The sequence below is a fragment of the Amniculibacterium aquaticum genome (assembly GCF_003852705.1).
Lineage (GTDB): Bacteria > Bacteroidota > Bacteroidia > Flavobacteriales > Weeksellaceae > Amniculibacterium > Amniculibacterium aquaticum.
Genome location: NZ_REFA01000001.1, coordinates 57,672 through 115,342 on the forward strand (window position 1 = coordinate 57,672; position 57,671 = coordinate 115,342).

General features: G+C 38.4%; 52 protein-coding genes (2 of these 52 cut by a window edge). 27 read left to right on the plus strand and 25 right to left on the minus strand.

Annotated elements, in window-relative coordinates; translation table 11 throughout:
- The 4 genes from EIY84_RS00265 to prfA all read left to right on the plus strand — a co-directional run.
- Nucleotides 1–436 carry the 3' end of a BaiN/RdsA family NAD(P)/FAD-dependent oxidoreductase gene (locus EIY84_RS00265; protein WP_124639308.1) on the plus strand. Its footprint begins 776 nt before the window's first position, so the window shows 436 of its 1,212 coding nt (coding positions 777–1,212); the start codon falls outside the window, past its left edge; it ends in the stop codon at nt 434–436.
- Between the two features lie 89 nt (nt 437–525).
- On the plus strand, nt 526–2,133 hold the full coding sequence (locus tag EIY84_RS00270; protein WP_124639310.1) for a fumarate hydratase: 1,608 nt from the start codon (nt 526–528) through the stop codon (nt 2,131–2,133).
- A 98-nt stretch (nt 2,134–2,231) separates the two neighbouring features.
- Nucleotides 2,232–2,498, plus strand: a complete 267-nt coding sequence (locus EIY84_RS00275; protein WP_124639312.1) for a hypothetical protein — start codon at nt 2,232–2,234, stop codon at nt 2,496–2,498.
- Nucleotides 2,499–2,641: 143 nt separating this feature from the next.
- Complete coding sequence (prfA, locus tag EIY84_RS00280; RefSeq protein ID WP_124639315.1) at nt 2,642–3,721, plus strand: peptide chain release factor 1; 1,080 nt, start codon at nt 2,642–2,644, stop codon at nt 3,719–3,721.
- Between the two features lie 54 nt (nt 3,722–3,775).
- Here prfA and EIY84_RS00285 read toward each other — a convergent pair whose 3' ends face one another.
- Nucleotides 3,776–6,349, minus strand: a complete 2,574-nt coding sequence (locus tag EIY84_RS00285; protein WP_124639317.1) for a DUF5686 family protein — start codon at nt 6,347–6,349, stop codon at nt 3,776–3,778.
- A gap of 124 nt (nt 6,350–6,473) precedes the next feature.
- Between EIY84_RS00285 and scpA the strand changes: the two genes are divergently transcribed.
- The 3 genes from scpA (at nt 6,474) to EIY84_RS00300 (ending at nt 10,657) form a co-directional block, all read left to right on the plus strand.
- Nucleotides 6,474–8,594 carry a methylmalonyl-CoA mutase gene (gene scpA, locus EIY84_RS00290; RefSeq protein ID WP_124639319.1) on the plus strand — a complete coding sequence of 707 codons (2,121 nt, stop codon included), beginning with the start codon at nt 6,474–6,476 and terminating at the stop codon, nt 8,592–8,594.
- Between the two features lie 347 nt (nt 8,595–8,941).
- On the plus strand, nt 8,942–9,790 hold the full coding sequence (locus EIY84_RS00295; RefSeq protein ID WP_124639321.1) for a hydroxymethylglutaryl-CoA lyase: 849 nt from the start codon (nt 8,942–8,944) through the stop codon (nt 9,788–9,790).
- Nucleotides 9,791–9,814: 24 nt separating this feature from the next.
- Nucleotides 9,815–10,657 (plus strand): sulfurtransferase, encoded by an 843-nt coding sequence (locus EIY84_RS00300; protein ID WP_124639323.1) that lies wholly within the window; start codon nt 9,815–9,817, stop codon nt 10,655–10,657.
- On the opposite strand, the gene EIY84_RS00305 is transcribed toward EIY84_RS00300, so the two are convergent.
- Nucleotides 10,654–11,142, minus strand: a complete 489-nt coding sequence (locus EIY84_RS00305; protein ID WP_124639325.1) for a YkgJ family cysteine cluster protein — start codon at nt 11,140–11,142, stop codon at nt 10,654–10,656. The genes EIY84_RS00300 and EIY84_RS00305 overlap by 4 nt on opposite strands.
- Before the next feature lie 181 nt (nt 11,143–11,323).
- Here EIY84_RS00305 and EIY84_RS00310 point away from each other — a divergent pair, with 181 nt between their 5' ends.
- From EIY84_RS00310 to EIY84_RS00325, 4 genes are all read left to right on the plus strand, one after another.
- A complete protein-coding gene (locus EIY84_RS00310) occupies nt 11,324–11,782 on the plus strand; it encodes a hypothetical protein (RefSeq protein ID WP_124639327.1) in 459 nt (152 codons plus the stop codon).
- 227 nt (nt 11,783–12,009) lie between these two features.
- Nucleotides 12,010–12,678, plus strand: coding sequence for a MotA/TolQ/ExbB proton channel family protein (locus EIY84_RS00315; protein ID WP_124639328.1), 669 nt, complete (start codon nt 12,010–12,012; stop codon nt 12,676–12,678).
- Between the two features lies 1 nt (nt 12,679).
- Complete coding sequence (locus tag EIY84_RS00320; protein WP_124639330.1) at nt 12,680–13,081, plus strand: ExbD/TolR family protein; 402 nt, start codon at nt 12,680–12,682, stop codon at nt 13,079–13,081.
- A gap of 17 nt (nt 13,082–13,098) precedes the next feature.
- Entirely contained in the window at nt 13,099–14,013 is a 915-nt protein-coding gene (locus EIY84_RS00325; protein WP_124639726.1) for a ferric siderophore ABC transporter substrate-binding protein, read from the plus strand.
- Nucleotides 14,014–14,369: 356 nt separating this feature from the next.
- On the opposite strand, the gene msrB is transcribed toward EIY84_RS00325, so the two are convergent.
- Nucleotides 14,370–14,888 carry a peptide-methionine (R)-S-oxide reductase MsrB gene (msrB, locus tag EIY84_RS00330; RefSeq protein ID WP_206428182.1) on the minus strand — a complete coding sequence of 173 codons (519 nt, stop codon included), beginning with the start codon at nt 14,886–14,888 and terminating at the stop codon, nt 14,370–14,372.
- A 70-nt stretch (nt 14,889–14,958) separates the two neighbouring features.
- Here msrB and EIY84_RS00335 point away from each other — a divergent pair, with 70 nt between their 5' ends.
- The gene (locus tag EIY84_RS00335; protein ID WP_124639332.1) at nt 14,959–16,209 is read left to right on the plus strand and encodes a DUF445 domain-containing protein; all 1,251 of its coding nucleotides are present in this window, start codon (nt 14,959–14,961) and stop codon (nt 16,207–16,209) included.
- Nucleotides 16,210–16,250: 41 nt separating this feature from the next.
- On the opposite strand, the gene EIY84_RS00340 is transcribed toward EIY84_RS00335, so the two are convergent.
- Entirely contained in the window at nt 16,251–16,772 is a 522-nt protein-coding gene (locus EIY84_RS00340; RefSeq protein ID WP_124639334.1) for a DUF6973 domain-containing protein, read from the minus strand.
- A gap of 78 nt (nt 16,773–16,850) precedes the next feature.
- A complete protein-coding gene (locus EIY84_RS00345; protein ID WP_124639336.1) occupies nt 16,851–18,227 on the minus strand; it encodes a tryptophanase in 1,377 nt (458 codons plus the stop codon).
- A 325-nt stretch (nt 18,228–18,552) separates the two neighbouring features.
- Between EIY84_RS00345 and rplU the strand changes: the two genes are divergently transcribed.
- Nucleotides 18,553–18,864 carry a 50S ribosomal protein L21 gene (gene rplU, locus EIY84_RS00350; RefSeq protein WP_124639338.1) on the plus strand — a complete coding sequence of 104 codons (312 nt, stop codon included), beginning with the start codon at nt 18,553–18,555 and terminating at the stop codon, nt 18,862–18,864.
- 47 nt (nt 18,865–18,911) lie between these two features.
- On the plus strand, nt 18,912–19,169 hold the full coding sequence (gene rpmA / locus EIY84_RS00355) for a 50S ribosomal protein L27 (protein ID WP_124639340.1): 258 nt from the start codon (nt 18,912–18,914) through the stop codon (nt 19,167–19,169).
- A 167-nt stretch (nt 19,170–19,336) separates the two neighbouring features.
- Here rpmA and trpS read toward each other — a convergent pair whose 3' ends face one another.
- From trpS to EIY84_RS00385, 6 genes are all read right to left on the minus strand, one after another.
- Nucleotides 19,337–20,305, minus strand: a complete 969-nt coding sequence (gene trpS / locus EIY84_RS00360) for a tryptophan--tRNA ligase (RefSeq protein WP_124639342.1) — start codon at nt 20,303–20,305, stop codon at nt 19,337–19,339.
- Nucleotides 20,306–20,342: 37 nt separating this feature from the next.
- Complete coding sequence (locus tag EIY84_RS00365) at nt 20,343–20,984, minus strand: lipoprotein signal peptidase (protein ID WP_124639344.1); 642 nt, start codon at nt 20,982–20,984, stop codon at nt 20,343–20,345.
- Between the two features lie 47 nt (nt 20,985–21,031).
- On the minus strand, nt 21,032–21,274 hold the full coding sequence (locus EIY84_RS00370) for a DUF6576 domain-containing protein (protein ID WP_124639346.1): 243 nt from the start codon (nt 21,272–21,274) through the stop codon (nt 21,032–21,034).
- A gap of 70 nt (nt 21,275–21,344) precedes the next feature.
- Nucleotides 21,345–21,722 (minus strand): TraR/DksA family transcriptional regulator, encoded by a 378-nt coding sequence (locus tag EIY84_RS00375; RefSeq protein ID WP_124639348.1) that lies wholly within the window; start codon nt 21,720–21,722, stop codon nt 21,345–21,347.
- A gap of 59 nt (nt 21,723–21,781) precedes the next feature.
- Complete coding sequence (gene ileS, locus EIY84_RS00380; protein WP_124639350.1) at nt 21,782–25,180, minus strand: isoleucine--tRNA ligase; 3,399 nt, start codon at nt 25,178–25,180, stop codon at nt 21,782–21,784.
- 130 nt (nt 25,181–25,310) lie between these two features.
- Nucleotides 25,311–26,303 (minus strand): enolase C-terminal domain-like protein, encoded by a 993-nt coding sequence (locus tag EIY84_RS00385; protein ID WP_124639352.1) that lies wholly within the window; start codon nt 26,301–26,303, stop codon nt 25,311–25,313.
- Nucleotides 26,304–26,480: 177 nt separating this feature from the next.
- On the opposite strand from EIY84_RS00385, the gene EIY84_RS00390 reads away from it, so the two are divergent.
- Together EIY84_RS00390 and pepT are read left to right on the plus strand one after the other, a co-directional pair.
- The gene (locus EIY84_RS00390) at nt 26,481–28,712 is read left to right on the plus strand and encodes a TonB-dependent receptor domain-containing protein (RefSeq protein WP_124639354.1); all 2,232 of its coding nucleotides are present in this window, start codon (nt 26,481–26,483) and stop codon (nt 28,710–28,712) included.
- 89 nt (nt 28,713–28,801) lie between these two features.
- Nucleotides 28,802–30,064 carry a peptidase T gene (pepT, locus tag EIY84_RS00395; protein ID WP_124639356.1) on the plus strand — a complete coding sequence of 421 codons (1,263 nt, stop codon included), beginning with the start codon at nt 28,802–28,804 and terminating at the stop codon, nt 30,062–30,064.
- 69 nt (nt 30,065–30,133) lie between these two features.
- On the opposite strand, the gene surE is transcribed toward pepT, so the two are convergent.
- The gene (gene surE, locus EIY84_RS00400; RefSeq protein ID WP_124639358.1) at nt 30,134–30,901 is read right to left on the minus strand and encodes a 5'/3'-nucleotidase SurE; all 768 of its coding nucleotides are present in this window, start codon (nt 30,899–30,901) and stop codon (nt 30,134–30,136) included.
- A gap of 119 nt (nt 30,902–31,020) precedes the next feature.
- Here surE and EIY84_RS00405 point away from each other — a divergent pair, with 119 nt between their 5' ends.
- Nucleotides 31,021–33,141 (plus strand): carboxy terminal-processing peptidase, encoded by a 2,121-nt coding sequence (locus EIY84_RS00405; RefSeq protein ID WP_124639360.1) that lies wholly within the window; start codon nt 31,021–31,023, stop codon nt 33,139–33,141.
- Nucleotides 33,142–33,315: 174 nt separating this feature from the next.
- Here the strand turns inward: EIY84_RS00405 and guaB are convergent, their stop codons facing one another.
- The 3 genes from guaB to EIY84_RS00420 all read right to left on the minus strand — a co-directional run bounded on the left by guaB (nt 33,316) and on the right by EIY84_RS00420 (nt 36,096).
- Nucleotides 33,316–34,776 (minus strand): IMP dehydrogenase, encoded by a 1,461-nt coding sequence (guaB, locus tag EIY84_RS00410; protein WP_124639363.1) that lies wholly within the window; start codon nt 34,774–34,776, stop codon nt 33,316–33,318.
- 292 nt (nt 34,777–35,068) lie between these two features.
- Nucleotides 35,069–35,776 (minus strand): hypothetical protein, encoded by a 708-nt coding sequence (locus EIY84_RS00415; protein ID WP_124639365.1) that lies wholly within the window; start codon nt 35,774–35,776, stop codon nt 35,069–35,071.
- On the minus strand, nt 35,773–36,096 hold the full coding sequence (locus EIY84_RS00420; RefSeq protein WP_124639367.1) for a PadR family transcriptional regulator: 324 nt from the start codon (nt 36,094–36,096) through the stop codon (nt 35,773–35,775). The genes EIY84_RS00415 and EIY84_RS00420 overlap by 4 nt, the downstream gene beginning before the upstream one ends.
- A gap of 166 nt (nt 36,097–36,262) precedes the next feature.
- Between EIY84_RS00420 and rplM the strand changes: the two genes are divergently transcribed.
- The 3 genes from rplM to rpsB all read left to right on the plus strand — a co-directional run bounded on the left by rplM (nt 36,263) and on the right by rpsB (nt 38,062).
- Complete coding sequence (gene rplM, locus EIY84_RS00425) at nt 36,263–36,718, plus strand: 50S ribosomal protein L13 (RefSeq protein ID WP_124639369.1); 456 nt, start codon at nt 36,263–36,265, stop codon at nt 36,716–36,718.
- 5 nt (nt 36,719–36,723) lie between these two features.
- Nucleotides 36,724–37,110, plus strand: coding sequence for a 30S ribosomal protein S9 (gene rpsI, locus EIY84_RS00430; protein WP_124639371.1), 387 nt, complete (start codon nt 36,724–36,726; stop codon nt 37,108–37,110).
- Between the two features lie 190 nt (nt 37,111–37,300).
- Nucleotides 37,301–38,062: a 30S ribosomal protein S2 gene (gene rpsB, locus EIY84_RS00435; RefSeq protein WP_124639373.1), complete on the plus strand. Its 762-nt coding sequence runs from the start codon at nt 37,301–37,303 to the stop codon at nt 38,060–38,062.
- Nucleotides 38,063–38,218: 156 nt separating this feature from the next.
- Here rpsB and EIY84_RS00440 read toward each other — a convergent pair whose 3' ends face one another.
- The 7 genes from EIY84_RS00440 to EIY84_RS00470 all read right to left on the minus strand — a co-directional run bounded on the left by EIY84_RS00440 (nt 38,219) and on the right by EIY84_RS00470 (nt 46,332).
- Nucleotides 38,219–40,027 carry a hypothetical protein gene (locus EIY84_RS00440; protein WP_124639375.1) on the minus strand — a complete coding sequence of 603 codons (1,809 nt, stop codon included), beginning with the start codon at nt 40,025–40,027 and terminating at the stop codon, nt 38,219–38,221.
- Between the two features lie 203 nt (nt 40,028–40,230).
- Nucleotides 40,231–41,835 (minus strand): hypothetical protein, encoded by a 1,605-nt coding sequence (locus EIY84_RS00445; protein WP_241154707.1) that lies wholly within the window; start codon nt 41,833–41,835, stop codon nt 40,231–40,233.
- Nucleotides 41,836–41,849: 14 nt separating this feature from the next.
- Nucleotides 41,850–42,650, minus strand: a complete 801-nt coding sequence (locus EIY84_RS00450) for an SDR family oxidoreductase (RefSeq protein WP_124639377.1) — start codon at nt 42,648–42,650, stop codon at nt 41,850–41,852.
- Between the two features lie 16 nt (nt 42,651–42,666).
- The gene (locus EIY84_RS00455) at nt 42,667–43,896 is read right to left on the minus strand and encodes a 3-phosphoshikimate 1-carboxyvinyltransferase (RefSeq protein WP_124639379.1); all 1,230 of its coding nucleotides are present in this window, start codon (nt 43,894–43,896) and stop codon (nt 42,667–42,669) included.
- A 103-nt stretch (nt 43,897–43,999) separates the two neighbouring features.
- A complete protein-coding gene (locus tag EIY84_RS00460; RefSeq protein ID WP_124639381.1) occupies nt 44,000–44,335 on the minus strand; it encodes a hypothetical protein in 336 nt (111 codons plus the stop codon).
- A gap of 254 nt (nt 44,336–44,589) precedes the next feature.
- The gene (locus EIY84_RS00465) at nt 44,590–44,916 is read right to left on the minus strand and encodes a nucleotide pyrophosphohydrolase (RefSeq protein WP_124639383.1); all 327 of its coding nucleotides are present in this window, start codon (nt 44,914–44,916) and stop codon (nt 44,590–44,592) included.
- A 15-nt stretch (nt 44,917–44,931) separates the two neighbouring features.
- Complete coding sequence (locus EIY84_RS00470; RefSeq protein WP_124639385.1) at nt 44,932–46,332, minus strand: hypothetical protein; 1,401 nt, start codon at nt 46,330–46,332, stop codon at nt 44,932–44,934.
- Between the two features lie 263 nt (nt 46,333–46,595).
- Between EIY84_RS00470 and EIY84_RS00475 the strand changes: the two genes are divergently transcribed.
- The 5 genes from EIY84_RS00475 to trmB all read left to right on the plus strand — a co-directional run bounded on the left by EIY84_RS00475 (nt 46,596) and on the right by trmB (nt 50,847).
- A complete protein-coding gene (locus tag EIY84_RS00475; RefSeq protein WP_048499968.1) occupies nt 46,596–46,847 on the plus strand; it encodes a type B 50S ribosomal protein L31 in 252 nt (83 codons plus the stop codon).
- A gap of 140 nt (nt 46,848–46,987) precedes the next feature.
- Nucleotides 46,988–48,154 (plus strand): GlmU family protein, encoded by a 1,167-nt coding sequence (locus tag EIY84_RS00480; RefSeq protein WP_124639387.1) that lies wholly within the window; start codon nt 46,988–46,990, stop codon nt 48,152–48,154.
- A 102-nt stretch (nt 48,155–48,256) separates the two neighbouring features.
- Nucleotides 48,257–49,048 carry a hypothetical protein gene (locus EIY84_RS00485; RefSeq protein WP_124639389.1) on the plus strand — a complete coding sequence of 264 codons (792 nt, stop codon included), beginning with the start codon at nt 48,257–48,259 and terminating at the stop codon, nt 49,046–49,048.
- Between the two features lie 72 nt (nt 49,049–49,120).
- Nucleotides 49,121–50,038, plus strand: a complete 918-nt coding sequence (locus EIY84_RS00490) for a DUF6759 domain-containing protein (RefSeq protein ID WP_124639391.1) — start codon at nt 49,121–49,123, stop codon at nt 50,036–50,038.
- A gap of 134 nt (nt 50,039–50,172) precedes the next feature.
- Nucleotides 50,173–50,847, plus strand: a complete 675-nt coding sequence (gene trmB, locus EIY84_RS00495) for a tRNA (guanosine(46)-N7)-methyltransferase TrmB (RefSeq protein WP_124639393.1) — start codon at nt 50,173–50,175, stop codon at nt 50,845–50,847.
- Between the two features lie 65 nt (nt 50,848–50,912).
- Here the strand turns inward: trmB and EIY84_RS00500 are convergent, their stop codons facing one another.
- The 3 genes from EIY84_RS00500 to EIY84_RS00510 form a co-directional block, all read right to left on the minus strand.
- Complete coding sequence (locus EIY84_RS00500; RefSeq protein WP_124639395.1) at nt 50,913–51,968, minus strand: DUF4407 domain-containing protein; 1,056 nt, start codon at nt 51,966–51,968, stop codon at nt 50,913–50,915.
- A gap of 228 nt (nt 51,969–52,196) precedes the next feature.
- Nucleotides 52,197–52,751 carry a crossover junction endodeoxyribonuclease RuvC gene (ruvC, locus tag EIY84_RS00505; RefSeq protein WP_124639397.1) on the minus strand — a complete coding sequence of 185 codons (555 nt, stop codon included), beginning with the start codon at nt 52,749–52,751 and terminating at the stop codon, nt 52,197–52,199.
- Between the two features lie 15 nt (nt 52,752–52,766).
- On the minus strand, nt 52,767–53,099 hold the full coding sequence (locus EIY84_RS00510; RefSeq protein WP_124639399.1) for a hypothetical protein: 333 nt from the start codon (nt 53,097–53,099) through the stop codon (nt 52,767–52,769).
- 182 nt (nt 53,100–53,281) lie between these two features.
- Here EIY84_RS00510 and EIY84_RS00515 point away from each other — a divergent pair, with 182 nt between their 5' ends.
- Both EIY84_RS00515 and pdxA read left to right on the plus strand, forming a co-directional pair.
- The gene (locus tag EIY84_RS00515; protein ID WP_124639401.1) at nt 53,282–56,674 is read left to right on the plus strand and encodes a methylmalonyl-CoA mutase family protein; all 3,393 of its coding nucleotides are present in this window, start codon (nt 53,282–53,284) and stop codon (nt 56,672–56,674) included.
- A 171-nt stretch (nt 56,675–56,845) separates the two neighbouring features.
- On the plus strand, nt 56,846–57,671 hold the 5' portion of the coding sequence (gene pdxA / locus EIY84_RS00520) for a 4-hydroxythreonine-4-phosphate dehydrogenase PdxA (RefSeq protein WP_124639403.1). 266 nt of this gene lie beyond the right edge of the window; only the first 826 of its 1,092 coding nucleotides appear in the window; it begins with the start codon at nt 56,846–56,848; its stop codon lies beyond the right edge, outside the window.

The following is a 57,671-nucleotide window of genomic DNA, read 5'->3' on the forward strand; positions in this document are numbered from 1 at the left end:
TATTTCAACAAACATCAGCGAAGCTGAAGAATTGTTAAATGAATATCGAGAAGCACATTCCAAAAAGCAGATTGCACAATGTCGGATTTTTTCGGTTACGCAAAGGTTTTGGTCGAAAATTTTAGAGATTTCTAAAGTTAATCCTGAGAAGCAAATCTCACAGTTGAACAAAAAAGAAATGCAGTCCATTTTGGAAAACATTTGTCAAAAGAAATTTAAAGTCAATGGCAAATCTACCTTCAAGGACGAGTTTGTAACTGCCGGAGGTGTGGATTTGAAGGAAGTTAACTTCAAAAATATGATGTCGAAAAATTTGAATAAATTTTATATTTCTGGTGAGGTACTTAATATTGATGCGGTTACCGGAGGGTTTAATTTTCAAGCATGTTGGAGCGAAGCCTGGTTGATTGCACAAGATCTGAACGAAAATCATTAAAAATCTAAAGACCAATTAAGACTGGAAAGTATGAGGAACTACTTGCTAAAAAATCATTAAATTTACACCTCAAAAATAAAAAATAAAAAATGGAATTTTCATACCAGGATCCGTATCCTATTCTAAAAGACGATACCCAATACAAAAAATTAAGTTCGGACTATGTAAAAGTAGAACAAATTGGCAATAGAGAAATCTTAACCGTTGACCCAAAAGGTTTGGAAATGCTGGCCGAACACGCCATGAAAGATGTTTCCTTTATGCTTCGTTCTGCTCATTTACAAAAATTAAAAAACATCATCGACGATCCTGAAGCTACGGATAACGATCGTTTTGTGGCGTACAACTTGTTGCAAAACGCAGCGGTAGCCGTCGAGGGTGCTTTGCCATCTTGTCAAGATACAGGTACGGCAATTTGTATGGCCAAAAAAGGAGAAAATGTGTACACCGGTGTCAATGATGCCGAATGGATCTCAAAAGGAATCTACAATACTTATCAAAACGAAAACCTTCGTTATTCTCAAGTCGTGCCATTAACGATGTTTGATGAGAAAAATTCGGGTTCCAATCTTCCTGCTCAAATTGACATTTATGCAGAACAAGGCAATGCGTATAAGTTTTTATTTTTAGCAAAAGGCGGTGGCTCTGCCAACAAAACCTTTTTGTACCAGAAAACCAAGTCGTTATTGAACGATAAGTCTTTGGAAGAATTTGTAAAAGAGAAAATTATGGATTTGGGAACGGCGGCTTGTCCTCCGTACCACTTGGCTATCGTAATCGGTGGTACTTCTGCCGAAGCCAATCTTGCTGCCGTGAAGAAAGCAAGTGCCGGATATTTCGACCATTTGCCAACAGAAGGAAATATGGGTGGCCAGGCTTTCCGCGATGTGGAGTGGGAACAAAGAGTGCAAAAAATTTGTCAAGAAAGTTCCATCGGAGCACAGTTCGGAGGCAAGTACCTGACGCACGATGTTCGAGTGATCCGTTTGCCAAGACATGCAGCTTCTTGTCCTGTGGGGATGGGAGTATCTTGTTCAGCCGATAGAAATATCAAAGGAAAAATTACCAAAGACGGAATTTTCCTAGAACAATTAGAAACCGAGCCTAAGAAGTTTTTACCAGCAACAGCACCTCATTTGGAAGAACCGGTAAGCATAGATCTTAATCGACCAATGGCTGAAGTTTTGGCTGAACTTTCGAAATACCCAATCAAGACGAGACTGAAGCTGAACGGAACATTGATCGTCGCCAGAGATATAGCCCATGCAAAAATTAAAGAATTGTTGGACAGTGGCAAACCCATGCCGGAGTATTTTAAAAATCACCCGATTTATTATGCCGGACCAGCAAAAACTCCTCAAGGAATGCCTTCTGGAAGCTTCGGGCCAACCACTGCGGGTAGAATGGATGTTTATGTAGATGAATTCCAGGCGAATGGAGGAAGTATGATCATGCTTGCCAAAGGGAATAGGAGCAAAGAGGTGACCGATGCGTGTAAGAAACACGGTGGTTTCTATTTGGGATCCATCGGTGGACCGGCTGCAATCTTAGCGAAAGAAAATATAAAATCGGTAGAAGTTGTGGACTTTGAAGAGTTGGGAATGGAAGCCGTAAGAAAGATAGAAATTGTAAATTTCCCGGCATTCATCATCACGGATGACAAAGGAAATGATTTCTTTGCAAGTATTGCACATTAAAATACGATTGAAAAAATCAATAATTTCGGACAAAAATCACTTTAAAAAGTTTGTCCGACAATAAAAAATAATTTACTTTTGCCTAAAATAATAAGAATATGATGTTGTCAGCATTTTGGCCTTTTTATCAGTTCCTGTGGACTGTATATTTTCTAGTCATGTTTATGGTTGGTTTTTGGTGTATTTTTATGTTCTTTGGTTGGATTATCCCATTGTGGTTAACCCAAGGTTTGGCAGAATATTTTGGTAAAACTAAAGCATTCGACCCAGAAGAAGTAAGAAGAAAAACTTTGCCAGAACAAGGTTTGGAAGTTATCTATACCAATCCTAAAGGCGACGGACCTTTTATCCACGGTCATCATTAATTTGGTGTCATCTCTTTTTCACCTTAATTTCGGAAAAGGGATATCCAAGCAAAACAATATATTTCAAAATCAGTTTCTATTTCTTTAGAAACTGATTTTTCTTTTTTTAAAATCACTATCTTTGCAAGCACAAAAAATCTACGATGTCTAAGTCATTAATTCCAAAATTAGAAGCCATAAAACAACGCTACAACGAAGTAGCGGATTTAATCATTCAACCCGATGTAATTACCGATCAAAAAAGATATTCCCAACTCAATAAAGAATATAGTGATTTGGGGAAAATTGTAAAAGTTTTTGATGAATACATGTCGGCCTTGAACACCATTGAAGAATCCGACGAAATTATCGCTGATGGTTCGGATAAAGATTTTGTGGATTTGGCAAAAATGGAAAAAAACGAAGCTTTAGAAAAAATTCCGGCTTTGGAAGAAGAGCTAAAAGTACTTTTGATCCCGAAAGATCCTGCCGATGACAAGAATGTAATTGTCGAATTGCGTGCAGGAACAGGGGGCGATGAAGCAGCAATTTTTGTGGAAGACATCTACAGAATGTACTCCATGTTTTTCAAAACCAAAGGTTGGAAGCATGAAGTGACCGATAGCAACGAAGCGACAAAAGGCTATAAAGAATTGGTGATGAAAGTGGAAGGTGAAGGCGTGTACGGAATTATGAAATTCGAGTCCGGTGTGCACCGTGTACAGAGAGTCCCAGAAACCGAATCTCAAGGTAGGGTGCATACTTCAGCCATTACCATCGCAGTTTTACCCGAAGCGGAAGAAGTGGATGTAGAAATTAATCCAGCCGACATCGAAATGCAGACTTCCAGATCGGGAGGTGCCGGTGGACAGAATGTAAATAAAGTGGAAACCAAAGTACAGCTGACACACAAGCCTTCAGGACTTGTGGTGGTTTGTCAGCAAGCAAGATCGCAGTTGGCCAACAGAGAATTGGCTATGGAAATGCTTAGAGCAAAATTGTACGATATCAAATTGCAAGAAGTGGTGGGTGATATTGCTGCACAAAGAAAAACAATGGTTTCTACAGGAGACCGTTCTGCAAAAATTAAGACCTACAACTATCCGCAAGGTCGTGTGACCGATCACAGAATCAACAAATCCATTTATAACCTGGATGCGTATATGAATGGTGATATCGGTGAAATGATCGATGCGGTTATCATGGCTGAAAATGCTGAAAAAATGAAGGGAGAAGAAGATTAATATTCGACAAGATACCATAAAAAAAGGATTGCTGTTTTCGGCAATCCTTTTTTGTTAAAGTCTAATTTGGGCTGAAATTTTCACACTGAATTTATCCGGTGCTTTTCCATTGCTCAAATGGTGCAAATGATTCAGTCTGTGGATGAAATCAATTCTTAAAAACCTGAAAATATTGGAGATGCCGTAGCCCAATTCCATGTACGGTTTGCGGTTCAGGCTTTTAAATTCTTCGTTGTTTTGGTAAGTGTTTTTCACAAACGAGGGATCCAAATCTCCTAAAAGATAGTTGAAGGTAATGTGGTTTCTCCAATTCAATTTTTTGATCAATGGAAGGCTGTTGGTGATCAGTCCTTCGAGATTTTGGGTGTATTGCAACGATACATATTTGTTGCTGGTGAATTCAAAAAAACGCATCATGTTGAAGGCGTATTTGTTGTAAAATGAAAAGCCATTTCCCAAATGATTTTCCAACAAAGGATACGGAACTTTGTTGGGGATCCATCCGGCGGTTAAAGAATATTCTCCTCTACCCAAAAGTCCCATGGGTACAATTTGCTGAATGTTAAGATGCACTTTGTTGTAGTTGAAATCCCCATTTAAAAAATTTTTCATCCCACGGGTGTATCGAAGGATTAGCGTAGGTTGGTACACATTGTCTTTTAGGCTTACTTGCTTATTATTTCCGGATTCCAAATGTTGTCTTCCCGGTTTCCAACTGGTCTCAGCAATAATTTCTGTTGTGTTAAAAGTTTTTATAATTTCAGTATTAGGATTTTCTTGGTAAGAAAAAGGAAATACAGGATCAAAAGTATCGTGTTTTAGAATGATTTTCCCTGTAATGCTTTTGCTGATGTCTGCTTGAAGGTAACCCTGGTAGCTGTCTTGCCAAAAAGGCTTTCTCAAATTCATTCTGCCATTTTTGGTGAAAGCATCGAAAATTGCATTTCTTCTGGATGAAAAATCTTCATACTGAAAAGCAACTTGTCCCAGATCATGACTGTAAGAGATGCCTCCTTGTATCCAAGGATCTCTGGAAAAAATGTAATCGACTTTTGCACCGTATTTTATGGCCTGATCCTGAAATCCATAACTGACATAACCTCCCAAAATCCATTTTTTACTAAAGAATTTGTTGGTCAGAAAACCCATTCTCAACCGTGTGCCTTCATAATCGTTGTATCCAACGGTGTATAAAAGAGGACCCAGGCCAACCTTGCCCACTTTGTAATACCCGTTGATAAGGAGGTCGATGACATCCAAATACGACTTTACCGATGGTAGTTTTTTTATTTTGCTTATGGTTGCCAGCATTGTTTTTTCAGAAACACTCAAAGAATCGGGTCTGTTTTCGTTCCAAAAAACATCACTTTCGGTTTCAGCATCGTTTAGAATGACGATCTTTTCATCAAAAATTTTAGGTTCTATTTCAATATCGGTTTCAATGTTTTTGGTAGATGCATAGTATTTAAGATAGACGGCCAAGCTTTCTTTTCCCGGTTTTGCAGTTTCCAGAATAACTCGAGTTTTCCCCGGAAACCATTGGTCGTTGGAGTCCAGTTTGGTCATTTCTTGTTGAATTTTCAAACTGTGGATGAAGTTGATATTTGCCTTGGGGCTAATTTCAGCATCGATTTTAAACAAGGCATAAGAACCGTGAGCAATGTAGACCGTCCCTTCAAAAGCCAGATCCGATTCTCGAAACGGCTTGAATTTTAGTACATAGTATTTTTCTCCATCCACGACAGCATGTTTGTCAACCAATTCATAATCGTATTGAATTTTGAAATTGTCGTTGAGCGGTGAGATGAAGTCTTTTCCTAAAATCCTGATGTAATTGTTGTAAAAATTATACTTGATGAAAGTGGATGACATCAACTGTGAAAATAAGGTCCCGTCGTCGATGCCAATGCCGTTGGTTTTTGTTTTTTTGATGATTTCCGATTTGTTTTCCGGTTCTTTTTGGAAGTAGATGTCTGAGATGTTTTCTGAAGCAAAAATGGGAATGGACAGTTTGTTTTTTTCAATTTCGTTGGAGTCGATTTGGTTTTCAATTAAATTTTTTATGTCTTTGTAAACCTTTTTTTTCTTGATTTTTTCTCCAAAATCCGACATGGAAATTTCCATTCGGCTGTAGTTTTCATAACGATAACTTTTATACTTATCCGGATTGTTATTTACCTTTCTTTCAACAAATTTTTCAAGAATTTCATAAGCAGGATTGCTGTATTTTTTTCTTTTCATTTTCAGAGTGATGCCCTCAATATTTTTCTCTCGGTCTATTAACTTTTTTTGTCTTCTTGTTAACTTGGGGCTGTTTGATTTTGGAATGAGATGCAACTCTAATTTTAAAGCTTGATCATATCCTAAAGCCAATCTTTCAAAACCCGTCTTTTCCACAATTATAGAATCTAAATTAATCGTGTTTTCAATTAGGAATTTCCCGTCAACATCGGTTTCTGTAAAATGTAAATTACCGTCTTTCGATTTTAATGCCACTCGGGTGTATGGCAATAGCTCGCCGGTCTCAGAGTTTGTAGCCCTTCCTTGCGCAATTTTATTTTGTGCAAAAGCCGTTTGAGAAATGAAAAGGAAAATAAAAATAAAGTAAAGTTGTGTTTTTTTTAGCATTATTGCGTTTTGTAAAGCTAAGCTAACGAAAAAATATGATTTTAACATCTATTTAACTTAAAAATTCTAAGAAGTCATTTCCCAAAAAAAAGCTATTTTTACCGATGATTAATCAAAGCATAGAATGAGACATCCCATCAAAGATAAAAATCCAGACTTTCAAGAAGTTACAAAATCGACCTCGGAATTGTATCACTTTGAAAAAGACGGATTGCAACTGAAATCCAGTTATTCAGCAGAAGATTCCGCACCATTAACCCAAAATTCTTGGACTGCCGGCATTGCTCCTTATTTGCGCGGGCCGTATTCTACGATGTATGTTCAGAAACCATGGACCATCCGACAATATGCCGGATTTTCCACCGCTGAAGAGTCCAATGCTTTTTACAGAAGAAATTTGGCTGCTGGACAAAAAGGACTTTCCGTGGCATTCGATTTGGCAACCCACCGCGGTTACGACTCGGATCACTCCAGGGTGGTAGGCGATGTCGGAAAAGCCGGAGTTGCTATTGACTCGGTTGAGGATATGAAAATTTTATTCAACGAAATCCCTTTGTATCAGATTTCCGTTTCCATGACCATGAACGGTGCCGTATTGCCCATCTTGTCCTTTTATATCGTAGCTGCTGAAGAGCAAGGTGTTGCACAAAATCTACTTTCAGGAACCATTCAAAATGATATTCTGAAAGAATTTATGGTACGAAATACCTACATCTATCCACCAACACCATCCATGAAAATCATTGCGGATATATTTGAATACACTTCCAAAAATATCCCTAAGTTCAATTCCATTTCCATCTCGGGATACCACATGCAAGAAGCTGGAGCAACACCGGTTTTGGAGATGGCTTATACCCTTGCCGACGGATTGGAATATGTAAGAACCGGAATAAAAGCCGGGATGAATGTCGATGATTTTGCACCTCGTTTGTCCTTTTTCTGGGCCATCGGGATGAATCATTTTATGGAAATTGCCAAGATGAGAGCCGCAAGAACCATTTGGGCAAATTTACTGACCCAGTTCAATCCGCAGAATCAAAAATCTCTCGCACTTAGAACGCACTCCCAAACTTCGGGTTGGTCACTTACCGAGCAAGAACCTTTCAATAACATCACCAGAACAGCGATAGAAGCTCTATCTTCGGCTCTGGGTGGCACACAATCTTTACACACCAACGCATTGGACGAAGCCATTGCTTTGCCAACCGATTATTCTGCGAAAATTGCAAGAAATACCCAGATTATTCTTCAGCAAGAAAGCGGTATTTGTGATGTGGTCGATCCTATGGGAGGCAGTCATTTGGTAGAAGCCCTTACCCAACAGATGATTACCGAAGCCATGAAGTACATCGACGAGGTGGAGCAAGAAGGCGGTATGACCAAAGCCATCGAGGCCGGAATTCCTAAAATGAGAATTGAAGAAGCTGCCGCTAAAAAACAAGCCAAAATTGACAGCGGCGAAGAGTTCATCATCGGAGTCAATTCCTTCAAATCCAAACTGAAACAACAAGAGTTTGATATTTTGGACATCGACAATACCGAGGTGAGAAGAAAACAAATCGAAAGATTGCAAAAAATAAAATCCGAAAGAAACGAAGTTTCAGTTAATGAAATTTTAGACCAACTGAGAGCTGCTGCCAAAACAGGTCAAGGAAATCTTTTGGAAATCTGCATAGAAGCCGCAAGAAGACGAGTGACCCTTGGTGAAATGAGCGATGCCATGGAAGAAAGCTTCGGTAGATACAAAGCCAACATTAAAACCATTTCTGGAGTATACGCCATGAATGCACAAAAAAATGAATTTTTCGAAAAGGCCCTAACGCTTACCCAACAGTTTGAAGATGCTGAAGGCAGAAGACCAAGATTGATGGTCGCTAAAATGGGACAAGACGGACACGACAGAGGAGCGAAAGTAGTGGCAACAGCCTTTGCCGATATGGGCTTCGATGTCGATGTAGCACCACTTTTCCAAACACCTGAAGAGGTAGCCAAGCAGGCTGTAGAAAACGACATTCATATTCTAGGAGTTTCCTCACTCGCTGCCGGACACAAAACCTTGGTGCCACAAGTGGTAGAAGAACTGAAAAAATTAGGAGCCGATGACATTACCATTGTTGTGGGCGGTGTGATACCGCAGCAAGATTACGAATTTTTGTACAACAACGGCGCCGATTTCATCTTTGGGCCAGGAACCAATATCCCAGAATCTGCAGTGGAAATCTTAAAACGATTTTTAAAATAAATTTACAGAAGTAATTTGAAAAAGATGGGTACTGTTGTGCTCATCTTTTTTATTTGGGCACCTGAGCTTCGCTCGCAATCGTGAATAAAAGCAGTGCTTTTCTTTCGATTGTGCCCTCCGTTCCCGCTTTTTTGGTTTTTGGTTTCCTTCGACGATGCTCAGAAAACCAAAAACCAAAAAGAGCTCCACTCAGGTCGGGGTGCAGCTCAGAGATTATGGATAGATCCGTTTGTTTTTTTTCAACCTTTGCGGATTTTGCGTGGTAGTTGAGAGTTGTTGGTATTCATTATCAAGATTTTAACTCGAAAAAAAATAGCTTATATTTGAGAAATTCAAAAAAAACAACCATGTTTCTTACCGAATGTCCTAGAGATGCCATGCAAGGTTGGGGCGAAATGATCCCCACACAAAAGAAAATCGACTACATCAATGCCTTGATGGCAGTGGGTTTTGATGTGTTGGATTGCGCAAGTTTTGTCTCACCAAAAGCCATCCCGCAAATGGCCGATTCTGCCGAAGTTGTAGAAAATATCGACAAATCCATTTCCAATACTCAACTCTCGGTCATTGTTGCCAACATTTCCGGCGCCGAAAAAGCGTTGAAGCACGACCCCGTTGATATTTTAGGCTTTCCTTTTTCCATCTCAGAAGTTTTTCAACACCGCAATACCAATAAAAGTAGAGAACTTGCGTTGGGCGAAATTCAAAAAATAAAAGAACTAACCGAAAGTGCAGGTAAGCAATTGCACTTGTACTTTTCCATGGCTTTTGGCAATCCTTATGGCGAAGCCTGGTCTTGGGAAGAAGTCGATTTCTGGGCCAATCGGTTTTCGGAAATGGGAGTAAAATCCATTCAACTGTCCGATACAACGGGCGTTGCCACTCCGGAAATCATCTCGGAATTGTTTGCAAAAGTTCCTTCCAAATATCCGCACATCAACTTTGGAGCACATTTCCATAACCGTTATGACGAGTCGTATGTCAAGCTAAAAGCAGCTTACGACCAAGGTTGCCGTAGGTTCGACTCGGCAATTAAAGGCATTGGCGGTTGCCCTATGGCAAAAGATGATTTGATTGGGAACACACCTACCGAGCAAGTTTTCAATTTTATGCATGTTGAAAAAATAGATATTCAGCAAAATTTATTGCATTTTGAAAGTGCTTATAACCAAGCAAAAGATATTTTTCATTTTTAATCAAAAGTTTTAAAACTAAAAATCATGTCCAAATTGCCCTCCATCATTCAGGCTTATGAATTAAAAGAGAATCTTAACGATCCTCATCTGGTTATATTAGATGCCAGAGCAGGAATGGGTTCTCGGGATCTTTACTTGAAGTCTCATGTAAAAGGTGCCCGATATATTGATTTGGATTGCGATTTGGCAGCTCCTGTCACCAATGCATCTCGTGGTGGCCGACATCCTTTGCCGGATTTTTTTGATTTTGCCAAAACACTTTCGGTTTTAGGCATTAAAGAAGACAGCAGGGTGGTGATCTACGACGATAAAGGAGGTGCCAATGCTGCGGCTCGATGTTGGTGGATGCTGAAATCGTTTGGGTTGGAGCAAGTTCAGGTGGTGAGTGGTGGCTATCAAGCCTTGGGAGATTTTGAAATGAAATCTGGTGAAGAGCACATCCATCAGTCCATCATAAAAATTCCCGATCATTGGACATTGCCAACCGTGGAAATTAACGATGTCGAACTTTTGTTAAACGAAAATAAAGCCGTAGTGATTGATGTTCGAGATGCGTATCGATATCTAGGCGAGTCAGAACCAATTGATCCGGTTGCAGGGCATATCCCGGGAGCGATCAATATTCCACTCACAGAAAATCTGGATGCAAGTGGATTGTTTTTGTCCGCTGAAGATCTGAAAGAAAAATATAAATCGGTTTTCGAAGATGCTTCAAAGCAGGTGATTGTACATTGTGGTTCTGGAGTTACAGCTTGCCATACCCTTTTGGCACTGGATTATGCAGGATTTAAAATGCCATCGCTGTTCGTAGGGTCGTGGAGCGAATGGTGTCGAAGTGGGAAAACCATTGCTGTTGGAGAGAATTAATTTTTCAGTCTTTTCATCATTTTTTCGACCCAAGTATAAGCAGCTGGGCAAATGATCGTGTTTTTAACCATTAAATTGTTGATCTGATAAATCTTTTTTCTGTCGGTATGCGGGTATTCACGACAGGCTTTCGGTCGTACTTCGTAGATGGAGCAGGTGTTGTCCTCATTTAGAAAATAACAAGGTAGATTTTGCAAAACTTTATCACCATCTTCGTCTGTTCTTAAGAATTTGGCTTCAAAATCGGCAACTTTCATTCGGAGGTGCTTGGCAATCCTTTCAATGTCTTTTTCGGTGTACAATGGACCTGTGGTTTTGCAACAGTTGGCACAAGAAAGACAGACGATTTCTTCAAAAACCTCTTCGTGAATTTCCTCTACGATATAGTCCAAATTTTTGGGTGTTTTTTTCTTTAGCCCTTCCAAAAACTTTTTGTGTTCCTTGCTTTTTTGCTCTGCAAGTTTTTTGTATTCACTAAGATTCATTCTATGAATTCATTCTGCTGATTGTGGAGGGCAAAGTTAAGGATTTATACAAGTAAGATCTTGACGGTATGATGAAAAATCATTGAAAAAATTATAAAAAAAAATATTTTTCCATTCAATCAATTTTATATCTTTGTTTTTAACAATAAAAAATTAAACATTTACCATTATTCTGCTTGAAATGAAAGGGATTTTAAAAATTTACCATCCTGATGAAACTTTAAAATACAACATCAAAAGCTCTTATTGCAAGGCCATTTATGCCAACGAACAGCATTTTCTGGAAGTCGAGATCATTACCGACGATTCCTTAGATCATGTGGACGACGACTCGTTGCAGTATCAATTTCCTCAACTGTCTTTTTCCGTTACCAATTTTCCTATCGAAAGTAGTGAATTGATTGGCAAATCATTTACAATTATCGACACCGATGAGGAGGTCTTTACCGAAGTGAATTTGTACGATGATGAAGACGCCTACCTCTACAACAACAAACTCCAATTTTTACAAAACGAAAAGGAAGAATTGAACTTGATCTGGGAGGGAGAAATTGATGATTTTTACACCGGTACTGATGAAGTAATTCCATTTAAACTAAAATGTCATTTTAATGTAGATGACATCGAAGTTGATGACTAAGTGCAAAAAGTTTTCAAACTCAATCAACAATTCTTTTCATTTTTTTGTATTACTTTTACGAATTGAAAGTAATCGGCAAGGTATTTGCCTCGTATTTTAAGCCCAATAAGGTTCTGTTTTTTGTGTAAAATAGACTTAGATGCCGAAATTTATTTCTGTTGTATGGGGTTTTATTGAAAATAAATTTTTACTTTCATCGTTCAATTGATAACATAAAAAAATAGTCCATGTTTCTACAAGCTGCTGTTGCACCCGCTCAGGAAAAAGTATTTTCTTTTTGGAACATCATGTTCCACGGTAATGTATTTGCCAATGTCGTTATGATAACCGTTTTGGTTCTTGGTGTTTTCTCTTTGTACCTGTTTTTGGAACGATTATTCTACATCAACAGACAGATAAAAGCTACCGACATGAATTTGATCAACAATCTAAATGACTTGTTGAGGGATGGAAAGGTGCAGAGTGCCGTAGATTATTGCGAAAGACAAAATACACCAGAAGCTCGGATTATTGAAAAAGGGATAACCCGTGTTGGTAGGCCGGTTTCGGATATTGTAAGTGCTATGGAAAGCCAAGGACAGATCGAAGTGTCCAAATTAGAAAAAAACTTAAATCTTTTGGCAGCTGTACCCAGTATTGCTCCCATGTTGGGGCTTTTGGGAACGGTAATCGGGATTATCATGGCGTTTTTCAATATGGCCAATATGGAAGGCTCTTTCTCACCAAAAACCCTGTCCGAAGGGATTTACACAGCGTTGGGGCAGACGGCAACCGGTTTGGCAGTTGCTATTCCGGCAAACTTTTTTTATAATTTGTTGTTGACCAGAATTGATAAATTCGTTCTGAAAACCCAACAACTGTCCACAGATTTCTTAGACATCATCAACAAACCATAATATGAAAATTAAAAGAAGGAATAAAGCAAATCCAGATTTTAGCTTAGCGGCTATGGTGGATGTGATCCTGCTTTTGCTCATCTTTTTTATGGTGACTTCTGCAGCGTCTAACATCTCTGCGGTTAATGTTAATTTGCCAAAAGGAAGCGTGGACAATCCGAATATTCCGGATGAGGTTACGGTGAGTATAAAGCCTGATGGGACATTTTATGTCAATGATGTGCAAACACCAAAAGAAGCATTGGAGTCGTCCATTACCGAAAAAATGAAAGGGAGAACGACACCTTCATTCACGGTGAGAGCCGATGAAAACACCTTGCACAAAGATTTTGTATATGTGATGGAAATTGCCGAAAAGCACCACTTCAATATCGCCATAGCAACCATCAAAGAAAGTAATTAATCATTTAAGATTAGATGATGCGTCTAAATTCCATAGAAAATAAAGAAGACAACAGCGACAGACTAAAAAGCGGAATTATAACTGCGGTGATTTGGTCTGCCATTTTGCTTTTTTTATTTTGGTATAAAATTATTGAAAAAACACCTCCTCGGCATGAAGTGGTTACCCGAATGCTTATAAATTTTGGGGATAACAGAAACGGAAATGGTACCGATGAGCCAGCACCACAAGAAGGCTCTTTAGCAGGAGAAACGACTACCGTTCCTATAGAAGAAATGGTGAGTGACAAGAAAAAAACAGATGTACAAAATGCCACTCCGGTTGTGAACACAAAAGCGACAAAAGATGTTGGTTCTGAAAAAATATTTACGGGGAATAGCGATAAAAAAATAGTAAAAACAGTTGCCAAGACGGATGAAAAAAAAGAGAACAGTGCGAAAGCGAATGCTAAAAATCCGTCAACAACTTCCCAAAATGCAAAATCTAAACAGGGAGGAAAATCCAATGCGGTAGCCAATGCCAAATCCGGAAGCGGTGATGGAAAAGGGAGTCAAGCCATTGGAAATCTAATCGCTGGTCGTGGGAAAAACCCCGGTTCTCAAGGTTCGGGACAAGGCATAGGTAATGCAGGCGATCCTTTGGGAGGAGACGGAAATGGCGATAGTAAAATAGGCATCGATAGAAAATTAACAGGCTTTATCCCGGGTACTATGGGAAGAGGCGGGGCACAACCTTCACACAATTGTTCGGCAAGTGGGACTATAGTTATCGCCTACACGGTTGATAAATCCGGAAATGTAACCTCTGCAAAAAGGAATTCTGGAATTTCTGATCCTTGTGCGGTTTCAACAACAATTTCTTGGGTGAAAAAATATGTGAAAGCCGAAAAAGCCAGTGTTTCCTCAACAGGGACTTATTCCATTTCTTTTTAAGGATTTCAAGATTTAATAGAAAATTTCACTAAAATTTTAACATAAAAAAAGTGCATAAATAGAAAATCTATATTATGCACTCAACTAAACTAAAAACCATTTTTCATCATTTGTGTTTTAGTTTCATCTATTTGTGTGTTTTTTCCTTTGTGTAATTGGAACTCCAAATAACGACTTTCATCACTTGTGTTACTTGTTTTTTCTTGTCGTTATCTATGTGCAAATTTACTTCAACTGGAGATTAAATACAGTATCGAATCGGTCGATAGAATTCGATGCGCTTGTAGATTTTATTCTACAAAAAACCTTCGCAAGTTATTCCTGCGAAGGTTTTTTTTATTTTGAATTTTGCTTTTTTATTTTTCAGCTTCAAAGTCCAAGCTAATTGAGTTCATGCAAAATCGAACTCCGGTAGGTTCTGGCCCGTCATTAAAGACATGGCCAAGATGCGAGTCGCATCTCTTGCACAAAACCTCAATCCTGTCCATTCCGTGAGAGATGTCTTTTCTGTATTTTACCCCATTTTTATCGGCTTCGTAGAAGCTTGGCCAACCGCAAGTAGAGGCAAATTTAGCCGTGCTTTTGAAAAGATGATTGCCACAGGCAGCACAATAGTAATCGCCTTTTTCATCAAAATTATTAAACTTTCCACTGTGTGGTCTTTCGGTTCCTGCTTCCCTGGCAATGTGGTAAAGCTCTGGCGAAAGCAAATGTTTCCAAACCGTGTTGGGTAATTTTACAATACCGGTATCGGTTCTGGAGAAATGAGGGTTTATGATTTTGTTTTCTTGCATGGTTTTACTTTTTATGGGTTGATGATATTTGGTGCACGACAGGCTCATGAAAAGAGCGAAAGTTCTGAAAAGTGTTTTCATAAGGAGTCTGTTTTCATATTTCTTGTTCAAGTCGCGGTTTTTCGTTTTCAAAATTACTAAATTTGAATTGATGAATACGAGAATTAAAGAAAAACAACTGCAGAGGCATAAATATTTGGCAACGGGACTCTTTCTTGTCATGATGGTGGTTTTTGCATTTGCAACAATAATTGAGAAAAAAAGTCCAGTATGGTGGGTGGGTTATGTTCGCGCTTTTTCTGAAGCGGCTATGGTAGGTGCTTTAGCGGATTGGTTTGCTGTAACGGCGTTGTTTCACCATCCTTTTGGACTGAAAATTCCACACACCAACCTGATCGAAAAATCAAAAGAAAACATTGGTGATAACCTAGGAACTTTTGTCGTTGATAATTTTTTGTCTCCAGATAACATCCGTCCTTACATTCAGAAAATTAAAGTTTCCACAATTTTAGGAGATTGGCTGGCTGTTGAAGCCAATAGGAAAAGGCTTTTAACAGAAACTTCAATTGTTATAAAAGATGTTGTCGAGAAGCTTAATGACGAAGATGTGGTAGAATTTATTTCCGCAAAATCCAATGAAATCACCGATAAAATAAAAGTCAATCAGCTCCTCTCTCAAGGCTTGCAGTATTTGTTGGAGCATAACGAGCATCAAAATTTACTCACTTATTTGTCGTCCCAAATTCAATACTACATTCATAACAACAGGGAGATGATTCGTGAAAGGGTACAAGACAACAGTTATGCATTCATTCCTAAATTTTTTGACAATAAAATAGCCGGAAAAATTTCCGATGGGCTATTGGATTTTTTTATGGAGGTCGAAGGGAACGAGCATCATCCACTTCGGGATGAACTCACCCTGAGGTTAGAAAAATTTGCCAAAGAAATTCGTGATGGGCAGATATGGGAAGAAAAGTTCGATCATCTGAAAAAAGGATTTTTAACTGAAGAAAAACTAAAAGTGTATGCCAATGACATTTGGTTGTCCATAAAAACGACACTTCTTGCCGAGCTTTCTTCAGAAGACGGAAAGCTAAAACTGTATTTGGAAAAAAATCTTGTTTCGCTTGCCGATACCTTGCAAAACGATCTTGCGGTGCAGGAAAAAACGGATAAATTGGTTCGTAGCACCGCATATAAGTACATTCTAAGAAATAAAAATCGTTTTGGTGAACTGATTTCAGATACCGTTGGCAACTGGAAAGGCAATGAACTGAGCCAGAAATTGGAGTTGGAAGTGGGTAAAGATCTTCAATACATTCGCATCAATGGGACTTTGGTGGGCGGATTGGTAGGTTTGCTCATCTATGCCATAACCCATTTCGTTGATTACATCTAGGAGCCATTATCATTTTCGCAGAATCGTAGTAGAGGCGATTTTTAATCCATATCGTCATCCAAATAGACCAATTCGGTATCAAAACTCTTTTGTCTGCTATTGATTTTTTTAGCCTTTTCTAATTTCTTGGTTAGGGCATCAATCAAAAATGAAGTTTCGAAAAACTGTCTGTGAATTCCGGGTAAAAGTTCAAAAAAAAGATCAATACCCACTTGGTTGTTGTGCAGATCCATTTTTTTTTCCAGATCGGTGTTTGGGAAAAGATCTTCGTGTAGGGAAGTCATTTTCAGGCTGAAATTTTTAGCTTTTTCAGGTGATGAAATTTTAGAACAATAGGAAAGGATTAGTGCCGACCACAATGCATGTCGAAAAGCATTTCCTTTGCCGTTTCCAGAGTTGCTGTTCGGGAATTTTTTCTGGACAATCGCAAAGGCTTTCAGTGTAGCCCAAAAACCCATCATGCTGAACAATGGGTGCTTTATGGTGAGCGTTCCAAGTTTTAAAAGTTTAGAAATGGACAAGCTCCTGAGGGATCGAAAAAAAATAACGAAAGGTTTTCTCATTCCGCACCAAAGATAGTGTATTCTTGGTTGACTAAAAAACTGGGTTTTACATTTCGTAAAACCCAGAAGATATTTGGTTTAAGCTTCTTTTAGCTTTACCGTAAAGTGTCTTAAGATCGGAGATTCCCAAGTGATTTCGTATCCTTTGGTAATTTCGTTTCTTCTTTCGAAGATGTTTTTAAGGGCTACAGCAACATAATACATGTGGTTGTTGGTGTAGGTTCTTCTCGGGATGGCCAATCGTAAAAGTTCCATTTTAGGATAGCGGTTTTCTCTGGTTTCAGGATCTCTATCCGCCAAGATGGTTCCGATTTCAACCCCACGGATTCCTGCTTCTTTGTACAATTCAATTCCTAAAGTCTGAGCCGGAAATTCTTCTCTTTTCACATTCGGTAAAAATTTAACAGCATCTATAAAAATTGCGTGTCCACCGATGGGTCTTTGGATAGGGATTCCCCATTCGATCAGGAGATTTCCAAGGTATTCGATTTGTGAAATTCTGCTTTCCAAGTAGTCAAACTCGGTAGCTTCGTCCAAACCTACTGCCAAAGCAGCCATGTCTCTACCGGCCATTCCTCCGTAGGTGATGAAGCCTTCGTAGATGATGGTGAAGTTGGATGCGGTTCTAAAGATTTCTTCGTCGTTCAGGGCAATAAATCCGCCGATGTTTACCAAACCGTCTTTTTTAGACGACATGGTCATCCCGATTCCGTAAGAGAAGATTTCTTTACAAATTTCTTTTATGCTTCTGTTTTCTTGTCCTTTTTCTCTTTTTTTGATGAAGTATGCGTTTTCTGCAAATCTTGCCGAGTCGAAAATAATTGGAATTTCGTATTGGTCGGAAAGAGCTTTTACCGCTTTTACATTCTCGATAGAAACGGGTTGTCCGCCGGACGAATTGCAAGTGATGGTTACCAAACAGAAAGGGATTTTTTCTTTGCCGTATTGTTTGTAAACTTCTTCCAATTTTACCAAATCCAAATTTCCTTTGAAGGGATGCTCCAGTTCAGTGTCGAAAGCCTCATCAATCGTACAATCGATGGCATGGGCTTTTCTAAATTCGATATGACCTTTGGTGGTGTCGAAGTGGGAGTTTCCTGGGATTACATCGCCTTCTTTTACTAGGGCAGAGAACAATACATTTTCTGCTGCACGACCTTGGTGGGTAGGCAAAAGGTATTGGTATCCTGTAATGTTTTGTACGGCAGATTTTAGCTCTTCAAAAGATCTTGCGCCGGCATAACTTTCGTCTCCTCTCATCAGTGCTGCCCATTGTTTGTCGGACATGGCGCCGGTTCCGGAGTCGGTTAAGAAATCGATAAATACTTTTGAGCTGGATAGGTTGAAAAGGTTGAAGTCGGCTTCTTTAATCCATTGTGCTCTTTCTTCTGATGTAGATTGCCCGATAGGTTCTACCATTTTTATTCTGTACGGTTCTGCGTAAGGTAATTTCATTTTTATAGAATGTTTTAAGTTGATTGTTTTTAATTAAATAAATTGAGAATGAACATTCTATAATCATTCCGGTGCTTTGAAGATGCAGCGGTCACTATGAGATTTTACAGTCATGTACTGAAATTGAGTTTGATATTATTCGCCAAAGATAAATAATTTTAAGAAATATTTAACATAATTATGATCGTAGTTGCTTTTACTAAAAATTAGGTAATGTGGTTTAGGATTAAATAAAAAAAAGAATGGTTATTGTTTGTAATTCAAAATATTTCATTACTTTTGCAGACCAAAATAAGATTAATTATTAACCTAAAAATTATAAACAATGTTTGCAATTGTAGAGATAGCAGGGCTTCAATACAGAGTTGAAAAAGACCAAAAGTTGTTTGTGAACCGTTTGAAAGGAGATAAAGGAGCTTCTGTATCTTTTGATAAAGTACTTCTTACTTCTAACGGATCCATCACTGTGGGCGCCCCAGCTGTAAGCGGAGTTTCAGTAGCTGCTGAAATCCTAGACCATGTAAAAGCTGATAAAGTAATCGTTTTCAAAAAGAAAAGAAGAAAAGGTTACGAAAAGAAAAATGGTCACAGACAGTCTTTGACACAAATCAAGATTACATCAATCACTGGTTTCTAATCAAGACAAAATAATTAATTATTAACATCCCAAAACCATAAAATAAAATGGCACATAAGAAAGGAGTCGGTAGTTCCAAGAACGGTAGAGAATCTCACTCTAAAAGATTAGGAGTTAAGATTTTTGGAGGACAAGAAGCTATTGCTGGTAACATCATCGTAAGACAAAGAGGTACACAGCACCACCCAGGAACGAATGTAGGTATTGGTAAAGACCATACTTTGTTCGCACTTGTAGATGGTAAAGTAGTTTTCAGAAAGAAAGCAAACAACAGATCTTTTGTATCTGTAGAGCCTAACGCATAATTTTAGCGTTTATACAATTTAAAGAAGCTGTCCAGATCGGATGGCTTTTTTTTTGACTTTAGAATTTAAAACCCGAAACCCGAAACCTGAAACTTGAAACCTGAAACTTTAAACAAAAAAACCATCCCAAAGGATGGCTGTATTGAGTAAAGATGATTGTCCCAGGTTTACATTCCCAAGCTTAATCGTACCCTTTTCATGGTTTCTGTAGCTACTGCTTTGGTTTTGGCAGCACCTTCTTGCAGCTTGGCTTCCAATTCTGGAAGATTATTCATGTAATAGTCAAACTTTTCTCTTTCGGTTTTAAAATGAGTTAAAATCAGATTCAACAATTCCGTTTTGGCATGTCCGTAGCCGAAGTTTCCGCCCAAATATTTTGCTCTTAGTTCTTCGGTTTGCACTTCGTTGGCAATCAAACTAAAGATGGCAAACACTTTACAAGTATTGGGATCCTTAGGCTCTTCCAGAGGGGTAGAGTCCGTTTCTATACTCATAATTTGTTTCTTCAGTTGTTTTTCCGGTAAGAAGATGTTGATGATGTTTCCCCTGGATTTCGACATTTTATTTCCGTCAGTTCCAGGAACATATTTGGTTTCTTTTTGCAATTCGGCTTGAGGCAATATAAAAACCTCACCCATTTGATGGTTAAATCTGGATCCTACATCTCTAGCCATTTCCAAATGTTGTAGCTGGTCTTTGCCTACGGGAACCACCTCGGCATCGTACAACAAGATGTCGGCAGCCATCAGCATGGGATAGGTAAAAAGACCGGCGTTTACATCTTGCAAGCGATCGGCTTTGTCCTTGAAAGAATGGGCAAGTTGTAGCCTTTGGAAAGGGAAAAAACATTCCAAATACCAAGCCAGTTCGCAAGTTTCTGGTATGTCACTCTGTCTATAAAAATAGGTTTTTTCGGTATCTAAGCCACAGGCAAGCCAAGCGGCAGCAATCTCGTATGTATTTTGTTTTAATTCTTCGGCATTCTTTATTTGGGTTAAAGAATGCATGTTGGCGATGAAAAGAAAGGATTCATTTTCTTTTTGTTGGGACAGTTCGATTGCGGGGATTATCGCACCCAAAAGGTTTCCCAAATGTGGCGTACCGGTTGCTTGGATGCCGGTAAGAATTCTGGACATAAAATTTTTATTTTAGTTAAATGAATTTTTTTGTTAATTAAAGTTCAAACCCGTGTGGGAATGCTTTTTTTCTGAATACATACAGAAGTGCGGCACCAACGGTGATGGCAGAATCCGCAATGTTGAAAATGTATTTGAAGAACTCGATGTGTTTTCCACCAATGATGGGCCAACTTTCCGGTACCCACCAATCGACAAGTGGAAAGTGAAGCATATCGACCACGCAGCCTTTCATAAAGGTAGAATAGCCATGACCAAAAGCAGTAAGTTGAGAAGTGCCTCCGTATTCTATCCATCGGTTAACACTTTCGTCAAAAATGGAACCGCTGTCGAAGATCATTCCGTAAAACATTCCGTCGATTAAATTTCCAATGGCTCCACCAAAAATCATGGCCATAGGAAGGAGAAGGTAATTGCTGGTTCTGCCTTCGCTGATCCATTTTTTAAACAAATAGACCATGCCACCAATCAGGGCAATTCTTAGGATGACCAAAGCGTATTTTCCCAACAGTCCACCAAAATGAAAACCGTAAGCCATGCCGGGATTTTCAACAAAAGTCAGTTTGAAACCCGGGAAAACATCAATGCTTTCGCCCAAGTTGAAGTGGGTTTTGATGTATATTTTTGATATTTGATCAATTAACAAGATGATTACGGTGATGAATGCTATTTTTTTCATAGATATTTCGAGGATTGTACACCCTTTTATTTTACAATTGGTCTAGGTTACTTTAAATTTTTTGAAAGTTCGTCGAGTCTTTTTCTGTCTTTTTCAGAAAGATCATCAATTCCGTTTTTTCCCATTTTACTCAAAAGATGATCAATCTCTTTTTGTTGGTTGATTTTTCTTTCGTTGTATTCATCGTCTAGGGTATAGGCCGAATTTTTATGAGAAGAGGATGAGGTGTTTTTCCTTCTGAAAAAATAAAAGGCAAAAATAACAATAATTAAGATAAGGACTAAGGTCATAGGAATAAAAAAGGTTTATAATGCTCATGAAAGTCATTATAAACCTTAGGTTTTTTATAGTTGAACTGTTTTAGCGTTGCATATTTTTAGCTTCGATACTCAAAGTAGCATGCGGAACGGCCATCAATCTCTCTTTAGGGATTAGTTTTCCTGTAACGCGACATATTCCGTAGGTTTTGTTTTCGATGCGGATGAGTGCGTGTTTCAGATCACGGATGAACTTTTCTTGTCTTCCTGCCAAGATCGCATTTTGTTCTTTGCTCAGGGTTTCTGCACCTTCTTCAAAAGCTTTAAAGGTGGGTGCAGTATCGTCAGTTCCGTTGTTGTGATCGTTCAAGAAACTTTCATTGATCATAACCAAATCCTTTTCTGCTTTTGCTATTTTCTCCAGTATAATTTTTCTAAATTCTTGCAAATCGCTTTCATTGTAGCGTACTCTCTCGTCCATGTCTTTTGTTTTTCAGATGTTAGTTTGTAGCACAATATGATTTCTAAAATGATATCGTACTATTGTTTGTCCACTTTTACTTTGAAAAGAACTTCGTCTATTTCTATTTCATCGTAATTATTGAGTGAATATACAAATTCTATTTTATCCGACAATACCTCATTGATAATATATTGATGATTGTTGGTAAGTTCTGTTTTGAACGGACAATTTTCTTCTAATTGTAATGAAATTCTATCCGTAAGATCAAAATCTTTGTCTTTTCTTAAATTTTGAATTCTATTGACAAACTCTCTCGAAATTCCTTCAGACTTTAATTCATCGGTGATGGTAAGATCCAAGGCTACGGTTACCTTACCCTCGCTGATTACCGTCCATCCAGGAATGTCTTTGGTGGTGATTTCGGCATCGTCTAAGGTAATTTCATAACCCGAAACTTCAATTTTTCCTTCTTTTTCTAATAAGGAAATCTGCTCTGAGGAGAAATTTTGAATCTCAGCACCAACCGTTTTCATGTCTTTGCCCAATTTAGGTCCCAAAGCTTTAAAGTTTGGTTTGATTTGTTTCACGATAAGGTGGCTGGCTTCTTCGGCATTGATCAATTGAAGTTCTTTTACATTAACTTCTTGCTTAATCAGGTCGCTAACCGCCAGTAATTGAGTTTCTGTTTTTGTGTCCAAAACAGGGATCATTACTTTTTGAAGAGGCTGTCTTACTTTTATGTTCTCCTTCTTTCTCAAAGAGAAAACCATGGAGGTAACTTGTTGTGCAAGATGGGTTTTCTCTACCAAATCCAATTCGATTTTGTTTTCGTCAACCGTTGGGAAATTGGTTAGGTGTACACTTTCTGCACGGTCTTTGCCGGTAATGCTGTTCAAATCTCTGTACAATTGATCCATGAAAAATGGTGCAATTGGAGCGGCAATTTTTGCAATCGACTCTAGGCAGGTGTATAAAGTTTGGTAAGCGGAGATTTTATCTTCCGAATAATCGCCTTTCCAGAATCTTCTTCTGCAGAGTCTTACATACCAATTAGAAAGGTTGTCGTTCACAAAAGTATTGATGGCTCTAGCTACTTTTGTAGGTTCGTAATCGTTGTAATTTTCAGTAACTTCTTTTATCAAGAGGTGCAGTTCTGATAAGATCCAACGGTCGATTTCAGGACGGTTTTCAATTTCTTTTTCGCTGTATTTAAAACCATCAACATTGGCATAAAGAGCGAAGAATGAATAGGTGTTGTATAGTGTTCCGAAGAATTTTCTTCTTACCTCGTCTATGCCTTCCAGGTCAAATTTTAGATTCTCCCAAGGATTGGCATTGGAGATCATGTACCAACGGGTAGCATCGGGACCGTATTTTTTCAAAGTCTCGAAAGGGTCTATGGCATTGCCCAATCTTTTGGACATTTTTTGCCCGTTTTTATCCAAAACCAAACCGTTTGACACCACATTTTTATATGCAATTCCGTCAAAAACTGTGGTTGCAATGGCGTGTAAGGTATAGAACCAACCACGAGTTTGGTCCACACCTTCGGCGATGAAATCTGCAGGGAAAGCTTTGTTGTTGTCGATGAGTTCTTTGTTTTCGAACGGATAATGCAATTGTGCATAAGGCATTGCTCCGGAATCAAACCATACATCGATCAGGTCGCTCTCTCTTTTCATTGGTTTGCCATTTTCGGAAACCAAAACAATTCCATCAACAATATTTTTATGCAAATCAATTTTAGCATAATTTTCCTCGTTCATGTTCCCGATTTCAAATCCTTTGAATGGGTTTTCGGTCATGAAACCTAGGGATACGGATTTTTCAATTTCTGTATAAAGTTCTTCAACAGAACCGATGATGATTTCCTCTTTAGAATCTTCTGTTCTCCAGATGGGCAATGGGATTCCCCAATATCTTGAGCGGGAAAGGTTCCAGTCGTTTACATTTTCTAACCAATTGGCAAATCGGCCTTCTCCGGTCGATTTTGGTTTCCAATTGATGTCTTCATTCAGTTCTACCAATCGGTTTTTGACTTGAGACATTTTCACAAACCAAGAGTCGAGAGGATAGTACAAAACCGGCTTGTCTGTTCTCCAGCAATGCGGATAGCTGTGTGCATATTTTTCAACTTTGAAAGCTTTGTTCTCGGTTTTTAGTAAAATAGCGAGTTCTACATCCCAAGATTTTTCAGGAGCAGTACCTTCGTCGTAATATTCGTTTTTGATGAATTTTCCTGAGAAAATTTCAGGGACATTTTCGCCTTTCAAAAATCGTCCTGTAAGATCCACCAAAGGGACAAGGTTGTCGTTTTCGTCTTTCACCAGCATTGGTGGGACTCCAGCGTCTTTAGCTACTTTAGCATCGTCGGCACCAAAAGTAGGAGCGGTGTGTACAATACCCGTACCGTCTTCGGTGGTAACAAAGTCTCCGGGAATTACTACAAATGCTTTTTCCGGATTTTCTGATGGTAAAAACCAAGGAACCAATTGCTCGTAGGTCGTGCCACAAAGGTCTGAACCTTTGAATTCGGTTATGACTTGATAAGGGATGGTTTTGTTTTCCGAAGAATAATTGGTGAAATCTTCATCCGAACCTTCCGCATATTTTTTGCCAAATTGTTTTGCTACCAATGCTTTAGCAAGTATTATGTTGATGGGCTCAAAAGTATATTGGTTGAAGGTTTTTATCAAAACATAATCGATGTCATTACCTACGGTAAGTGCCGTGTTGGAAGGCAAAGTCCAAGGAGTTGTGGTCCAAGCCAGAATGTGGATGTTGTCCTGTACCGATGCTAAGATGGGTTGTAATTTTTCTGATAGATTTTTTACTTTAAACTGTGCAACAACCGTGGTGTCCGAAACATCACGATATGTTCCGGGTTGGTTAAGTTCGTGAGAAGACAGTCCGGTACCTGCTTTTGGCGAGTACGGTTGTATGGTGTACCCTTTGTACAAAAGATTTTTGTTGTACAATTGTTTCAAAAGCCACCAAACGGTTTCCATATATTTGGGTTGATAGGTGATGTATGGGTTTTCCAAATCGACCCAGTAACCGATTTTTTCGGTAAGGTCGTTCCAAACATCGGTGTATTTCATCACGGCGTTTCTACACGCTTGGTTGTACTCTTCGATGGTGATTTTTTTTCCGATATCTTCTTTGGTAATTTCCAATTCTTTCTCTACGCCCAATTCTACAGGGAGCCCGTGGGTGTCCCAACCGGCTTTACGAAATACCTGTTTTCCGTTTTGGGTTTGGAAACGACAAAAAATATCTTTAATTGCTCTTGCCATCACATGGTGTATGCCGGGAAGTCCGTTTGCGGAAGGAGGTCCTTCGTAGAAAACAAATTCCGGTTGTCCTTTTCTAATCTCTACCGATTTTTTGAAGGTATCTTCTTGTTTCCATGATGCAGCTACGCCGTCTGCAACTGCTATTAAATCTAATTTTTTATATTCGTTGAATTTCGTCATTGTAACTTCTTTCGCTTAAGATTTTTAATCGTGCGAATATAATGATTTTTAACGAAAAAATGGAGTGTAATTGTTCAATAATTGTTGGTTTTTAATCGTTTAGAAAGAAGAATTTGAAGTTTTTTCGATTTTAGATTAATGAAATCCCCAAGCCGGGTTTTTCGGAGATTTTTATTTTACCCTCTTTTACGAAACTTCCTTGGGCATAGTCGTTGGCGATAAGGTTGGCACCGTCCAGATCTGCAAAGTCCAACAGCGGTGCTAATGCACATGCTGCGGAAATCCCAACACTGGATTCCGTCATGCAACCGAGCATGATTTTAAAGTCGTTGTCTTTCGCTTTTTGTATTAATTCTAGCGCGGGAGTCAGTCCACCGCATTTCATCAGTTTGATGTTGATGCTTTTGTAATGTGGTTTTAATTTTTCTAAATCTTCCAGGTGTTGCGCATCTTCATCGGCCATCCAGTTGGCGAATTTGTTTTTATCAAGAGTGTTAAACTTTTCAATAGGCATGGGCTGTTCGATGTAGGTGAAGTGTTCAGAAATTGGACAATTCTGAAGCCAAATGCAATCGTCTTTGGTGAAGCTGGCGTTGGCATCCAAGGCGATGTTTTTCTCAGTTTGTAAGAGTTTTTCTAAATTATTTTTATCCAAACTGCTGCATTTTACTTTGAATTTTGACCACGAGCTTTCATTAATTTTTTTTAATTGAACCTCGATAGGAGCTATGGAAATGGTGATGGAGCTTTCGGTTGAAACGGTGTTAGATAAACGATTGAGTTCGGCAAAAGATTTATTTTCCAATTTTCCGTACAAATCCCAATACGCACAATCCAAAGCCGATTGTAGAAAAGAGGGCAGATCTAAGGATTTTAGTTTCAAATTAAATTCAAAGGGATGTGAGATTGATGGGGTTTCAATTTCTTTTTCAATAGATTTTAACTTTACGATAAAATCGTCCAAACGAATGCCGTAATAGTCGATTTCTACACATTCGCCATAGCCTTTCTTTTCATGATGAGAAAGTTCTATAAGCAATGCGTTTCGGTGTTGATATTTCCCGTAGGCAATTGAAAAAGTTTCCTTCATTTTCAATTGGGCTTTGTAGAATTTCAGTTTCATACTTTAAAGATATAAAATCAATTTTGAAAAGAATAAAAAATTTTTTAGCAACAAAATAAAATTAAATACCCAGAGAATCAGGCTGTTAAGACTTGTTAGTACAATGCAATACAAAGTAGTGTAACAAAAATACAGGTTTATAATACCTATTAGGAAAACAATAAAAAATCTTTGGTCATGAAAATTTATTATGCAATCCCATACTTATTTTTAGGTAACTTAATATGGGCACAACAGGTACAAAAAGACACGGTAAAAAGTACAGAAATAAAAGAAGTGGTTTTGAAGAAGAAAACACTTCAAAAAAAATCGGATCGCATGGTGTATGATGTAGGCAACTCTCCGGTAGCTAAAGGAAACAATGGTTTTGAACTTTTGAAACAAACTCCGATGTTGTCTTCTACGGATGACAAATCTTTGAAAGTTTTAGGAAAAGGAAGTACCAAAATATACATCAACGGAAAAGCGCAAACTATGGATGCAGATGCGATAGTGGATATGTTGAAAAGTATGCCGGCAGAAAATATTTCTAAAATAGAAGTGTTCACCGTGCCTTCTAGTGAATTTCAGGTGGAAGGAAATGAAGCCATTGTGAATGTTATTCTCAAGAAAAAATCTTCGGATGGGATCAACGGGAATGTAAAAATTGAAGATCAAATTGCCAAAAGCAATAGTGCAACCCTTTCAACATCTTTCAATTACAGAAAAGGGAAGTTCGGACTTCAAGCCAATGTTAACGGGGGCAAAATTGTACGGGATCAGTATTATATTTTGACCAACGGAAACGATGGCGGAGCACAGCCGTTCAGCTTAAAATCTGAAGGAGATGTGGTGTCCAAGTTCGGGCAATGGGGTGGTTATCTAAATATGGATTACCAGTTAACCGATCGACAAAAATTGGATTTTTCTTTTCAGCACAGGGATAAAGAGGAGAAGCCTTCTACCACTAATTTTATTAACGAATTAAGAAATTCCGGAAGCTTATTCGAGATCACTCAAACATTGAATACCACCAACTCTAAAGTTTCCAATCAGTCCTATAATTTAGGTTACGAATGGCTGACCGACGACAAAGGTAGCAAACTGAACGCCAATGCATCTTATATGTATTTTGATAAAACAGGGGTGAATAACAACAGTACAGTATTGCTCAATACCCAACAGCAACCGGTATCAATCTTGAAACAATTTAACCAATCTACACCGCTTAGGATTAACAATTGGGCATTGAAAGCGGATTATGTTCAGCAACTTAAAAGCGGCCATGTTTTGAGTGCTGGCTTGGCATACAACAATACATTGACGGATAGCGATACCCGGTTTGAAAACATATTGCCTCCTACAGGTTTGGATGGGAATCAGTCCAATCATTTCGCCTATGAAGAAAAAATTTACGGCATCTACGGGACTTGGGAAAAGAAATGGTCGGATCGCACCAACACCAAACTTGGGTTAAGGTACGAACGCACAAATGCCGAAGGGAATGTCTTGGATAAAAACATTCAAATCGAGAGAAAGGATGGAGATTGGTTGCCTTTTGCAAGTTTTAATTATAACATGAATGAAGATCATCAGTTTTCTACAAGTTTTAGCAGTCGAGTGAGAAGACCTTCTTTCTGGGCTCTTAATCCGGTAAAAATTTATCTAACAGCCAATAATTACATTCAGAACAACCCTTTTACGCAGTCAGAATTGGTGTACAATACCGAGTTGCAGTATATTTTTAAGAGCTCTTATTTCATAACAGCTTCCTATGGCTTTACGGATCGTGCTTTGGAGCAGGTACCTCTGTCCGGGATGAAGAATGACGGTTCTGGAGAGAGTGTACTGGCATACATTTCTACCAATTACGGAACTAAGAAAGAATTCAGCCTTTCTTTTGGTATGCAAAAACAATATTTTAAAGGAATTTGGCAAATGAACAATTCATTGGTTTTGGGGTACAACCAATACAAAGGAACCGTGTACGGAGATCCTACAGACACCCAAAATTTGGTTGCTTTTCAGAAATACGAACTGGATAGACAGTCTCAATTCGTGCAATTGCAACTCAACAATACGATACGATTGTCTCCACAAAAAGACTGGTATTTGGGTGTTAATTATTTTTATCTCTCCCCAATAGAATTGGTTGTAGGAAAGATGAATACCTTGCACAGCTTGGATCTGTCTTTGAAAAAAATGCATAAAAATTGGACTTTTTCTTTGGAAGCAAAAGATGTTTTTGGGACCAACAAAAATTATATTAAAGGCAGTGATGGTTTTGGAAATTACAATATTGTTGACCAAAACCAATACAATAGAAAATTGGTTTTAGGATTGACCTATAATTTCGGAAACCAAAAAGTTCAGAAGGTGAAAAAATCGGAGTCCGCCAATGACGATGTGAGAAGCAGAACAGGAAGTTAGTCCTAATTTCGCATCAAATCATCCACGAATTGACAACCAATTGTAGATAAAAGACTACCTTTGTTTTTCTAAAAAAATAATCTTATACAATGCAGACGATAGATTTTACTTTGGATTGGAAACTTAAGCTCCAAAACCGTTTTATCAATTATGTAAAAATATTTTCAACCAGCGATCCGGAAAGCGAGACCACCCCATCTTCGCCACAGCAGTGGGACATGGCAAATTTTCTTTTCGAAGAGCTAAAGCAATTGGGACTTTCCGATGTAAGTATAGACGACAAAGGCTATATCTACGCCTATGTCCCTTCTAATTTGGAAAACGATAACGAGCCGACAGTAGGTTTTATTTCTCACTACGACTCAACACCGGATTTTAACGGGAAAGATATCAAACCCATTATCTGGGACGATTACGACGGTGGCGATTTGTTGTTGAACAAAGAAACGGGCTTCACACTTTCTCCATCTAAATTCGAAAGCATGAAAGACTATGTGGGGCAAACTTTAATCACAACAGACGGAACAACCCTCCTAAGTGCCGATGATAAAGCCGGAATTGCAGAAATTGTAACTGCTGCAGAATTTTTATTGGCACACCCGGAAATTAAACACGGAAGAATCGCTTTGGGCTTCACACCGGACGAGGAAATCGGTAGAGGAGCTCACCATTTTGATGTAGAAAAATTCGGTGCAGAATGGGCGTATACCATGGATGGCGGAGAAGTTGGTGAACTGGAGTATGAAAATTTTAACGCTGCAGGTGCCGTGGTAAAAATCCATGGACTTAGCGTTCATCCGGGATATGCTTTTGGTAAAATGGTGAATGCAGGACTTTTGGCTGCCGAATTTGCACAAATGTTACCGGCAAACGAAACCCCGGCAACAACAAAAGGTTTTGATGGTTTCTTCCACCTAACCGATATTAATGCAGATGTCTCTGAAGCCAAGCTTCAATACATTATCCGCGATCACGATGCTGAAAAATTTGAGGCTAGAAAATCTTTGATGGAAACAAAGGTGAAAGAATTTAACCAAAAATACGGCGAGGGAACAGCCGAGGTTGAAATTAAAGAGCAGTACAGGAACATGAAACAGCAGTTTGAAGGCAAAATGCACATCGTGGACATCGCTGCACAAGCCATGAAAGATGCCAACATCGAACCGAAAATAAAAGCCATCCGAGGTGGTACCGACGGAGCGCAACTTTCCTACATGGGATTGCCTTGTCCTAATATTTTTGCAGGTGGACTTAACTTCCACGGACCGTATGAATATGTACCGTTGGAAAGCATGGAAAAAGCCGTAAAAGTAATTGTAAACATTGCCAAAGCGGTAAAAAAACAAGCATAATCTGCTTCACTAAAAACATAAAAAAAGCCTTTCAATTTTTTTTGAAAGGCTTTTTAGTTTGAATGTATTTTAAATTGAATAATGCCTCTCCAGCTCTTTCATATACTCGTGAGCGGTAAGATCAAATTTTACAGGAACAATGGAAATGTACCCGTTAGAAAGTGCCGTTTCGTCGGCATCGTCACCATCGTCCATATTGTTGAAGTATCCGGTTAGCCAATAGTATTTTTTACCGTGAGGATTAATTCTTTCATCAAAACTTTCTTCCCATTTGGCATGGGCTTGTCTGCAAATTTTTATTCCTTTTATTTCGCTTTTGTTTAGTTTTGGAATGTTTACATTCAGTACAACTCCTTTAGGCATAGGGTTTTCCAAAGCGTTTAAGGTAATTTTTTTGATGAAGTCTTCGGCTTGTGAAAAATCGGCTTCATAGGCCAAGTCGCAAAGTGAAAAACCAATCGCTGGCAAACCTTCTACACCGGCCTCTACCGCTGCCGACATGGTTCCGGAATAGATGACATTGATGGACGAGTTGGCTCCGTGGTTAATGCCGGATACCACAAGATCGGGCTTTCGGGTCAGTACTTTGTCCAAGGCAATTTTAATACAATCTACTGGGGTTCCGCTGCAAGAAAAATCGCGCTGAGGTCCTTCCAATTGTATTTCTTCTAAAGTTAAGGTCGAGTTGATGGTGATGGCATGGCCTTTGCCACTCTGTGGAGAGTTGGGGGCAACCACGATTACTTCGCCTATGGTATTCATAATTTCTATTAATTTACGAATCCCTGGAGCGGTTATTCCATCGTCATTGGTAACCAATATCAGTGGTTTTTGCATATTCTAAAATTTAGTTAGCAAATTTAGATAAAAAAAATCGCCTTAATCTTTTATAAATATTAAATTTGACAATTCAATTGATAACTTTAATCATTAATTTCAAAACTTACACAAACAATATGTTCAAAAAAATGAAACTCAATACTTTGTTTCTTTTTCTTCCACTGATGAGCTTGATGTTCTGCTTCAACGCTCCAAAGAACGATGATGAGAAAATGACAACCATCATGGTTAGTGTAAAAAACACACTTTCCTATTTGCACTATAGTCCCAAACCGATCAATGATGCCTATTCCAAAGAAGTGTACAAGCATTATTTTGAAATGGTCGATCCTGCAAAACGCTATTTCTTGCAGACCGATATGGACGAATTTGCCAAATACGAAACCAAACTGGATGATTATCTTTCTGGTGGGGATTTAACTTTTTTCAAACTGACCACAGACAGGCTTTTGCAAAGAGCTGATGAAATTGATGCAATGACCCAAGAAATCTTTAAGTCACCCATCAATTTAGATCAGGACGAAACTTTTATTCTGGATGCGAAAAATAAAAAATATCCTAAAGACAAAGCTGAGCTTTTGACGGAATGGAAAAAGTATGTAAAATACAACATTCTTCAAGAAATGGAATCGCTAAATGCTAAGGAAAAAAGCCAAAAAGAATTGAAAGATTCTCTGCAAAGAAACAAACTGAAAGACACCGTAAATCTTAAAATCTTAACGCCTGAACAAAAAAGAGCAAAGGCTACAGATGAAGTAAAGGACTTGCTGAGCGACTCGTTCCGAAGATTCAAAAGGGTGAAAAGAATGGAATGGTTTTCTCGTTATATGAATGCTTATACGGAAGTTTTTGACCCGCATTCCAATTATTTTTCACCACAAGACAAAGACGATTTCGACACCAGCTTTAAAGGGAAGATTATAGGGATTGGAGCGATGATTCAAGAGAAAAAAGGCTACTTGTATCTGGGAGCTTTAACCGTTGGTGCTCCTGCTTGGAAGTCCAAACAACTATCAGATGGTGATAAAATCTTAAAAATAAAATCAAAACCAAAAGAGGATGCTGTGAATGCCGTAGGCTTATTGGCAAATGAAGCGGTGAAATTAATTCGAGGCGAAAAAGGCACCCCTGTCACTCTTACGGTTCAGAAGAAAGACCAATCCATAAAAGAAGTTACCCTGATCCGTGAAGAGGTAGAAATTGAAGATACTTTTGCCAAAAGTGTGGTCATCACCGATGCCAATGGAAAAAAATGGGGCTTCATCAATCTGCCAGGCTTCAATGCCGATTTTGAAGATAGCAAAGGTAGAAATGCCTCTGATGATGTGAAAAACGAAATCATAAAATTAAAAGAACTGGGAATACAAGGAATTGTATTGGATCTAAGAAACAACGGTGGCGGATCTTTGACAGAGGTTGGCGATATGATGGGATTGTTTATGAATGCAGGCCCTTTTGTGCAAGTAAAGGACGGGAATGGGAAAATAAACACCTTGAAAAGCAAATTCAATTCACCATTATGGACCGGTCCTTTGGTGGTGATGCAAAATGAACTTTCGGCTTCGGCTTCTGAGATTTTTGCGGGTGTGGTTCAGGATTACGGCCGTGGAATTGTTATCGGATCGCCACAATCGTTCGGAAAAGGTACGGTGCAAACTTTTGTTGAGCTGAACCGTTTCTTAAGCTCATCCGATGATTTTGGTGCCCTAAAACTGACCATACAAAAATTCTACAGAGTGACCGGAGAATCGACCCAAAGAAAAGGGATCGAATCGGATATCAAACTGAAAGACTTCTTTACCTATGCCGAAGTGGGTGAACGATTTGATGAATATGCACTGGCTTGGGACAAGATTGCTCCAACTCCATTTACTAAAATGGCAAATACGGATTTTGCAAAGATAGAAGCTGCATCTGCGGCTAGAATGGCAACCAATAAAATGTACCAGTTGATGCAAGAATCTGCAGAATGGAAAAAGACTTTGGATAAAGAAGAAGTGATTACTCTGAACCAGACAAAGTTTTTTGACTTGATGAATACCCGCAAAGCACAGATTGAAAAATTCAAATCTTTGGACAAATTCAATAACAAATTGGTATTCACTTTCAATACGGACGAGCAAACCCGAATGAAAACCGACGACATCTTTAAGAAGAAAAAAGAAAATTGGAAGAAGAACCTTCAGAAAGATTTTTATCTTCAAGAAGCCATCAATGTAATTTCAGAAATAAAATAAAAACCAATATCAATCGAAAAGGCTGTCCAAGAAAATTGGGCAGCCTTTTGTTTTTGGTGAAAGAATCAGACTAAGATTGTGTAAGTTTTATTGTGGAAAATTGGTTTGTTGGAAAAATCAAAAAATCCTTGCCTTAGAAATGGGCAAGGATTGAATATCGTTAATTTTAAGCGTTTACAATGAGTAATTTGGAGCTTCTTGGGTGATGATGACATCGTGAGGGTGAGATTCTTTCAAACCGCTACCGGTAATCTTCACCATTTTGCTGTCTTTTTGAAGTGCAACAATGTCTTTGGTTCCGCAATAACCCATTCCGGCACGGATGCCTCCTGTCAATTGGAAAATAACATCTTCCAATCGGCCTTTGTGTGGCACTCTTCCTTCGATACCTTCCGGTACAAATTTTTTCGCTTCGGATTGGAAGTATCTTTCCTTTCCACCTCTCTTCATCGCGGCTAGAGAGCCCATTCCTTGGTAAGATTTGAATTTTCTACCTTGGAAAATAATCTCCTCGCCCGGAGCTTCGTCAGTGCCCGCCAAAAGAGAACCCAACATAACAGCACCTGCACCAGAAGCCAAAGCTTTTACAATATCACCGGAAAGTTTGATCCCTCCATCTCCAATAACGGTTACATTTTTGGTTTGCGCATACTCATAAACATTGTAGATGGCAGAAAGTTGAGGTACCCCAACACCGGCTACCACACGAGTTGTACAGATGGATCCTGGACCTACCCCTACTTTTAGAACATTGGCACCTGCTTCTATCAAATCTTTTGCAGCTTCTGCAGTTACGATGTTTCCACCAACGATATCCAGATTTGGAAAAGCTTTTCTGATTTCAGAAATTTTATCCAACACCCCTTTGGAATGTCCGTGTGCCGAATCGATGGCTACAATGTCCACACCAGCAGCTACCAATGCATTCACACGATCCATGGTATCTACACCTACACCAACTCCGGCTCCAACAATAAGTCTTCCGTTTTGGTCTTTGTTGGCATTGGGATATTCCAATTGGTTATCGATGTCTTTGATGGTGATTAGTCCGATCAGTTTGTTTTCAGCATCAACGATGGGTAATTTTTCTACACGATTTTCGAGCAATATTTTTTTCGCCTCATCCAGATTGGTATTTTTTCCTGAAGTTACCAAATTGTCTTTGGTCATCAGGGTTTCTACTTTGGCGTCCAAGTTTTCTTGATATTTTACATCTCTATTGGTGATAATCCCAATTAATTTATTGTCTGCATCCACCACGGGAAGTCCGGAGATTTTGAACTGTGCCATTAGATCTTTGGCTTCGCCCAAGGTATGGTCTTTGGAAAGGGTAACCGGATCGGAAATCATTCCATTTTCGGATCTTTTCACACGGTTAACTTGAGCAGCTTGCTCTTCTACCGTCATGTTTTTATGAATGAAGCCCAAGCCTCCCACTCTTGCCAATGCAATAGCCATTTCTGCCTCGGTTACGGTGTCCATAGCCGCAGAAACAATAGGTACATTAAGGGTTATTTTGTCGGTAAGTCTGGATTTTAGGGAAACCTGATTGGGTAAAACTTCTGAATAAGAAGGAACTAAAAGTACATCATCGAAAGTGATGGCGCTTTCTACAATTTTGTTATGAATAGACATCTTTACTTTCTTTGCAAAATTAAATCTTTCTGACCAATCGTGAAAGATTTTTTTATTTTTTAACAGAAATTTAATTTTAAGAGCCTGTTTAAATTTTATATCTAGATTTTTTGTATAGATATTTGGATGGATTTTGGGTTTTAAAATTGAAGTTTTGCAGGCTAAAACAAAAATTTAAAATGCAAAATACGCTAAATTGAATGCAAAAAGGCAGATAAGAAAGATTGGAAATAGTCGGAATATTATTTCGGTAAAATTTTAAACGGGCTCTAAGTTTGAATTTAATTTAAACTTAATTCAGCTGATGCGTTAAAATAAAAGCTTCTACTTTTTTGATCTGAACCAAATAACGATTGAGAGAAAGCCATGTGAAAAGGCAGATTGTTGCAAGGACCAAATAAATGAATAAAATTCCAAAAACCTGCCATTCCAAAGTGGAAACATGTAAAAAAGCATCTACAAAAACTTTGTAATCCGATACAGATTTAAACAAAAAGTAGGCCATGGAAAGGTGAATCATGACATAGTTTTGATACAAAGTGAGTGTGAATTTAGAATGTTTTTTCGGTAAATTGACTGCTTTCCAATTTCGTATAATTTTGATGATGGGTGCAAAAACCATGATCACGATCAATAATAGAATAAGATATTGAAAAATTTCTTTTGGAAATAATAACGATAAAACGAACGATGCCAATACGATGATTCCTGCATATTTCACACTTTCAAAAAATACCGATTTCAACATGGTTTTTTCAAAATTCCTGACCAAATCGCTTCGGTTTTCCAACTCCCAGCCTCCGTTCCAATACGGAGTGAGGTCGTTGCACCAGGAGTCTTTGGTTTTTTGAAAAGCATCATCAAAACATAAGTTATGACGCGCTTGCAAATCGTGTATTTGGGATATAAAATGATCGTAAACCTCTATCAACATGTCTATGGGAAGTTTTTTTACCGAGAGATAGGATAGGATTTCTTGTTGTTGGGCTTCGGTTATCATGGTTTAAAAATATTTTGAAGAGATAAAATATAAGCATTCATTTCATTTTCCAAAACGGATTGTTGTTTCAGTCCTTTGTCGGTTAATTTATAATACTTGCGGTCTCTCCCGTTGATGGTTTGCACCTCTGTCACGACCAATCCTTGGACTTCTAATTTGTGAAGTATCGGATACAAAGCGCCTTCGGTGATTTCCAAGTGGCCTTCAGTTTGTTGTTTTGCCAATTGCGTCATTTGGTAGCCGTACATTTTTCGCTCCACGCTCAGCATTTTCAAAATGATGCTTTGTAGGGTTCCTTTATAATAAGATTTGGCCGACATGAATTTTGATTTCACTTGTTAGTAACAAATGTATGCATAATTTTCTTATGTATCAAATGGATGTCAAGATTCTTTGTTTTTCATAATATTTTTTCATTTCGAAAAATATTCATACCTTTGCACACCCTTATTGGGAAAATTATGTTTAATCATTAAACGAAAAAGTGTGAATACATTAAGTTACAAAACAGTATCAGCGAACAAGGCTACCGCTAAAAAAGAATGGGTTGTGGTAGACGCTGAAGGACAGCCTTTAGGAAGACTAGCTTCTAAGGTTGCCAAGATTTTGAGAGGTAAGCACAAAACGAACTTTACTCCGCATGTTGATTGTGGTGATAATGTTATCGTTTTGAACGCAGGAAAGATTAGTCTTTCTGGGAACAAGTGGGCAGATAAGACCTATATTTGGCATACAGGATACCCTGGTGGTCAAAAGTCTATGACGGCGACTGAGTTGTTGGAAAAACATCCGATGAGAGTTTTGGAAAAATCCGTAAAAGGTATGCTTCCTAAAAACAAATTGGGTGCAGCTATCTACAAAAATCTTTACCTATACGAAGGTACAGAACATAAGCATGAAGCTCAGCAACCTAAAACTATTAATATTAACGAAATTAAATAATAGAAATGTCAACAGTTCATAAAATAGGAAGAAGAAAAACTTCTGTAGCTAGAGTTTATGTAAAACCAGGAACCGGAGTGATCAAAATCAACGGTAAAGAAGCTAAAGAATATTTTTCTACAGATGTATTGGTTTATAAAGTAAACCAACCGTTTGCACTTACTGAAACTACTGCTCAATACGATGTTACTGTAAATGTTTTCGGAGGTGGTATCACAGGTCAAGCAGAGGCTATCCGTTTGGGTATCTCTAGAGCAATGTGTGAGATCAATGCTGAATTTAGATTGGTTCTTAAGCCTGCAGGTCTTTTGACAAGAGATGCAAGAATGGTGGAAAGAAAAAAACCAGGTCAGAAAAAAGCAAGAAAGAGATTCCAATTCTCCAAGCGTTAAGATTTGCTGTTGGCAGATGGCTTATGGTCATTGGCTACAGAAAATTGTTAAAATTTATTTAAACTTAATTTTGGTGAAACTGCGCATGCACAACACCAATTGCCCGTTAGCTTAGCATCCAAACTTTACTCCCTTCTATCGTAAAGTTGATTGCCAAAAAGCGGAAAGTAAACTAACAAAAAACAAAAACATGGCAAAAGTAAATGTTAAAGACCTCCTAGAGGCAGGAGTACACTTCGGTCACATGACCAGAAAGTGGAATCCAAATATGGCTCCATACATTTTCATGGAGAAAAACGGTATTCACATCGTAGATTTACATAAAACAGCTGTAAAATTGGAAGAAGCTTGTGGAGCTTTGGAAAAAATTACTTCTGCAGGTAAGAAAGTTTTGTTCGTAGCAACTAAAAAACAAGCTAAAGAGGTTGTGGCTAAGTATGCTTCTGAACTGAATATGCCTTACATTACTGAAAGATGGCCAGGTGGTATGCTTACCAACTTCGTAACCATCCGTAAAGCAGTAAAGAAAATGAATGCGATCGACAAAATGAAAAAAGACGGTACATTCGAAACTTTATCTAAAAAAGAAAGATTGCAAGTGGACAGACAAAGAGCCAATCTAGAGAAGAACTTAGGTTCTATCGCTGACATGGTGCGTCTTCCTTCTGCTGTTTTCGTGGTAGATATCATGAAAGAACACATCGCTGTTACTGAAGCTAAAAAATTGGGTATCCCAGTTTTCGGTATCGTTGATACCAACTCTGATCCAAGAAAAGTTGACTTCGTAATTCCAGGAAACGATGATGCTTCTAAATCTATCGACATGATCTTGAGCATTGTTTCTGATTCTATCAAGGAAGGTCAATCTCAAAGAAAAGCAGATAAAGAAAAATCTAAAGAAGAAGAAGGTAACAAAGCTACAGCTGAGGCTGACAAAGACTTTGAAGCTTAATCTAAAAATAGTTTCTTTAAACACAGAATCCGTCTCTCTCGAGGCGGATTTTTTTTGTACACATCCGTTATCACGAATGGCTTTTGTCACGAGTGAAGGCAAAAAAATATCCGTCCCAATCAGGAACGGATAATTGCTATAAATAAGTTTTTATATCTAACCCAATTGAGGGATTTCAATCGATTTAATCTTGTTTTGATATTCTTTCAACTGTTGGTTGATCTTGGTGAAATTGGATTTGAAATACGAGGTCTTATCAAACAGATCTTCGTAATACGAAACGCCATTTAGCAAATTGTCTTTGAAAGCCTGCCATTTTTTTACCTGATTTTTGGTCAAATCATCCGTAAATTCAGTGATTTCCTTAGACAAATAATCCACATACAGTTTCAATTCGTTGATGAAGACATTCGGTCGTCTATCGTCTGGCAAGACATTTTTGGTGCCGTAAATATGACCTACCATATCCTTCAAAGAAACTTCTTTGTCGAAGTAAGCCAAGTTAGGTCCAGGGCAAACCACTACACCTTGTTTTTCGCCTTTAATTTTAAGGTCGTGATCCATATAAGAAGCGTTGGCCAAACCTACACAAAGACATGCTTTTTCGGTGATTTTATCTTTTTTCTTTTGATAAAGTTCTGGCGAAAGATGTTCTTTTTCTTTCTCAAGATCGTGCAGTTTCACTTTTTGAAACTTAGATGAAGCGGTACAAATTCCTTCAGGGCCAAATTCTTTACTCAGAGCCAATAATTTTTTAGGGCAAGAGCTTCCGTACTTTCCGTTGTCATTTTTCTCTTTATTCAGCAGTTCATTAGAGCTTCCTTTTACGGTGTTGAAGGGTACACCCAACGGAGAAATATTACTCAAGTAAAAATCTCCTTCTTTGGACTTTCTTAGCAGCTCTCTGGTTTCTAGATCAACAGAAGTTGCCTCGGGTACCAATAAAAATGGAGACCCCCAACCAATGCTGTCCACAGCGTAATTGTCCAATAAAAATTCATGTTCTTCGGCAGTACCTACACCGCCTTGAACGGAAATCTTAATGTTTAATTTTTCCGAAGGTACAGGCTTTCCTTTTTGTTCTAAAGCAGCCGCCATCAAAGGAAAAGCAGAATTGATAATCTCTTCTTTCTTTTGTTTGAATTCTTCCAAAATAGGCCCCATCAACAAGCCTTCGGTAGCAAATGCATGTCCACCACAGTTCAGTCCAGATTCTATTCTGTATTCAGAAACCCAAAGTCCTTTTTTAGCCAAAAAATTCCCCTGAATTATGGCCGAACGATAATCGCTAACTTTTAAGATGATTTTCTTTTTGATGTTTCCATCCGCATCGGGATAGAAATCTTCAAACTCTTCCATGTAGCTGTACAATCTCGGATTCATTCCAGCAGAAAGCACAAGAGAAGATCTTAGGTTGGAATTTCCAAAGCCTCGTAAAGCAGAATGGGCATCGTTGTGAATCACAGGAAGTTGCACTCCCTTTTCAAAATTATCCTTATCCACTTTGGTCATGATGTTCACATCAATCTCTCCAGGATGCATGTGCTTGTCCACAAAAGATTTGATGCTTTCAGCAAGATCTTCTTTGGTTTCATGTAGAAGTTGTTGCAAACCGTCTTTCAAGTCGGATGTACTCGGAAGCATGGATATGAAATCTTGCAATGCCGCTTTATTTTTAGAGATATCTTCTTTGAAGGTTTCGAATTTTGTTTTCACAATTTCGTCCATCATGTCCAGATATGCCGTAATTCTTTTGGCTCTGTAATCTTCAATCTTTCGGGTGATGTGGTGGTAGTGGAAATGGAATTTCTTACTGTACACCTCACTCATCCTATCCAATATTTCGTCATCGATAATGGAAACTACCGACGATATTCCGTATTGAGCCACACGAATAGGGCTGTCGATGGTGTACGATAACCCCATCACCGGAATATGAAAATTGTGAATTTGTTTTTTATTCATTTTTAAGGTATTCTATAATTTAAAAATCGCACAAAATTAGGGCTTTTAATCCTTTAAACCATGTTTAATTTTGAAATTTAACACCTATTTTATGATTTAATCAATATTTAAACGGTTCATATTGTTTAAATTCAAATAAACTATGCTATAAGCAGTTGAAATTAGCCATTTAATAAAACAACGGATAAATGAACCGTGAAGTGTTAAAATTTGCTCAGTATTCCCCAATGGATTTTGGTATCGCTAAATTTCATTGGATTTCCTACCGGATTTCCATTGGAAATTTGGAAACTCATCAAGCCAATTTTTATAAAGAAATTGAAGCCCAATCCCAAACTGTACACTTTGGTATTTGTGCTCAATGCATCGTTTGTGATTTGTCCATATTGTCCAAATACATCGAAAAATGCTTGTTCGCCGATTAAATAACGATATTCTGCTGTTCCAAAATAGTAAAAATTAGACAACAAAGAGCTTTCATTAAAGCCCCGGAATGAATTCCATCCGCCCAAACGAAGCAGCTCATTGGTTGAAAGCGGAAGTTTGGATTTTATCCCGGCAACCTCACCACGAAGATTTATGAAATGATTTCCTTTCAACCCAAAATTTCTCTCGGCTGAAAGAAAGTAATTGCTTTGTGTAGAACTAAGATCATCAGCCTGATAAAAAACCGATGCATAAGAAGCTTCTGCAGCGATGTGGGTTTTGTGTCTGAACAATTCGATCTCTGTGGGTTCCGTAAATTCGTACCACAAACCGATGCCGCTTTTGTTGAAATCTTTTCCTTCTAAAAAAGCAGAATTGCTCACGGTGGAGGTTTCCAGACTGCCTCTTAGTCCTAGTTTTTGTCTGTTGCTCAGGTGATAGTACACCGAGGGTCTGAACTTGAAATTGGCAAAAGTAGAGTCTTGTTTGTAAATATTGGTCTGTATGTTCAGTCCGACATTGGAGCCCAAAACGAAAGGAACATCGACTTTCAAATCAAAATTTTGACCGCTATCCGGGTTTCTTTGCCAAAAAACATTGACCGTTTCAAATCCGTTGAACAGGTTTCTGAACTGTACATCCAAAGTGCCGTTGATGGTAAACTTCTCGGATTTGTCATTGCCAAAACCAAGAACGCCATCAAAAGAATTGGATTTTTTTTTCTTTAAAAACAAATAAATGTCGGTCGTGTCTTTGGTGAACAAAGTCTGTGGAGGCTTCTCTAACTGTACAAAAGGATGGTTTTGTAATGATTTTTGTATTGAAAGCAAATTCATCGTGCCGTACACCGATCCTTTGTATTCTTTCTCCAGGTTTTTTAGAAATCTTTTCGGAACTTTTTCATAGCCTTTCACGACGAAACCGTTTATTTTTCTTTTATCTTGCTGTAAAATACTCAGTTCAACCTCTGGAGTTTTGTTTTTCAAGCCGAGATATTTGGTTTTGACACGAGAGAAAACAAATCCTTGATCGAAGATTTTATTGTGAATTTTCTGTCGAAGAGAATCCAGATTTTGCGTTTCAAATTCCGGTTTCAAGTTCAGTTCAGCGGCCAATTCGGGATTTATTTTAACAAAAACTCGATTGTAATTTTCGCCTTTATCAAACAAAATGGTAGTGGATTCTCCTTCTTTTTTAACCGAAATAACTTTGGCGAAATAGTATTTGTGCTCTGCTAAAGAATCCAAGAATTTCACTGCAGAAAGAGAGTCTTTTTTTAGGTATTGCTTTTGATTTTGGACATCAATCAAAACAAAACGGTTCTGTTGACCGAACAACAAAAACATCCAAAACAAGTTGATAAAAAGCAATAACCGTTTCAATATAAATTAATTTTTTAATCCATTTGACTGTACTTCCTCATCAGTTTTTCATAGAATTTTTGTGGTAAAATCCATTTGAGAGGCACTCCAATTTTCTGACCAAATTTACCAAAATAATAATGAGCTTTCCATGATTTTTTCATCAGCAAGGCATCAATAAAATGTGCCACTTCCAAAGGTTCATTGCCAGTATCGACATGGGCGTTCATTAAAGAATATACTTTGTTGTAAATGGTTTTATAAGGTTCCGAAACTTTTGTTTGCACTCTGTTTTCGGCAATTTTGGTTTTAATATCTCCCAAGTGTAAAGAGCAAACTTCTATATCCCAAGCTGCAACTTCGTAACGAACGGCTTCTGTTACTTTGTCCAATGCCGATTTGGAAGCCGAATAAAATCCACGAAACGGCAAGCCCATTTCTGAACCGATACTGGAAATGTTGATGATCTGACCCGATTTTTGATTTCTCATTTCTGGAAGTACTGCCGACATCATTTGTACAGCGCCCACCAAATTCAGGTTGAACAATTTCCAAATGTCTTCTTTGCGGGTGTCTTCCACAGGACCCACCATTCCCATTCCGGCATTGTTAATCAAAACATCAATACGACCTTGTGATTTTGTAATTTCATCAACGGCTTTTGTAATTTTATCGTTGTCGGTTATGTCCACGGAAATGCTGGTAAAATATGGGCTTTCGGAAATTTTCCTACTAAAGCCATAGACTTTATGTCCTTTTTTTCCAAAATATTCAGCGAGTGTAAATCCAATTCCGGAAGAGGCTCCAGTTATGATGATGGTTTTATTCTGTTTCATTAATGCATTCATTTATTTATAGAGGGTTCAATACTCTAGACAGGTCAGTCCAAAAATTAGGATACGACTTTTGTACGACCGATGGATCTTGAATTTCAATGTCACCAACCAAGGCAAAAGGTGCAAAACTCATGGCCATGCGATGATCCTGATAGGTTGCTATTGAACTGTTTTTTTCGGGTTTAAAATAAGAATTAGATGCGATGGATTGGTCATCAATGTTGGCATTGCATCCAATTTTTTTAAGCTCATTTTTCAATGCTACCAAACGATCGGTTTCTTTTATTTTTAATGTTTTAAGTCCTTTGAAATGGAATGGAATGCCAAGGGCAGTTGTTGTTACACAGAGCGTTTGAGCGATATCCGGACAGTCGTTCAGATCCAAGTCTATGCTTTTTGGAAAAGAAAAATCCGCATTTGGTTTTAAAATAATATGATGATTCTCAATGTCAAAATGAGTGTTGATTCCAAAGTGGTTTTTATAAATTTCGACCAATCTCGAATCTCCCTGCAAAGAATTTGGTTTGAAATTTCCCAATCTAATTTCTTTTCTCCCAATGGCTGCCAAAGAATAAAAATAACTTGCAGACGACCAATCGCTCTCTACCACCATTTTATATACGGTATCCGATGGGATTTTTGGGCTGATTTTTATACTATTTCCCGACCAATCTACAGAAATTCCAATGGATTTTAGCAGATCTACGGTCATTTGCAAATACGGTCTAGAAGTAAGTGCTCCCACCAATTCTAGGGTTAGCCCTTTTTGCAATTTACCGGCAACCAGCAGTAGAGAACTGATGAATTGCGACGAAATGTTTGCGTTTATTTTAACACGGTTTTTTTCTAGGTTTTTTCCAAAGATTTTCAAAGGCGGAGATCCTTTTTTGTCCGTATATTGGATGTCGGCACCCAAGGTTTTCAATGCATCAACAAGGTCTTTAATGGGTCTTTGTATTAGTCGTTCGGATCCCGTTAGTACCACTTCTGCGTTTTCTAAACTTGCAAAATAGGAGGTCAAAAAGCGCATGGCAGTACCGGCATGATGCACATCGATTACTTTGCAGTCGTTGTCCAGGGCTTTTTTTAACAGCATGGTATCTTCGGAGTCGGATAAATTATCGATGTCGATATTTCCAAAGCAGGATTGAAGAATTAACAATCGGTTGGATTCGCTCTTGGATCCATTAATTCGAATAAATTGATTGGCAAGGAGTTTTGATTTTTTAATGCGTTTGTATTCCATGGAATCCTTTTGTATTTCGAATTAACAATTTTACAAATCTACAAAAAAACAAAAAAAGCACCCTGTGTTAGAGGGTGCTTGAACTGTTTTACTAAAAGTAGAATTATTTTGTTACCGATTTTGCAGCGTCTTTCACTTCTTTAGCAGCGTCTTTTACTTCGTTAGCTGCACCTTTAGCTGCATCTTTTACATCTGCAGTTGCATCTTTAGCAGCATCTTTTACATCGGTTACTGCAGTTTTAGCAGCATCGGATACGGTACCTGCAGCCTCGTTAATAGGTGCTGCTACTGAATCTGCAGCTGCAGAAATTGTAGAATCTACTGCTGGTGTTACAACGGTAGCTGAGTCTGTAGCTGATGGAGTTTCTACAGCTTCGGATTTTTTACATGCTACTAGAGCCAATGCAGCAACGGCTGCTACGAACAATGATTTTTTCATAATAATTGAATTTGTTTTTAAATGTTGTTTTAATTTTGGGTTCATTTGAACAAGACAAATGTAGATCCACTTTCAAAATTCGTGTTGAAAATGACTTGTAATTTGATTGTAAAATACTTTACAAATATAAGTATTGTAAATCAGATAGTTAGGGTGATTGAAGACTTGGGTGACTTTTGTTTTTTCTTTTTTTACAACAAAAAAAGAAATGCTTTGTTCATTTTCAAAGCATTTCAAGGTGTATTCAAGAATAGTTATTTTAATTTACTATTGTTTTTGTGTCTATTTTGATCTCTTTCGGTTTTCAATTTCATTTTATGATCAAAAGCTTCCTGAAGATTGGTGCCGGTCTGATTGGCCAAACAAAGGGTGACAAATAAAACATCGGCAAGCTCTTCGCCCAAATCTTTTGCTTTATCGCTTTCCTTTTCGCTTTGCTCGCCGTATCTTCTGGCAATAATTCTAGCAACTTCACCAACTTCTTCGGTGAGCATCGCCATGTTGGTCAATTCGTTAAAGTATCGGACACCAACAGTTTTTATCCATTCATCAACTTGATTTTGCAAATGTGTAATTTCCATATTTTATAAAGATCATTATTGGTATGCTCCCAAAGTAGGATTGGATAAACGAGAATTTCCTACTAAATCCAAAGGTACGGAAGCAGCAACCGTTAGATTTCCTTTGTTTCGAGCGGGTGAAGTGGGTTTTACCCTAAAATTCATTTTCTCGATGTATGAATTTATAAATTCTGGATCTTGATTTTTTAATGAACCGACGATGAAAGGATTGGCATCGAAACCAAAACCTGCAGTATCGCTGTATTTCAAAAGAGAATTGGTGATGGAATAATTGAAAGTCTGTCCAGAAATAGCGTTGAATTGCACGGCATTATTTTGTATTCCGTACAGAATTGAGTTTTTTATATCCAAATTTAATGCTCCGTATTCAATTTGGCCGGAAGGATTTTTCCATTCGTTACTGGCATAAAGAGAATAGGCATTTGTGGACGAGTTGAGTTCCCAATAATTGACAAGAGTACTGTGGGTAATGTCCAAGAAACCACCTTTGAACATTCCGATAGCGGCGTCTCCAAAATTGTTCATGACCAAATTTTTAGCAGCGATAACCGAGCTAACAGCGTGTATCCCGTATTCTTGAAAAGTATGGATGATGGTGTTACTGATGTTGGCCGTTGTTTGTTTCATGTCCAAACCTCTTGTGCCGCCAAAAATTCGAGCATAGTTCATGTTTAGGCTGGAGTTGGCATCAAAAGAAATGGAGTTCCAATTTTTAGGTATGGTATCGTACTTCGTATCGTTTCTGTCGCCTCGGAAAACGACTTCATGGCCTAAAGTTCCGTTCACATTTAGCTGAGCCGAATTGGAGATTTTCAACCCGGAATTTTTATGAAAATACACTTTGGTGCCGGCTTGGATGTCCAATTTTACACCGGGTTCAACTTGGAGGTTTCCGTAGATTATTTTGGCTTTATCATTGGTCCAAACGGTATTGCTGGTGATTTTTACCGGATTGGCAGTGGTTTGTACAAAAAACTCGGCATCCTGAACTACAGAAAACAGAGTGACATGCTGCGTTGCTGCTCCAGAAGTAAAAATGATTTGATCTTCTGCAATGGCTTCTGGTCCGTTGGCTTTCGGTGCTATTTCTACAAAGATGTAAAGCGAATCCTTCTTTCTAAGTGGGATGTTTTGAAACTCAAATCCCGATTTTCCATCCACATTTATTCGGTACAAAGATCCTGCGCCTCTTCCCAATTCAATCTTAGGAATGACGATGTCCTTGTCCTCGTCGTTGTACACTTTTACCGCATAGGTTTCTGAGCGCACCTGGTTGTACACCGTGTCACAAAATACGGTATCTCTGGAAAAACGGAGTTCTTGGTTGGGAGTGTCGAATTCGATTTCGTCCCGATTGCAAGAAAACAAAATCAAGCCTGTCCAAAATAATAGTGCAGCAATAAGTTTCGAGTTCATATCATTTAAGTATTAGCGTGTGATGAATACGGATTTTATGAATTGGAAAACCATAGACATACAAAGTCCAAAGATAAACTTTTCTGAAAATAAAGATTAAAGGTTGGGGATAAATTTACAGATGCAAAAAATATAATGTGAAAATTTGTGAAAAAGTTTTGCATAAATAAAAAATATGGTTACTTTTGCAACCTGAAATTAAGCAGAGAAATATCCATTACTATTTCAAAGCCATTTATTTTAATCTTTTAAATTAATTAGTTATGAAAAACGGAATCCATCCAGAAAATTATAGACTTGTAGTTTTCAAAGACATGAGTAACGACGAGATGTTTCTTTGCAAATCTACTGCAGAAACAAAAGACACCATCGAGTTCGAAGGAGCAACATATCCATTGATCAAAATGGAAATCTCATCTACCTCTCACCCTTTTTACACGGGTAAAGTGAAATTGGTTGATACAGCAGGTAGAGTTGACAAATTCATGAACAAGTACAAAAAATTCGCTAAGTAATTTAGAGAAATTTTTAGAAAATATTAAAATCTTTCGACCTTGTCGAGAGATTTTTTTTTTGTTATTTTTGCCTCAAAACACATAATCAACAGCTGTGTTTCGTCAACCAACAACCCATAACCATCAACCAACTACAAAACATGCAAATCGTATTTTCTGACGCACAATATTGGAACAATTTCTTACCATTAACTTATACCCGACCGGTTGCCGAGTTGCGATGTGGTATTTTAACATTTTCTGAAAGATGGAAAACCCTTCTAGAAATCGAAAATTGTTCTTACATCACAGAAGATTATTTGCAAAATAAATATCCTGCTCCCAAAAAAGAAGAAGCTTTGTTTATTGTGCCTAATTTCTTGCCTACCGAAGGGGTTTTAGAGCAAATAAAAGATCTTAAGTTTGGCGAAGCTTTGGTGTATAAAGACGAGCTTTTGGCAGCCAGAATCAACATGGATAATTTTTCGTTGAATCAAATTGAGAAAATGACCGACATCCATGAAGACTTGTTTTTTTTCGAAAAACATACGGATCTTTTTTCAAAAAACAATGCAGCCATTGAGTTTGATTTTGATCTGATCACCAAAAACAGAACCTCGCAACCATTGTCCGAGACCAATGGATTTTTGGGAGAAAAGTCCAATCTTTTTATCGAAGAGGGTGCCGTGGTGGAGTACAGTACACTAAACTGCAAAACCGGAAAAATATACATCGGAAAAAATGCTGAAATCATGGAAGGATGCCATGTTCGTGGCAGTCTGGCTCTATGCGAGGGTTCCATCATCAATATGGGGGCGAAAATCTATGGGGCAACAACGATTGGTCCAAAGTCTAAAGTGGGTGGTGAGGTCAACAATATTGTCATCCTTGGATATTCCAACAAAGGGCACGATGGTTTCTTGGGCAACTCCATCTTAGGTGAGTGGTGCAATTTGGGTGCGGATACCAATTCGTCTAACCTGAAGAACAATTATTCGGAAGTGAAACTTTGGAGTTACCAAAGTGAGAAATTTGAAAAAACCGGGCTTCAGTTTTGTGGAGTTATTATGGGAGATCATAGTAAAACTGCCATCAATATTCAGCTGAATACGGGTACTGTTGTTGGTGTAGCGGCCAATATTTTCAAATCCGGATTTCCACCAAATGTGGTTGAGCATTTCTCTTGGGGAGGCATGAAGGGAGACGAAAAATTCACCATCAATAAAGCTTTCGAGGTTGCAGAGATTGCCATGTCTAGACGAAAGGTCACTTTGGAAGAAAATGACAAAAAAATCTTGACCTATATTTTCAATAATTTCGTGTCGTAGAAAATCTTTAAGATTTTTTATCAAACTTTAATATAAATTTAACGCCATTAGGACTTTGCACGGTGTTTAATCCCAAGAAAATGTCTGTATTTTTGTCACCTTATGAAGAAAATACTCGTTTTTTGGCTGACCTTAATGGTGTTGGGCATAAAAGCTCAAATCGTACAAGGAGAACTGTATCTGAAAGACCATTCCGTGTTGTACCTTAATCAAGTGTATGTTACCAACATCAACACCATGAAAACGGTGCTTTCCGATTATAATGGTAGGTTTAGTATCGAAGGAAAACTAGGGGAGACGCTTCGTTTTACTTCCATGGTTACCGAAAGAAAAGATCTGAAAATTAGTCAAGAAATCCTGAATAATTCTAAAAATTTTATTGAACTCAAAGTCGATTATTACGATATAGAAGAAGTAAAACTCAGAAGCTTTAGGCCCAGTGGTAATCTTAGAAAAGATGTGCTCAGTCTAAAAAAGAAGGATCACAATGAAGAGATTCAACGGACGATTGGCTTGCCGAGACCTAAAGGCAATGGACTCTCGCCTCAGCTTCCTGTAGCTTCATTTGCCAATGGAGGTCTAAGCTTTAGTTTGGAGAGTATTTACGATATTATTTCTGGTGAAAGAAAAAAGAAAGAGCGCTACCAAGAATATGTAAAGATGAATGCTGCCATCCAAAATATTCAGAGTTATTTAGGCGAAGATTATTTCATCAAACTAAAAATTCCAAAAGAGTTCATCAACAATTTTTTACAATTTGTTTACAGTTCGGAAAATCTACAGCCTTTTGTACAAAAAGGAAATTATGAAGGGGTAAAATTCTATATAGAAAAGTACCATCCCATCTATCAAAAGCGATTAAAATCTTCAAATTTGATGAAATTGGTGGAATAATTCTTGAAAGAAAAGTATCTTTGTGACTTTATTTGAGAAATCAAATTTTTAATCGTTAACCTTAGAATTTCAATGAAGAAAATAGTGCTTCTTATTGCTTTGGGAATGGGATTGTCCCTATCTGCGCAGCAAAAAATGAAAGATTACAGTCGAATATTATACAGCAAAAGCATCTATGAAATTGATGCGTTCCTTAGGGATGCGCATCCGGACGATCCTAAACGATCAGTCATGAAACCACGATTGATCAACCTTATCAACGATTATCTGAAAAAAGCAAGTCCAGAGGATCAAAGGGTTCCTGATTTGCAGGAGAAATTAGCGATGTTGAAAAGACGACCATCAACAAAAATCTCATTTGAAGAGATGAATGCCAACATCAAAAAGAAACAGATTGAATATTATCAGAAAAAATTGGCTGAGATTGAAAGTGGGAAATACAACCAGTCCATAAAAGGTGAAACATTGGCGAAAATAGAAAAAGCCGATAAAGATCTAAAATCTATAGAAAATTCTGAAGCCTACAAAGCAACCCTCGCCGCTGCTAAAGAAGATTTTAATAGGAAAAGTTCTTCAGCGTATGTCCCTTCTGTTCAACCTAATGTGGCTTCCAAAAGTTCAGTAAACACATCAACATCAACAGCCATGATGAGCAGTTCCGAAGCCGAAGAATTTAAAATGTTGATGAACGAGTCTCCAGAAGAGCACAAAAGAAAAACCGTAGGCTTGTTGAATAAATTATTCGACAACGATCCCAGTAGCAAAGAAGTTATTGTAATGATCGAAAACAAGTCCGACTGCGATATGATCATGAGAATAGAAGGTGTAGGGTACACCAAATACAGGCTTCCCATTGCTGCACATAGCGAAAACTCCATCGTGATCCCGAAAGGGAGCTACTTGTTCTCCAGTTTGTTGTGCGGTGCCCAGTATTCTTCACAAAAAACCATTCAAAAAAATATTATAGTCAGCTTGAGCAATCCCAAATAAACGGACAATGCGAATGATAAACGCCATCCAAGAAGAATTCTTCTTGGATTTTTTATTTATTTTATGCCGAGTAGGGTCAAATGAAATTCAACCCGTATAAAATTCTTACTTTTGCAGCGTTTTTAAAATAAGTTATGGGAAAAAATAAAATAGCACGATTCGAGGAAAATAAAACTTTACCCAATGTATTTCAGCCAACAAGAGACGAAGCACTTGGCGACTATGAACTGAAAGGAAAATGGAGAGAGAAGGTTTTTAAAAACGATAATCCCATAGTCTTAGAGCTTGGTTGTGGAAAAGGCGAATACACCGTTGGGTTGGCAAAGGCTTTTCCTGAAAAAAATTTTATAGGAATAGACATCAAAGGAGCACGATTTTGGTTCGGAGCCAAAGAAGCGCATACCCGTAACATGGGCAATGCGTGTTTCCTGAGAACACAAATAGAATTGGTCGATTGTTTCTTTGCGGAAAATGAAGTGGACGAAATCTGGATTACCTTCCCGGATCCACAAATAAAATACAAAAGAACCAAGCACCGACTGACCCATCCGGATTTCCTAAACCGTTATAAAAAATTTCTAAAACCTGGCGGAACCATACATTTAAAAACGGATTCCGAATTTTTGCACGGCTACACACTTGGCCTGTTACAAGGTTTGGGCTATGAAATTATCACTGCACATCACGACATCTATGGAGCTCCGGAATATGAGCCGGGAACCCCGTTGTTGCGAGACATACAGACCTATTACGAAGGACTTTTCTCGGCAAAAGGAAAAACCATTACCTACATCAAATTCAAAATTTAGATTTCTCGGGTTCGGGTAAGATTTACACAAAAGGCTTGGTGCAAAAACCAAGCCTTTTGTTGTATTTAAAACTTGGACTTGTAGTCCTCAATTCTTTTGTCGGTTGCAAAATTTCCTTTCTCTATTTTTTCTTTCGAATACAAACGGTAGTCGTTTTCGGTCTTTTCCAAAAGATAATCGTAAGGACCCACCGATGAAATTAATTTTATCAGCACCGGCGAAATCTCCAAAGTGATGAAGAGTCCCATGATGAACATTGCAGCTACAGCCATGATTTTTGAGTTTTTGCCCAACTCGTCCAAAGCTTGCAGTCGAGCTGCAAAACCGTTGAAGCGATCTTCAGTTTTGTCGGTTTTCGTCCTTTCGGTTTCAATGTTGGTATAGACTTTCGATATTTCTTTGTCCAAATATTCCAATCGAGGAGCCGTTTGTTTTTGATAATTTTCGAGATCTTGTTTTCTTTTTTCTTTCAGTTCTTCCTTTCTTTTGGCATTGGATCCATAACCGATTTTACCAGAAGTAAGCCCTGTTTTTGTACCTAAAATTTCTTTTTCCAGTTCTACAGCTGCAGAGTCGTACGACTTTTGATAATCCGCTACTTTTTGTTGAATTTGTTTTTTTTCGGTTTCAAAAGGTCCGGATTGTTGCAGGATTCTTCCATTCATCTCGGTTTGCAACTGTTTCTTATTCCTTTCGATGATGGTGTTGAGCTGTTTGTTAATTTCCTTTTCAAAAATTTTTAACTCCAGAGGTTTAGAAATTACGATTCCTAGAAATCCCGCCAATATAAATCTCGGGATGGTCATCAGTATTTGATTCCAGAAACTTCCTGTTTTTTTGATGGACGAAACAATGTACCGATCCAGATTAAAAATCATTAAACCCCAAAGAAGGGCAAAGCCAAGGGAAATCCATAAGTCATCGAAAATGGTGAAAATGGCATAAAAAGAGGAGAGTGCTGCAAATACCGCTGTGAACAGGACGATGCCGCCAATTCCGGCAAACTTGTTCCATTCGCTGGGTGTTTTCTTTAAAATATGGATATTGCCACCGGAACAGATCAAAAGACTGTGCTGAAACCAATTCATCCGATTTTGTGTTTTGTTGGTGTTGCTTTTCATGGCTTGCTTTTAGGTTGATGATTTTTAGTCTTGCATAAATTAGACCAAAGTAAAGTGCGGTACTATGTTTTACCATGTACAGCGGTGAATTATATGTAAATTATTGAGGATCAGTTGTTAAAATTTTGAATTGATTGTTATGAACCCCTCGCGTATCCATAAACAATAAGAATTGAGTAGAAAGCATAAATTCAAAAGAGAAAGGCGGAGCAAATTTTATTAGTTTTGCTACTTCACCCGATCGGGGTTGTCTTTCAAAAAGCTTTCCCAACCGGTATATTTTTTATCCGTCAGCGTGTTGGACAAATTGAAATGGTGGCAAACCGCCACCGCCAAGCCGTCGGAAGCATCCAAATATTTTGTGGGAAATTCTTTCAGATTCAGAAGGTTTTTCAGCATTCCCGCAACTTGCTCTTTACTGGCATTTCCGTTGCCGGTAATGGCCATTTTTATTTTCTTTGGCGAGTATTCGGTTATTGGGACATCGCGATACAAGCTGGCCGCCATAGCAACTCCCTGTGCACGGCCCAACTTTAACATCGACTGGACATTTTTGCCGAAAAAGGGCGCCTCCAAAGCCACTTCATCCGGGTGGTACTCGTCGATTAATGCTAGGGTTTTATCAAAAATATATTTTAGCTTGGTTTCGTGATTGGGGTATTTTTTCAAAATCAATTCGTGGATGGATACCAGATCCATTTTATTTTTTTTTACAGAAATTATCCCAAAACCCATTACGGTTGTCCCGGGGTCTATGCCCAATATTATTCTCTCTACCTCCATGGATACAATCAAAAATTACTGTCTCAGCGATTTGCTTTCCTTGAAACTGGCTATAAGATAGTATGCCACAAAAACGGTGGAAAATTTGATGATCGCCGGTACGGCCAATACAAAATCAAAAAGGATCAATCCGATCGTTACCAAAAGACCTATTCCTATGAAAGATATTCCTAATTTTTTTGACAAAGGCCATTCGGGGTGATCAACAAAATAGGACAATCCCCAACCCAATCCGAAAGCAGCGCCATAATACAAGTCCAAAAGCCACCCTTGGCTTCCAAAATAATAAAAATTGAGCATGAAACTGCCCACCGTCCCAATGATGAAAAACAATATCGCTTTTTGCATTATTCTAAATTTTTACAAATTTACCCAAATATTCAAGTTAAAGTCATGCGCAAAGCATAATTTGTTGTTTTAATAAAAAGAAAGTTATCGCTAATGTATTGATATGCAGTGAGTAGCATCCGATTAAATATTATTTTTTAAATAATTATATTTGGCAAATTCTCAATTTTATAATATCATTTATGGAAACTACAAAATACGATCCTAAAAATAAAGTGAGAGTGGTAACTGCCGCTGCACTTTTCGACGGTCACGATGCCGCCATCAACATCATGAGAAGAATGGTGCAAGCTACAGGTTGCGAAGTCATCCACTTGGGGCACGATAAGTCTGCCGAAGAAGTGGTGAATACCGCCATCCAAGAAGATGCCAACGCCATTGCTCTAACTTCTTATCAAGGGGGACACAACGAATATTTTAAATACATCTACGATCTTTTAAAAGAAAGAAACTCGTCACAAATAAAAATCTTCGGCGGTGGAGGCGGAGTAATCCTACCGGAAGAAATCAGAGACTTGATGGATTACGGGATTGATAGAATTTATTCTCCCGACGATGGTAGAGAACTCGGCCTGCAAGGCATGATCAACGATTTGGTGCAAAAATCCGATTTTGCAACAGGAGAATCAATTTCTGTAGCCGACTTGGATGCCATTTCTTTTGACAATGCCAAATCCATTTCCCAAGTCATTTCTGCAGTTGAAAATTTTTCCGAAGAAAAACCGGAATTGGTTGCCGCATTAAAAGAAAAAACAAAAAATTCCAAAATCCCAATCATCGGAATTACCGGTACGGGTGGCGCAGGAAAATCGTCACTAACCGATGAGGTCGTAAGAAGATTTTTAAGATCCAATCCGGATAAGAATATTGCCATTATTTCTGTAGATCCATCCAAAAAGAAAACCGGTGGAGCCTTGTTGGGCGACAGAATCCGCATGAACTCCATCAACGATGCAAGGGTCTATATGCGCTCTATGGCAACCAGAGAGAATAATGTTTCGGTATCGCCACACATTCATTCGGCTTTGGATGTTTTAAAATTGGCACATCCGGACATCATTATTTTAGAAACTTCCGGTATTGGACAAAGCGGTTCGGAAATTACCGAAATTGCCGATGTCTCTGTTTATGTAATGACTCCGGAATACGGTGCATCTACCCAATTGGAAAAAATCGACATGTTGGATTATGCCGATCTTGTTGTGCTGAACAAGTCCGACAAAAGAGGTGCCCTAGATGCATTGCAAGCAGTGAGGAAACAATTCCAAAGAAATCATACTTTGTTTGATAAAAAGTTGGATGAGATGCCGGTCTTTGCAACCAAAGCTTCGCAGTTCAACGATTGGGGGACAACGGATATGTACAATTCTTTGGTGGTGAAAATTAACGAGACCATCAAGGCGAAATATGGAGATGATGCCGTGTCTTTTGGCGAATATGTTGAACAAAATGTGTCGGACGACTCAACCATTATCCCACCAAAAAGGGTGAGATACCTTTCTGAAATTGTAGAAAATAACCGTATCTACGATGCAGAGGTGGAGAACCAAGCGCTAATCGCTAAGAAAATGTATTTGATCGATGGGGCTAAAGTCTTGATCGATGACGACTTGCCAACTCAAGAAAAATTAGAAAAAGTTTTCATCAAAACCAAAAAAGATCTTTCAGAAGAAAATACAGCTTTCCTAAAAGGTTGGAAAAACTTTAAAGAAGAAATGTCCGGAGACGCATACTCTTATTTTGTGAGAGGAAAAGAGATTAAGGTTGAAACCAAATACGAATCGCTTTCGCACCTGAAAATTCCTAAAATTTCCTTGCCAAAATTCCAAGATTGGGGAGACCTTATCCGTTGGAAAGGGCAAGAAAATGTTCCGGGTCAATTTCCATTTACCGCAGGAATTTACCCCTTCAAAAGAACGGGCGAAGATCCTACAAGGATGTTTGCCGGAGAAGGTGGACCGGAAAGGACCAACCGTAGGTTCCATTATGTTTCTGCAGAAATGCCTGCCAAAAGACTTTCGACAGCATTTGACTCCGTAACTTTATACGGTCAAGATCCAGCTTTACCGCCGGATATCTATGGGAAAATTGGTAATGCCGGAGTGTCCATCGCAACGATAGACGATGCCAAAAAATTGTATTCCGGTTTTGATTTGGTAAATGCGCTTACTTCGGTTTCCATGACCATTAACGGACCGGCTCCCATGTTGTTGGCATTTTTCATGAATGCTGCTATTGATCAAAATGTCGAAAAATACATAGCTCAAGCTGAAAATAAAGCCGAATTAGAAGCGAAGATTGAAGCCAAACTTAAAGAAAAATACGACGACAAAGGTCTGAAAAGACCGGTGTACAACGGAGAGCTTCCTGCATCCAACAACGGATTGGGTCTTAAATTGTTAGGATTGACCGGTAACGAAATCTTGGATGAAGAAACCTACAACCAAATAAAATATCAAACCATAGCAACGGTTAGGGGTACGGTTCAAGCCGATATTCTAAAGGAGGACCAAGCTCAGAATACTTGTATTTTTTCCACAGAATTTGCCCTTCGTTTGATGGGGGATGTTCAGCAATATTTTATCGAGAATAAAGTGAGAAACTTCTACTCGGTTTCCATTTCCGGTTACCACATTGCCGAGGCAGGTGCTAACCCGATTTCTCAATTGGCATTTACTTTGGCAAACGGATTTACCTATGTCGAATATTATTTAGCCAGAGGGATGGACATTAACGATTTTGCACCGAACTTGTCCTTTTTCTTCTCCAACGGAATTGATCCGGAATATGCCGTAATCGGAAGGGTAGCAAGGAGAATTTGGGCAAAAGCCATGAAACTGAAATACGGAGCCGATGAAAGAAGTCAGATGCTGAAATACCACATTCAAACTTCAGGTCGATCCCTTCATGCTCAAGAAATTGATTTCAACGATATTAGAACGACCCTTCAGGCTTTGTATGCAATCTACGACAACTGTAACTCTTTGCATACCAATGCGTACGACGAGGCAATTACGACCCCAACCGAAGAATCGGTAAGAAGGGCGATGGCGATACAGTTGATCATCAACAAAGAATTGGGCTTGGCGAAAAATGAAAATCCTCTTCAAGGTTCCTTCATCATCGAAGAATTAACCAATTTGGTGGAAGAAGCGGTTTATGCAGAGTTTGATAGAATTACCGAAAGAGGCGGAGTTTTGGGAGCCATGGAAACCATGTATCAAAGATCCAAAATCCAAGAAGAATCTATGCATTACGAAATGCTGAAACATACCGGCGAATATCCGATTATTGGGGTGAATACTTTCTTAGGCAAAGATGGCTCTCCAACGGTGCTTCCGGGAGAAGTTATCCGATCTACAGAAGAGGAAAAACAACAGCAAATCGAGAGTTTGACCAATTTCCAACAGTCCAACGATGCACTGACAACCCAATGGTTACGAGAATTGCAATTGGCAGCCATCAACCAAAAAAATCTTTTTGAAGTCATGATGGAAGCCGTGAAATTCTGTTCTTTAGGACAAATTACCAACGCACTTTTCGAAGTAGGAGGTAAGTACAGAAGAAATATGTAATTTCTAAAAATGTATAAATAACTGAGAGGGACAATTTTGTTGTCCCTTTTTTTGTTGACCCTTTTCTGAATTGGTTTTTTAGAATTTAGTTTCTAATTTTTGGATTCTAAATAATTCGGATTAAAAACAGTACATTTGTGAGATTTTTAATAGGTAAAACAATTCTGAACCATGAGCGATCACAAGCAACATAAGGTAAAAGTAGGTATTTCTGTAGGCGATTTCAATGGAATAGGCCCAGAAATTATCATGAAAGCATTGAAGGATAAAGAGATTACAGATTTCTTCACACCCGTAATCTTTGCTTCAGGAAAATTGTTTACCTACCAAAAGAATATTTTCAAACTCAACCTGAATTTTCATTATATTACCGAAGCTGGACAGGCCCAACATGGAAAACTGAATATGGTGAACTTGTGGAAGGACAATGTGAATGTGGATCTGGGAAAACCTACCGAAGAATCGACCAGAATGGCGATAGATTCTTTAGAAGCGGCCACTACAGCCTTAATGAACGGCGATATTGATGTATTGGTAACGGCGCCCATCAATAAAGATGAAATGATGAAGAACGGCTTCAAACATGCCGGACATACGGGTTTTCTGGAAGAGAAATTTGGAAAAAAAGGCTTGATGTTTTTGGTGACCGACGATCTGAAAGTAGCCGTTTCTACACACCACATCCCACTGTCTGAAGTGGCAGGAAATATCACCAAAGAAAAAATTAAGAAACAAGTTAAAGAACTTAACCGCTGTTTAATTGAAGATTTCTGCATACAAAAACCCAAAATCGCACTCTTGGGACTCAATCCACATGCTGGAGATGGCGGGGTAATTGGGAAAGAAGAGATAGAAGTGATAGAGCCGGCAATCAAAGAATTGTTCGAATCGGGAATTATGGCTTTTGGTCCCTATCCTGCAGACAGTTTCTTTCAGCCTGAAAAATATAAAAATTTCGATGCTGTTTTGGCCATGTATCACGATCAGGGTTTGGCTC

Coding starts and splice junctions, on each gene's coding strand:
- EIY84_RS00270 (WP_124639310.1), top strand. CDS start 526: ATGGAATTTTCATACCAGGATCCGTATCCTATTCTAAAAGACGATACC.
- EIY84_RS00275 (WP_124639312.1), top strand. CDS start 2,232: ATGATGTTGTCAGCATTTTGGCCTTTTTATCAGTTCCTGTGGACTGTA.
- prfA (WP_124639315.1), top strand. CDS start 2,642: ATGTCTAAGTCATTAATTCCAAAATTAGAAGCCATAAAACAACGCTAC.
- EIY84_RS00285 (WP_124639317.1), bottom strand. CDS start 6,349: ATGCTAAAAAAAACACAACTTTACTTTATTTTTATTTTCCTTTTCATT.
- scpA (WP_124639319.1), top strand. CDS start 6,474: ATGAGACATCCCATCAAAGATAAAAATCCAGACTTTCAAGAAGTTACA.
- EIY84_RS00295 (WP_124639321.1), top strand. CDS start 8,942: ATGTTTCTTACCGAATGTCCTAGAGATGCCATGCAAGGTTGGGGCGAA.
- EIY84_RS00300 (WP_124639323.1), top strand. CDS start 9,815: ATGTCCAAATTGCCCTCCATCATTCAGGCTTATGAATTAAAAGAGAAT.
- EIY84_RS00305 (WP_124639325.1), bottom strand. CDS start 11,142: ATGAATCTTAGTGAATACAAAAAACTTGCAGAGCAAAAAAGCAAGGAA.
- EIY84_RS00310 (WP_124639327.1), top strand. CDS start 11,324: ATGAAAGGGATTTTAAAAATTTACCATCCTGATGAAACTTTAAAATAC.
- EIY84_RS00315 (WP_124639328.1), top strand. CDS start 12,010: ATGTTTCTACAAGCTGCTGTTGCACCCGCTCAGGAAAAAGTATTTTCT.
- EIY84_RS00320 (WP_124639330.1), top strand. CDS start 12,680: ATGAAAATTAAAAGAAGGAATAAAGCAAATCCAGATTTTAGCTTAGCG.
- EIY84_RS00325 (WP_124639726.1), top strand. CDS start 13,099: ATGCGTCTAAATTCCATAGAAAATAAAGAAGACAACAGCGACAGACTA.
- msrB (WP_206428182.1), bottom strand. CDS start 14,888: ATGAAAACACTTTTCAGAACTTTCGCTCTTTTCATGAGCCTGTCGTGC.
- EIY84_RS00335 (WP_124639332.1), top strand. CDS start 14,959: ATGAATACGAGAATTAAAGAAAAACAACTGCAGAGGCATAAATATTTG.
- EIY84_RS00340 (WP_124639334.1), bottom strand. CDS start 16,772: ATGAGAAAACCTTTCGTTATTTTTTTTCGATCCCTCAGGAGCTTGTCC.
- EIY84_RS00345 (WP_124639336.1), bottom strand. CDS start 18,227: ATGAAATTACCTTACGCAGAACCGTACAGAATAAAAATGGTAGAACCT.
- rplU (WP_124639338.1), top strand. CDS start 18,553: ATGTTTGCAATTGTAGAGATAGCAGGGCTTCAATACAGAGTTGAAAAA.
- rpmA (WP_124639340.1), top strand. CDS start 18,912: ATGGCACATAAGAAAGGAGTCGGTAGTTCCAAGAACGGTAGAGAATCT.
- trpS (WP_124639342.1), bottom strand. CDS start 20,305: ATGTCCAGAATTCTTACCGGCATCCAAGCAACCGGTACGCCACATTTG.
- EIY84_RS00365 (WP_124639344.1), bottom strand. CDS start 20,984: ATGAAAAAAATAGCATTCATCACCGTAATCATCTTGTTAATTGATCAA.
- EIY84_RS00370 (WP_124639346.1), bottom strand. CDS start 21,274: ATGACCTTAGTCCTTATCTTAATTATTGTTATTTTTGCCTTTTATTTT.
- EIY84_RS00375 (WP_124639348.1), bottom strand. CDS start 21,722: ATGGACGAGAGAGTACGCTACAATGAAAGCGATTTGCAAGAATTTAGA.
- ileS (WP_124639350.1), bottom strand. CDS start 25,180: ATGACGAAATTCAACGAATATAAAAAATTAGATTTAATAGCAGTTGCA.
- EIY84_RS00385 (WP_124639352.1), bottom strand. CDS start 26,303: ATGAAACTGAAATTCTACAAAGCCCAATTGAAAATGAAGGAAACTTTT.
- EIY84_RS00390 (WP_124639354.1), top strand. CDS start 26,481: ATGAAAATTTATTATGCAATCCCATACTTATTTTTAGGTAACTTAATA.
- pepT (WP_124639356.1), top strand. CDS start 28,802: ATGCAGACGATAGATTTTACTTTGGATTGGAAACTTAAGCTCCAAAAC.
- surE (WP_124639358.1), bottom strand. CDS start 30,901: ATGCAAAAACCACTGATATTGGTTACCAATGACGATGGAATAACCGCT.
- EIY84_RS00405 (WP_124639360.1), top strand. CDS start 31,021: ATGTTCAAAAAAATGAAACTCAATACTTTGTTTCTTTTTCTTCCACTG.
- guaB (WP_124639363.1), bottom strand. CDS start 34,776: ATGTCTATTCATAACAAAATTGTAGAAAGCGCCATCACTTTCGATGAT.
- EIY84_RS00415 (WP_124639365.1), bottom strand. CDS start 35,776: ATGATAACCGAAGCCCAACAACAAGAAATCCTATCCTATCTCTCGGTA.
- EIY84_RS00420 (WP_124639367.1), bottom strand. CDS start 36,096: ATGTCGGCCAAATCTTATTATAAAGGAACCCTACAAAGCATCATTTTG.
- rpsI (WP_124639371.1), top strand. CDS start 36,724: ATGTCAACAGTTCATAAAATAGGAAGAAGAAAAACTTCTGTAGCTAGA.
- rpsB (WP_124639373.1), top strand. CDS start 37,301: ATGGCAAAAGTAAATGTTAAAGACCTCCTAGAGGCAGGAGTACACTTC.
- EIY84_RS00440 (WP_124639375.1), bottom strand. CDS start 40,027: ATGAATAAAAAACAAATTCACAATTTTCATATTCCGGTGATGGGGTTA.
- EIY84_RS00450 (WP_124639377.1), bottom strand. CDS start 42,650: ATGAAACAGAATAAAACCATCATCATAACTGGAGCCTCTTCCGGAATT.
- EIY84_RS00455 (WP_124639379.1), bottom strand. CDS start 43,896: ATGGAATACAAACGCATTAAAAAATCAAAACTCCTTGCCAATCAATTT.
- EIY84_RS00460 (WP_124639381.1), bottom strand. CDS start 44,335: ATGAAAAAATCATTGTTCGTAGCAGCCGTTGCTGCATTGGCTCTAGTA.
- EIY84_RS00465 (WP_124639383.1), bottom strand. CDS start 44,916: ATGGAAATTACACATTTGCAAAATCAAGTTGATGAATGGATAAAAACT.
- EIY84_RS00470 (WP_124639385.1), bottom strand. CDS start 46,332: ATGAACTCGAAACTTATTGCTGCACTATTATTTTGGACAGGCTTGATT.
- EIY84_RS00475 (WP_048499968.1), top strand. CDS start 46,596: ATGAAAAACGGAATCCATCCAGAAAATTATAGACTTGTAGTTTTCAAA.
- EIY84_RS00480 (WP_124639387.1), top strand. CDS start 46,988: ATGCAAATCGTATTTTCTGACGCACAATATTGGAACAATTTCTTACCA.
- EIY84_RS00485 (WP_124639389.1), top strand. CDS start 48,257: ATGAAGAAAATACTCGTTTTTTGGCTGACCTTAATGGTGTTGGGCATA.
- EIY84_RS00490 (WP_124639391.1), top strand. CDS start 49,121: ATGAAGAAAATAGTGCTTCTTATTGCTTTGGGAATGGGATTGTCCCTA.
- trmB (WP_124639393.1), top strand. CDS start 50,173: ATGGGAAAAAATAAAATAGCACGATTCGAGGAAAATAAAACTTTACCC.
- EIY84_RS00500 (WP_124639395.1), bottom strand. CDS start 51,968: ATGAAAAGCAACACCAACAAAACACAAAATCGGATGAATTGGTTTCAG.
- ruvC (WP_124639397.1), bottom strand. CDS start 52,751: ATGGAGGTAGAGAGAATAATATTGGGCATAGACCCCGGGACAACCGTA.
- EIY84_RS00510 (WP_124639399.1), bottom strand. CDS start 53,099: ATGCAAAAAGCGATATTGTTTTTCATCATTGGGACGGTGGGCAGTTTC.
- EIY84_RS00515 (WP_124639401.1), top strand. CDS start 53,282: ATGGAAACTACAAAATACGATCCTAAAAATAAAGTGAGAGTGGTAACT.